This is a genomic window from Paracidovorax avenae ATCC 19860, from assembly GCF_000176855.2.
In the GTDB taxonomy this organism is placed as follows: Bacteria; Pseudomonadota; Gammaproteobacteria; order Burkholderiales; family Burkholderiaceae_C; genus Paracidovorax; species Paracidovorax avenae.
The window spans coordinates 1,126,990-1,183,277 of sequence record NC_015138.1 but is presented as its reverse complement, the minus strand read 5'-3'; the positions used below and the strand labels follow the sequence as shown (position 1 = coordinate 1,183,277).

The window sequence follows — 56,288 nt, the reverse complement described above, 5'->3', positions numbered from 1 at the left end:
GGCGCACGCGCTGGAATGCTATGCCCGCGGCGAGCAGAACTCGCGCGGCAGCTGGCTGTTCGACCTGGACTACCGCATCGCGCTGGATGCGCAGACCACGCTGAAACTGCACGCGGGCACGCAGAAGATCCGGCACTTCAAGGAGGTGGACTTCTCCGATTACTCGGTGGGCATCCTGCACCGCCGCTGGGGCTTCGACTGGAGTGCCGAATACGTCATGCCGCGCACCCGCGTGCGCGAGATGTTCCAGGTGATGGACGGCGACCGGCTGCGCGCGGCCGACGGCAACCGCCTCGTGCTCGCCGTCTCGCGCAAGTTCTGAGGATGCCCATGCCCCTCGCCCAAAGGCTGGTCCTGGCCATCGATCTCGGCACCTCCGGCTGCAAGTGCGCCCTCGTGTCGCTGGACGGTGCCGTGCATGCCTGGTCCTTCCGCCCCGTGGCCCTGCACGTGCAGGGCATGCAGGCCGAGCAGGACCCGGAACACTGGTGGCAGGCCCTGCTCGATGCCGCCGCCGAACTGCTGCAGGCCGATGCGGCGCGGCGCCGGCAGGTGGTGGCCGTCTGCTGCTCCACCCAGACCGAGGTCACCGTCTGCGTGGACCGCGCCGGCCGGCCCCTCGGGCGGGCGATCAGCTGGCTCGATGCCCGCGGGGCCGCCGCCACCGCCCGGCGCACCCGGGGCCGCTTCGCCAACATCGCGGGCTACGCACCGCTGAAGCTGTGGCGCTGGCTGCGCCTGACGGGCGGGGCCCCCTCCGGCACCGGCCGCGACATCGCCGGCCACATCGCCTATGTGCGCGACGAGCGCCCCGACCTCTACGAGCGCACCGACAAATTCCTCAACGCGCTGGACTACCTCAACATGCGCCTGTGCGGCCGCGTGTGCGCCACGCAGGACTCCATCCTCACGGCCTGGGTCACCGACAACCGCGATCCCCACCGCGTCCGCTACGACGCGGGCCTGCTGAAGCAGCTGGGCATCGAGGCGTGCCAGTTGCCCGAGATCGTGCAGTCCACCGACGTGCTGGGCCCGCTGCGGCCCGAGGTCGCGCAGGCCCTGGGCCTGGAGCCGCATACCGTGGTGGTGGCCGGCGCGGTGGACAACTCCGCCGTCGCCGTGGGCGCGGCCGTGGACGACTACGCCACGCACCTCTACCTGGGCACCTCGTCCTGGCTCGGCGCGCACGTGCCGGCCATGAAGACCGATGTGTTCCGCAAGATCGCCGCCGTGCCCTGCGCGGTGGGCGGCCGCTACCTGGCCATGGCGCTGCAATCCACGGCCGGGGCGAACCTCTCGTTCCTGCGCGACCGCATCCTCTACCACCCCGACGAACTCGCCAGCGACGAGGAGCACCCCGAGGTGTACGAAGTGCTCAACCGCATTGCCGCCCGGGTGCCGCCCGGCGCCCGCGGCCTGATCTACACCCCCTGGCTCTTCGGCGAGCGCACCCCGGTGGACGACCCGCGGCTGCGGGCAGGGCTCGTCAACCTCTCGCTGGAGCACTCGCGCGAAGACATCTTCCGCGCCTTCCTGGAGGGCGTGGCGCTGAACACGCGCTGGATGATGGAGCCCTTCGCAAAGCTGCTCGGCCGCGATCCCGGCACCGTCACCGCCGTGGGCGGCGGCGCGCAGAGCGAGGTCTGGTGCCAGATCATGGCGGACGTCACGGGCCAGCCGATACGGCAGCCCGACAACCCCATCCAGGCCAACGCCATCGGCGCGGCCTTCATCGCCGGCGTGGGCACCGGCGAGCTGGAGTTCTCCGGGCTGCACCGGCTGCGCCGCACGCGCCACGTCTACGAGCCCACCGCTGCGCTGCAGCGCCTGTATGCGGACAAGTTCGAGGCCTTCAAGGAAGTGCGCACCCGCCTGGCGCCCCTCTACCACCGGCTGAACGCGCCGGCCACCACCACCGATGCCGCCGCGGCACCGGCCCCCGCCTCCCCCACGCCCGTTCCGGAATCGCCATGAAGCACTTCGCCCAGAAACAGCACGTCGTGGACCTCTGCCTCACCCTGTCGCGCCTCGGCTATTTTGCCGGCACGGGCGGCAACATCATGCTGCGCCTCGATGCCGGGCACGTGGCCGTCACGCCCTCGGCCGTCGACTACCACGCGATGCGGCCCGCCGACGTCTGCGTGCTGCGCCTGTCGGACCTGCAGCAGGTCGACGGCGACCGCGCCCCATCCGTGGAGGCCGGCCTGCACGCCGGCCTGCTGCGCGCGCGGCCCGATGCCGGCTGCAGCATCCACACGCACCAGCCCGTCGCCAGCGCCCTGGCCCTGCTGGGCCGCGCCGTGCCCGTGCCGCCGCGCTGGCAGGCCACGCTGGGCCCCTTCCTGCCCATGGTGGGCTACGCCCCTTCCGGCACCGGCTGGCTCGCGGCCAAATTCGCGCGGGCGGTGCAGCCCGGCACACAGGCCTACCTGATGCGCAACCACGGCATCCTGTGCTGCGGCCGGGACAGCCAGGCCGCCCTGCAGGCGGTGGACGACCTGGAAGCCCTGGCCCGCGCGCTGCTGGCCGACCGGATCGCCGAGCGCGCCGCCACGGCCACCGCCCTCGCCGACACCGCCGGCAGCGATGCGCTGTGGCGCGTCCACGATGCGCTCCAGGAGCGCAACGGGTCCCCCCCGCCCCATCCGCCCCACGCAACCCACCAGCCCCTGCAGCCCGCCCCATCCCGGGAAGGCCTGCCGGCGTACTGACCACCGGCCAGCTCCCGCTTCCAGCCCTTCCTTTCGCCGCCCACGCCATGAGACACCCCGCCCCCCTTCCTCCCTCCTCCGCCCCTGCCGCCGCCGGCCCCGCCACGGTGCCTTCCGCCATCTCCGCCTGGCCCGGCACCGCAGCGCTCTACGACCGCTTCGCCGAGCTGGTCCGCCAGCCCATGCGCCCCGTGCGGCGCGACGCCATGCCCAAGGTGCTGCGCTGGTTCGACGAGAAATGCGCGGGATCGAAGCGCCTGGCCGAACAGGCCCGGGCCGTCATCCCCGGCGGCATCCAGCACAACCTGGCCTTCAACCACCCCTTCCCCCTGGCCATCGCGCAGGCCGAAGGCGCCTACCTGACCGACGTGGACGGCAACCGCTACATCGATTTCCTGCAGGCCGGCGGCCCCACGCTGCTGGGCAGCAACCATCCGGCCGTGCGCCAGAAAATGCACGAACTGCTGGACGGCTGCGGGCCGGTCACCGGTCTGCTGCACGAATACGAGGTCAAGCTCGCCGAGCTGGTGTGCCGCCACATGCCCGGCGTGGAGATGCTGCGCCTGCTGGGCTCCGGCACCGAGGCCGTGATGGGCGCGGTGCGGCTGGCGCGCACCTTCACCCGCAAGCACCGGATCATCAAGATCGGCGGCGCCTACCATGGCTGGAGCGACCAGCTCGTCTATGGCATGCGCCTGCCCAACACCGGCCGCATGGAGGCCACGGGCATCCCGCGCGGCGCCACCGGCCCCACGCAGGAATGTCCGCCGAACGACCTCGACGCCCTGCGGCGCAAGCTGCAGCTCAACCGCCTGCGCGGCGGCACGGCGGCGGTCCTGCTCGAACCCCTGGGCCCCGAGAGCGGCACGCGGCCCGTCTTCGCGGACTACAACCGGCAGGTGCGCGCGCTGTGCGACGAGTTCGGCGCGCTGTTGATCTTCGATGAGGTCGTCACGGGCTTCCGCGTTGGCATGGGCGGCGCACAGGCCTATTTCGGCGTCGTGCCGGACATCACCGTGCTCGGCAAGTGCCTCACCGGGGGCTACCCCATGGCCGGCGCCATCGGCGGGCGGCGCGACATCATGATGTCGCTGGTGGGCGGCATCGGCACCACCTCGCGCCGGGCCTTCGTGGGCGGCACGCTCTCGGCCAACCCCCTGTCGTGCGCCGCGGGCTACCACGCCCTCGTCGAGGCCGAGCGCACCCAGGCCGCCGTGGCCGCGGGCCGCGCGGGCGACCGCCTGCGCGCCGGGCTGGAAGAGATCATCCGCCGCCGCGGCCTGCCCTACGTGGCCTACAACATGGGCTCCATCGTCCACCTGCAGACCTCGGGCGTGCTGCTGCTGGACACGGGCAGCCTGTGGAAGCTCATCCGGGTGCGCAACGAGGCGAAGGAACGCAAGCACATGATGGAAGAGATCGGCGCGGCCTACACGGCCCACGGCCTGGTCACGCTGGCGGGCAGCCGCATCTACACCAGCCTGGCGGATACGGACGGCGTCATCGACGACGCCCTCGACCGCTTCGACGACGTGTTCGCGCTGGTGTGAGGGAGGCCGCCATGGACGCAACCCTCGAGCAGCTCTGGCACACGCTGCGCGACCGCCTGGAGGCCCGGCAGCTGCTGGGCGGCCGCCGGCCGGCGCTGTCGCTGCGCATTCCCGGCACCGGCGACATGTGGTTCGGCCGCGCGGCAGACGTCGCGCCGCGCCGCCTGCCCCTGCCCGGCCTGGACGAACCGGACGCCCTGGGGCCGGCCGATGCGCGCGCGCCGCTGCATGCGGGCGTGTACGCACTGCGCCCCGATGTCTGCGCCGTGGCCTCCGGTGGCGGCCCGTTCGGGCTCTGCCTGGAAGGCTTCGGCGGCGCCATGCCCGGCGTGTTCGACGAACAGGTGCGCCACCTCGGCCACATGGCACCGCCCCAGCCCGCGGCGTCCGGCGAGCGGCTGCAATCCGCCCTCGGCCGGGGCGGCAACGTGCTGCTGGTGCAGGGCGAACCGCTGGCGCTGGGCATGACCGGCGCGCGGCTCGCGCTCAATGCCGAGCTGTTCGAGAAATGCGCCAAGGCCTACGTGCTCGCCACTGCCAGCGGCGGCGCGGTGCGGCCCCTGCCCTGGATCGTGCGGCACGTGGCGAACCGCCGGCTCATGAAGGACGAGCAACGGGCCCGGCAGCGCGTGCGGCACGGCCTGCTGCCCGAGGAAAGCAAGGGCTACTGAACATGCAGCCGCCCGCACGGGAACCATGTCCCCAGGATGCCCCCGAGGCCGTCGTACGCGCCCTCTTCGACGCCCAGGCCGCCACGGCCCTGGCGCTGCGCAGCTCCGATGCCGCCCGGCGCCGCGGCATGCTGCGCCGCCTGCACCGTGCCGTGCAGGCGCGCCGCGAACGCTGGTATGCCGCCTTCCGCGCCGATCTCGGCAAGCCCGCGGTGGAGGTGGAACTGACCGAACTGCTGCCGGTGCTCGGCGAAGCCGGCCACGCCATCCGCCACCTGCAACGCTGGATGCGGCCGCGCCGCGTCGGCCCCACGCTGGCCACCATCGGCACCCGCGCGCTGGTGCAATGCCAGCCGCGCGGGCGCTGCCTCATCATCGGCCCTTGGAACTACCCGCTGAACACGGTGCTGGGCCCGCTGGTCTCGGCCGTGGCGGCCGGCAACACGGCCATCGTCAAGCCATCGGAATTCACGCCGCACGTGAATGCCCTCGTCGCCGAGGTCATCGCGGAAGTGTTCGAGCCCGCCGAGGTGGCGCTGGTCGAAGGCGGCGTGGCCACCGCCACGCACCTGCTGGCCCTGCCCTTCGACCACATCTTCTTCACCGGTTCGCCCGCCGTGGGCCAGGTGGTGATGGCCGCGGCGTCGCGCCACCTCGCCTCCGTCACCCTGGAGCTGGGCGGCAAGTCGCCCGCGATCGTGGATGCGAGCGCCGACCTGCCCGCCGCCGCGCGCATGCTGGCCTGGGGCAAGCTCGCCAACGCCGGCCAGACCTGCGTCGCGCCCGACCACGTGCTCGTGCACCGCAGCGTCGCGGCCCGCTTCGCCGAATGCTGGCGCGAGGCGGTCGCGCGGCATTACGGGCGCGGCGCGCACGCGGTGGCCGCCAGTCCCGACCTCGGGCGCATGGTGAGCGTGCGCCACGCCGCGCGCGTGGCAGAGCTGGTGGACGATGCGCTCGCGCGCGGCGCCACAGCGCTGGACGGCGGCACGCACGACGCGGCCGCCCGCTACGTCGCGCCCACCCTGCTGGCCGATGTGCCGGAAGACGCCCGCATCGAGACCGAGGAAATCTTCGGGCCCGTCATGCCGCTGCGCACCTTCGACACGCTGGACGAAGCCATCGCGCGCGCCAACGCCGCGCCCAAGCCCCTGGCCCTCTACATCTTCAGCCGCGACCGGGAGGCCATCGCCCGGGTGGCGGCGCACACCAGCTCCGGCAGCCTGGGCGTGAACCTGTGCGTGCAGCAATACGCCCATGCCGGCCTGCCCTTCGGCGGCGTGAACCGCTCCGGGCTGGGCAGCGCCCATGGATGGCACGGCTTCCGCGCCTTCTCGCACGAGCGCGCCTGCCTGGCCGACGGCCCGCTCAACGGGCTGCGGCTGCTGTTCCCGCCCTACACGCGCGCCCGGCTGGCGCTGGCGCGCCTGCTGGTCGGCCTCGCGGGCCGGCACTGAAAGCCCGCAGGCCGCCGCCGCTCAGAACGCACCGGGGTAGGCGCCGCCGTCCGCCAGCACGTTCTGCCCGGTCATGTAGGCCGCCTGCACGCTGCAGAGGAAGGCGCAGATCGCCCCGAACTCCTCCGGCGTGCCGTAGCGGCCCGCCGGAATGGCCGCCTGCTGGGCCCGGCGCACATCGTCCTCGCTCTTGCCCGACTTCTTCACGGCCGCCTGGATGGTGGCCGCCAGCCGGTCGGTGTCGAACTTGCCGGGCAGCAGGTTGTTGATGGTCACGCCCTTGGCGGCGATGCTGCTGCGCGCCGCGCCCGCCACGAAGCCCGTGAGGCCGCTGCGCGCGCCGTTGGACAGGCCCAGGATGTCGATCGGCGCCTTCACCGCGCTCGACGTGATGTTCACGATGCGGCCGAAGCCGCGCGCCGCCATGCCGTCCACCGTCGCGCGGATCAGCTCGATGGGCGTGAGCATGTTGGCGTCCACGGCGCGGATCCAGGCCTCGCGGTCCCACTCGCGGAAATCGCCGGGCGGCGGGCCGCCCGCGTTCGTCACCACGATGTCGAAATCGCGCCCCGGCCCGCCGGGCGCGGCGAACGCCGCCTCGCGCCCCTCCGGCGTGGTGATGTCGGCGGCCACGGCCACCACCTGCGGCGGCGGCCCCTTCTGCCCCGCGGCCGCCGTGATCTCCGCGCCCGCCGAAGCCAGCCGCGCGGCCGCCAGGCGCAGGTCCTCGGGGTTGCGCGCATTGATGACCACGTTCACGCCCTCGCGCACCAGCGCCTCGGCGCAGCCGTAGCCCAGCCCTTTGCTCGCGCCGCACACCAGTGCCCATTTGCCCGTGATACCCAGATCCATAGTGCGTGTCCTTTCGTTCCGCGCCGAGCCGCGCGATGCGGCAACGCAGTGGTTGTCAGTGGCGCGCCAGGCGCCGGAACCGCGATGGTACGGAAGCCCGGCATCCGCGTGGGGCGCCGGGGAATAGCGGATGGCGCCTGCCCTTCAGGCCCGCATTCGCGTGAACACGAAGATGCCCGCCATCACCAGCACCGTGCCGGCCGCCACCCAGAGCGTGAACGGCTCGCCCAGCAGCCACACGCCCATCAGGATCGTGGACAGCGGCCCGATCATGCCGGCCTGCGCCGCCGCACCAGCGCCGATGCGCTCGATCGCCATCATCACCAGCAGCACCGGCACGGCCGTGCACAGCACCGCATTGCACACCGACAACCACAGCACCTCGGGCGCCACCACCGCCGCCGAGAGCGGGCGCAGCGCCGCGAACTGCGCGATGCAGCACACGCACGCCACCGTGGTGGCCAGGCCCACGAGCCGCAGCGAGCCGACGCGCCGCACCATCTCGCCGCTGTACACCAGGTAGACCGCATAGCTCGCGGCCGAGAGGAAGACCAGCAGCACGCCCCAGGCCACGTCCTTGCCCTGCAGGCTTGCTTCGTGGCCGAACACCAGCACCACGCCGCAATAGCTGATCGCCATGCCCAGCACCTGCCCGCGGCGGATGCCGCGCCCGTACAGCAGCCAGCCCAGCACCACCACCAGCGTGGGGTTGAGGTACAGGATGAGCCGCTCCAGGCTCGCCGTGATGTAGGCCAGCCCGGCGAAATCGAGAAAGCTCGCGAGGTAGTACCCCGTGACGCCCAGGCCCACGATGCCCGCCCAGTCGCGGCGCGACAGCGGCGGCTTGCCCCGGCTCGCCCACCACGCCATCACCGCGAAGATCGGCAGCGCGAACAGCATGCGGTACATCAGCAGCGTGACCGCATCCACGCCGTACCGGTAGGCGAGCTTGACGATGATGGCCTTGCCGCTGAAGGCAATGGCGCCCACGAGGGCGAGGACGAGGCCGGTGGCGGCTTTCGCGGGAGGAGGAGAGGCAGCTGCGGTATCGGAGGGCACGGGGCGGGCGCGCGGGCGCGAAGGCGGGGAAAGCAGCAGTGTGGCATGCACCGCGAAGCGCGGCATGCGGCATTGCACAAGGCTGGCAGCGTGGGACGCGATGGGCGGGAGGGCCGTATTTGCACGGGCTGCACAGGACAGTCAAGCGGTGACGGCATGCGTTTCGGCGAGTGGAACTGTTACGTCTCGCCACCTATCTCTACCGTGCCAGGAAGGGTTTGGCGCCGGATCTCTTCGCATAATCCGCGCCGATCATCATGCTGCGCAGTGCAGTACGAGATGAAGAGGGAGGAAAAATGGTCGATCTGATGAAAGCGCCGCAAGAGGCGCTGCAAGCCGTTCTCGGGCGGAGCAACAAGCCCAAATATGCAACGCCGCTGTTCCAGTTGCGCGACATACCGTCCGTGATGCGTTCGCGGCTGGGGTGGCCGGTGGCTGCGGCGTTGATGGAGCGGTGGTTCAATGGGGCGGCGTATCAGATGACCAAGGAGATGAAGTTCAGCGAACCACCCAGTCGTTTGCATCAGCTCGGTCCAGCGCATCTCGACGAAAACACCGTCAAGATGGAGTGGGCACTAGGTTTTTCCCGGGTTCAAGCTGCCTTGGCTCAGCTGACTTCGAAATGGTCCAGTCCTGCAGGCATTGCCCAACTGAAGGACCGCGTGGAGAGCCAAGGCCGAGGACGCCATCAGCAATGCTGGCGCCTGGGAAACCTGGCACAACCGGCGAAGCTCCTGGAAGATACGTGCCAAGTTAACTACACGGTATTCGGCAAATGGGGCGACCCGATGGATGATTTCTATGGGGCTATGGGCGAGGCACAGATGAATGTGGCTGTATCCGGCAATGTCTTTTCTCGAGGCCCAGGAAGAGCCCGGGTTGAGATCGATGAACTGGGTTTTTACTTGCGTGACGCCTACGACTTCAACGACGACGGCAACTTCATCTCGCAACCTTTGGGGTGCTGGGGCTTTGAGGGGGTTGAATGCGGCATTCATACACAAGTGAGCGTGCCCCTCGAGGATTCAGTTATGGATGAGGCTCCTGAACTGGTGCAAAAGCGCAAATACATCGTTCAAAACAAGGATTTTCGCCGGTGGCGCGACAAGAACCAAAGAGGTGGAGATTTCATGATTTTGTCGAATGTTCACCGCGTACGCCTCGCTTTTCCTTTGAAGTTTGAATGGTGACACAAAATTGACCAATATCCATAGATACTGGAAGCGCATCAAGTGGCTTACCATTGGCGCTTCACTACTTGGCGTAATCTGGTATTTAGGAACTCCCAAGTATGACCGCAGCCACTACAGCCCCCGACATTTATACCGTCTGGACTATTACGAAGCCTCATGGCTCCAAAAGCTGGTTCATCGGGACATGCGCTACCCCCACGTTATTCGACTCTACCGTGTCGATCCGAAGACGCTGCTTGGAGAGAGCGACGTAGTAGACCTATGGATCAATGGGCAGATTTATTGGTATCTGTATCCTCCTATGAACAAGGTCCGGGTGGGCCGCGATGTAGTCTTCGAGAATATCCCGCCGGAATGCACGGATTGCCCGCCCTTACCGGATTCTGCCGTCATGCCCTGAGCACGGCGGGAAGCGCAGCATGGGCAATCGTCATTACCATTCTAAAAAATCCCCCTCGTCGCCCATGCAAATTATGGGCATCGAAAACGCTTCTGGCGTTCGCTCTAATAGGAGTGGCTTGCCATGCAGTAACGCCGAAGCACAAAGGACAGTCGATCAGCCCGCGCCACGTTTATCGGCTTGATTTCTACGATGCATCGCCATTGCAGCAGCTCATGCATCACGAAATGAAGTTCCCGTCCTTCGTGCGCATCTACCGCATTCAACCAGAAACCCTGCTTGGAGAAAGCGAAGTAGTGGATCTCTGGATCAACGGCCAGTTGTACTGGTACCTGAATCCCCCCATGAACAAGGTCCGCATCGGAAGAGACGTCGTCTTCGAGAACATCCCCCCCGAATGCACCGGCTGCCCGCCCCTGCCCGATTCCGCCGTCATGCCCTGACCCGCCCGCCCAAGAAAAAACGGCACCCGAAGGTGCCGTCTTTCCCAATCGTGGAAGAGGATGTGCCCTGTGCGGGTCAGTCCTCGACGAAGGCTTCCTCGCGCTTCTTGCTCACGGCCGGCAGCAGCACGATGACGAGCAGCAGCACGGCGGCGGCGAGCAGGCCGGCGGAGATCGGGCGCGTGACGAACACGCTCCAGTCGCCGCGGGACAGCAGCAGCGCGCGGCGCAGGTTCTCTTCCATCATCGGGCCCAGGATGAAGCCCAGCAGCAGGGGCGCCGGCTCGGTGCCCAGCTTGTGGAAGATGTAGCCGATGAAGCCGAAGATGCCGACCAGCCACACGTCGAACGTGTTGTTGTTCGTGCCGTACACGCCCACCGCGCAGAACAGCACGATGGAGGGGAACAGCCAGCGGTAGGGCACGGTCAGCAGCTTGATCCACATGCCGATCAGCGGCAGGTTCAGGATGATCAGCATCGCGTTGCCGATCCACATCGAGGCGATCAGGCCCCAGAACAGCTCGGGGTTGCTGGTCATCACCTGCGGGCCCGGCTGGATGTTGTGGATGGTCATGGCACCCACCATCAGCGCCATCACTGCGTTGGGCGGGATGCCCAGCGTCAGCAGCGGGATGAAGGAGGTCTGCGCACCGGCGTTGTTGGCCGACTCGGGGGCCGCCACGCCGCGGATGTTGCCCTTGCCGAAGGGCACTTCGCCCGGCTTCAGCTTGGTCTTCTTCTCGATCGTGTAGGCCGCGAAGGCCGCCAGCAGCGCGCCGCCGCCGGGCAGGATGCGCAGGGCCGCGCCGAGCGAGGTGCCGCGCAGCACGGCGGGGATCATGCGCTTGAAGTCTTCCTTGGTGGGAAACAGGCCCTGCACCTTGGCCGTGAACACCTCGCGGTCGTCCTCGGGCTTGGAGAGGTTGGCGATGATTTCACCGTAGCCGAACACGCCCATGGCGATCACGACGAAGTTGATGCCGTCGGTCAGTTCGGGAATGTCGAAGCTGTAGCGGGCCACGCCCGAGTTCACGTCGGTACCCACGAGGCCGAGCAGCAGGCCCAGCACGATCATGGCCACGGCCTTGAGCAGCGAACCCGAGGCCAGCACCACGGCGCCGATCAGGCCCAGCACCATCAGCGAGAAGTATTCGGCGGGGCCGAACTTGAAGGCGACTTCGGTCAGCGGCGGCGCGAAGGCGGCCAGGATCAGCGTGCCCACGCAGCCCGCGAAGAACGAGCCCAGGCCGGCGGCGGCGAGCGCCGGGCCCGCGCGGCCCTTGCGCGCCATCTGGTAGCCGTCGATCACGGTCACCACCGAGGATGACTCGCCCGGCAGGTTCACGAGAATCGCGGTGGTCGAGCCCCCGTACTGCGCACCGTAGTAGATGCCGGCCAGCATGATGAGCGCGGCCACGGGCGGCAGCGCGTAGGTGGCGGGCAGCAGCATGGCGATGGTGGCCACGGGCCCGATGCCGGGCAGCACGCCGATCAGCGTCCCCAAAATACAGCCGATCAGGCAGTAGATGAGGTTCTGGAAGGTGAAGGCGACGCCGAAGCCGGTCGCCAGGTTGTCAAACAATTCCATGGTTATCGATGCTCCCGCTCAACCCGAAATGAAACTGGGCCACACGGGGAACTGCAGTTTCAGCGCCCACACGAAAGCCACGTAGCTGCCCACCGCGAGGATGGTGGCGAGGATGAACACTTCCTTGGCGTTGAAGGTGTCGCCCGCCAGGCTCGCGATGAACACGAGCGCGTAGATGGCGACGATCAGGCCCATGGCCGGCACGCCGAAGCTCGGCAGGCCGGCCAGCAGCACGCCGAAAGCGAAGTTGGAAGCGAGGATGAAGAACAGCGGCTTCCAGGCCCACTTGCCGATCTTGTCGCCATCGGCGCTTTCCACCACGGTGGCATAGAAGGTGATGGCCGCGCCCAGGATGGCGAGCAGGATCCCCAGGATCAGCGGGAAATACCCAGGACCCATGCGCGCGCCGCTGCCGACGCTGTAACTGGTGGCACCGACCGCGAAAGCGACCCCGACCCCCATGAACATGAGGCCTGAGAAGAAATCTTTCTGGCTCTTTATTTTCACGAAACGACTCCTTACACGAAGTTGACGGGCGATTGTGCAATCACGCCCTTTGTGCATCGATGTGGATACCACCTATCCGGCACCTAGGGAAAACCGCAACGCCCCCAGCGAGAACGCCGTCCCGGAGGGCGGGACGGATTTCAGGATTTTCGCTGCACGGAACGGGGTTTCAGGGGGCCGCGGGCGGCGCGGCCCGGTCACGTGACTCCAGCGGTGGAGTCGCGGCGATGACCTCTTCCAGCGTGGTCACGCCTTCGGCCACGCGCAGCGCGCCCGCCAGCCGCAGGGGGCGCATGCCGTCCTGCAGCGCCTGCCGCCGCAGCGCGTCGATGGAGGGCGACTGGGTGATGCGCTCCTTCAGCGCCTCGCTCACGGTGAGCAATTCGTAGAGCCCCATGCGGCCATGGAAGCCCGTCATGCGGCAGTCCACGCAGCCCACCGGCCGGTAGGGGTGGTAGCCGCCGGTGATCTTCCAGGGCCGCACCACTTCGGCCAGGCGCTCGATGCCGGCCGCCTCGTCGCGCTGGCGGCACTGCCTGCAGAGCGTGCGCACCAGCCGCTGGGCCAGCACGCCCAGCAGCGTGGCATTGATGAGGTAGGGCGGCACGCCCAGCTCCATCAGGCGGCTGATGGCCGAGGGGGCGTCGTTGGTGTGCAGCGTGGAGAACACCAGGTGTCCCGTGAGCGCGGCCTGCACGGCCATGTCCGCCGTCTCCAGGTCGCGGATCTCGCCCACCATCAGGATGTCCGGGTCCTGCCGCATGAGCGCGCGCAGGCCTTCCGCGAAGCTGAAATCGAGCTGCGGCTGCACCTGCGTCTGGTTGAAGCTCGGCTCGATCATCTCGATCGGGTCCTCCACCGTGCTCACGTTCACCTCCTCGGTGGCCAGGCGCTTGAGCGTGGAGTAGAGCGTCGTGGTCTTGCCCGAACCCGTGGGCCCCGTCACCAGGATGATGCCGTGGGGCCGCTGCACCAGCGCCTCCCAGCGCTGCGCGTCGTGGGGCGAGAAGCCGAGCGCGTCCAGGTCCTTGACGGTGTTGTCCGGGTCGAAGATCCGCATCACCATCTTCTCGCCGAAGGCCGTGGGCAGGGTCGAGAGGCGCATTTCCACCTCGTCGCCGCGCGGGTTGCGGGTCTTGATGCGGCCGTCCTGCGGGCGGCGCTTTTCCACCACGTCCATGCGGCCGAGCAGCTTCACGCGCGACACCATGGCGTTCAGCACGCCCATGGGCATCTGGTACACCGGATGCAGCACCCCATCGATGCGGAAGCGGATCACGCCCTGCTCGCGCCGCGGCTCCAGGTGGATGTCGCTCGCGCGCTGGTCGAAGGCGTACTGCCAGAGCCAGTCCACCACCTTGACCACGCCCTGGTCGTTCGCGTCCAGCTGCTTGTTGCTGCGGCCCAGTTCCACCAGCTGCTCGAAGCTGCTGCCCGCGCTCGCGCCGCCGGCCTTCTGCGCGGCCTTCACCGACTTGGCCAGCGCGAAGAACTCCGCCGTGTAGCGGTGGATGTCCTGCGGGTTGGCGACCACGCGGCGCACGGCGCGGCGCGACTGCCGCTCCACCTCGGCCACCCAGTCATCGACGAACGGCTCGGCCGTGGCCACCACGATCTCGCGGGGCGTGACCTGCACCGGCAGCACCCGGTGCCGCTCCGCGTAGCTCGCGCTCATCATGTCGGCCACGCGGCCCACGTCCACCTTGAGCGGATCGATGCGCAGGTAGGCCAGGCCGCTGCGGCCGGCCAGGTATTCGGTCAGGCTCTCCAGGTCCAGCGGCCTGCCGTCGCTCGCGCGCGCCATCGCCACGCTGGCCAGCCGCACCAGCGGATGCTGCCGGCTCTCGGCCTGCGAGCAGCGCGCGATGGTGCGAGCGGCCTCCTCCTGCGAGATCACGCCGTCGGCGCGCAGCCACTCGACGATGCGGCGCCAGTCGAGGGGGCCCGCGAAACCGGCCGGTGCCGCGGGCCCGGCGGCGCCATGGGGAGGAGGCAGGCTGCGGCTCATCGCGCGTCACTCCACCGGCTTGAACACGCGCGGCCACTTCGCCGCGGGCAAGTCCCACCGCGCCTGCACCGCATCGGCGCGGGCCAGCAGGTCGGCGCGGCGCGGCCGCGCCGGCGTGCGCTGCGCCAGCACCACCGTATTGCCCTCGCGCGTGGGCTTGAAGGCCCAGAGCGCATCGGCGCCGAAGGCCTCGGCCATGCGCGCGAGACTGCGCTCATAGCTCGACGACCGGCCGAACAGGTTCACCGTCATCGCACCGTCCTCGGTGAGCAGCGCGCGGCAGTCGGCGTAGAACTCCGCGCTGTCGAGCACCGGGGCCGCGGCCTCGTGGTCGTACAGGTCCACCGCCAGCGCATCGACCGTGCCGTGCCACTCGGGCTTGCGGATCTCCTGCGCGGCATCGGCCAGCACCACGCGCAGCTTGGGCCCGTCGGGCGGCAGCTTGAACCACGCGCGGCACACGGCCAGCACCTGCGGGTTGAGCTCGATCGCCGTGCAGCACATGCGCAGCTTCTTGTGGCAGAACTTGGTGATCGCCCCCGCTCCCAGGCCCAGCTGCATCGCATGGCGCTTGCCCACGCTGGCGGGCTCCACGAACAGCAGCCAGGCCATCATGCGCTGCACGTACTCCAGTTCGATGTCGAAGGGATCGTCGATGCGCATGGAGCCCTGGATCCAGGGCGTTCCCAGGTGCAGGTGGCGCACGTCGCCGTCATCGGAAACGCTGACTTCGGGCAGCTCGGCGGCTGCGGCTTTCTTGCGGGTGGTCATTCAATCCATCAATCCAAAGGGGGCCAGCGCCTCGGCCCAGGCGGCACGCTTGCGCTCGAAGCTCCAGGACGCATTCGCGGGGCTGGTGGAGGGCAGGCGCAGCGACGGCACCGGCCCCTCCTGCAGCCCGGCCGGCAGGCCCAGGGCGGCGCGCACGGCGCGTGCGTGCTTGAAGCTTTCCCCGCCATTGTGGGCGATGGCCGCAAGGCGCGGGCAGCGCGACCGCAGCGCCGCGAAATCGTTCACCGCCGCGTTGCGGATGCTCGTGTCCAGGCTGCCCTCCCGCTCGCAGGCCGCATACACGTCCCACAGCCCCAATCCGCGGTCCAGCAGCCAGGCGCAGCGCTCCGCATAGCGGTCCCGGCCGGGCAGCGGGTGCCGGGGCCACAGCGCCTGCAGGATGGGCCAGAAATGGTTCTGCGGATGGCCGTAGTACTGCCCCGCGCGCAGCGACGCCACGCCCGGGAAACTGCCCAGCACCAGCACCACCGTGCGTTCCGACACGACCGGCGCCAGCCCCACCAGGCGTGCGGGCGCAGCGGGGTCCAGGTCAACGGAGATCTTGTCGGGCAGGCGGGGCATGCATCCCTATCGTAGCGGCTCGGTGGCCCGGTACTACGGTGCCGGCAACAGGCCGGCCAGGCGCGGCAACGCCGCCAATGCATTCGCATGCGCGGCCCGGGCCAGCGCCTCCACCGGCATGCCGCGCAGCTCCGCCACCACCTGCGCGATGCGCGGCAGTTCGCCCGGCGTGTTGCGCGCCGGGGCGGCGCCTGCCGCGCGCTCCGCGGCCGTCACGTAGAGCCAGTGGGGCGGGATGTCCGGCGCATCCGTTTCCAGCACGATGGATTCCAGCGGCAGCTCGGCCGCCAGCCGGCGCAGCTGCAGCGCGCGGTCGAAGGTCACCGCCCCGCCGAAGCCGAGCCTGAACCCCAGGTCGATGAACGCGCGCGCCTGCTGCAGGCTGCCGTTGAACGCATGGGCGATGCCGCCCTCGGCGCCCACGTCGCGCAGGCCCTTGAGCACCTTGTCCACCGACCGCCGGGTGTGCAGGATCACGGGCAGCCGGCTGCGGCGCGCGAGCCGCAACTGCTCCCGGAAGAAATGCTCCTGCCGCGCCGGGTCCAGGTCCTGCACGAAGAAGTCCAGCCCGATCTCGCCCACGGCCACGAGGCGCGGGTCTGCCGCATGCTGCTCCAGCGCCCGCGCCAGCACACCGAGATCGCCATCCTCCGCCCGGCCCGTGAAAAGCGGGTGGATGCCCAGCGCATAGCTGTCGCCGTGGCGGTGCGCCAGCGTGCGGACGGCCTCCAGGTTGCCCCGCTCCACCGCGGGCAGCACGCAGTGCGCGACCCCGGCGCGCGCCGCGTCCGCACGCACCCTGTCCAGGTAGTCCCGGCCCGCATGGGCTTCGAACTCGTCGAGGTGGCAGTGGGTATCGATCCAGGTCTCCATCCCCCGAGCATGCCAGCACCCTGGGCGGCGCGCACGTCGGCCGTCTCCGGCGGCCCGCGCAAGCCGCCAGGCCGCCTGGCACCCCGCCCTGAAACACGCGGACACATGCGCGGCAGGCGGTTCCGTGCTACCGTCGCCGGGAACCGCCTGCCCGGCGCACGACGCCGCGCGCGGGCCCCCTGACCCGAGGTGACCGCATGCCCAGGCCCGCCCGCTACAGCAGCTCCCGCCGCGCGCCGGCCGCGGCCTCCCCGCCCCATCCTTTGCCGGCCGGATTCGGGAGCTCGCCGCCGGCCGGTCCTGCGGCCGCAGCCCCCGGCGGCGCCGGACCTGCAGACGCTGCCGCCCCATCCCGTGCCCGTCCCTCGCGGCGCTGGCTCGGCGGCGCGCTGGCGGCCGTGCTGGCGACCGTGTTGGTGGCCGGCTTCGGCTGGCTGGCCTGGCGCATGCCGCCGCTGGCGCCGCGCATCACCCAGCAGGACATCGACGCGGCCGTGCTGCACACCCTCTCCACCCAGCCATTGCCGTCGGCCGCCGCGCGCGCCGCCGAGGCCGTGGCCCCGTCGGTCGTGCGCGTCACCGGCTTCGCCCACATCAGGAAAGGCAAGGGCAAGGGCCAGGAAGAAGAGCGCGGCGTGGGCACCGGCATCGTGATCGTGGACAAGGGCGTGATCCTCACCAACCTGCACGTGGTGCGGGGCGCGTCGCGCATCCAGGTCACCTTCGCCGACGGTTCGGAAAGCGACGCATCCCTCACCGGCGCCCAGCCCGCCAACGACCTCGCCGTGCTGCAGGCCCACCGCGTGCCGGACGACCTGCAGGCCGCGCCGCTGCGCTCCACGCAGGGCCTCAAGCCCGGCGACGGCGTGGTCGCCATCGGCTTTCCCTTCGGCATCGGCCCCTCGGTCTCGGCCGGCGTGATCTCGGGCCTGCAGCGCGAATTCGACTCGCCCCAGGGCAAGCAGGAGATGCGCAACCTCATCCAGTTCGACGCCGCCGCCAACCCCGGCAATTCCGGCGGCCCGCTCGTCACGCTCGACGGCGAGGTCGTGGGCATCGTCACCGCCATCCTCAACCCCACGCCCGCGCGCACCTTCATCGGCATCGGCTTCGCCGTGCCCATCGAGAACGCCGCCGAGGCCGCGGGTTCGCCGCCGTTCTGACCTTTCGCCAGGAGCCTCCATGGACACCACACCGCCCCCGACGGCCGCCGCCACCGCCACGCTGATGGAGCAGATCCTCTACGAGGTCAAGCGCGTGGTGGTCGGCCAGGACCGCTTCCTGGAGCGCGTGATGGTCGCCATGCTCGCGCAGGGCCACCTGCTGGTCGAAGGCGTGCCGGGCCTGGCCAAGACCCTTACCGTGAAGACGCTCGCCGGCACCGTGCGCGGCACGTTCAAGCGCATCCAGTTCACGCCCGACCTCGTGCCCGCGGACCTCGTCGGCACGCGCATGTACCACCAGCGCACGGGCGAGTTCGCCACCACCCTCGGGCCGGTGTTCACCCACCTGCTGCTGGCCGACGAGATCAACCGCGCGCCCGCCAAGGTGCAGAGCGCGCTGCTGGAAGTGATGCAGGAGCGGCAGGTCACCATCGCGGGCGAGACGCACGTGCTGCCGCAGCCCTTCCTCGTCATGGCCACGCAGAACCCGATCGAGACCGAGGGCACCTACCAGCTTCCCGAGGCCCAGGTGGACCGCTTCATGATGAAGGTGCTCATCGGCTACCCGACCGAGGAGGAAGAGTTCGTCATCGCCCAGCGCGCCCTCGCCGAACCCGTGCAGGTGGCCGCCGTGGCCACCACGGAGCAGCTTGCCGCGCTGCAGGCCGAATGCCGGCGCGTGTACGTCGATCCGTCCCTGCTGCAGTACGCCGTGCGCCTCGTGGCCGCCACCCGCGCGCCCGCGCAGTACGGGCTGCCGGAGCTGGCACCGCGCATCGCCTGCGGCGCCAGCCCGCGCGCCACCATCCACCTGGCCGAGGGCGCCCGCGCGCTGGCCATGCTGCGCGGGCGCGGCTACGTGCTGCCCGAGGACATGGCCGACCTCGCACCCGACGTACTGCGCCACCGCATCACGCTCTCGTACGAGGCGCTGTCGGACGGGCTGGATGCCGACGCCCTCATCGCCCAGTTCATGGCGCGGCTGCCCGCGCCCGCCCGGCCGCTCGCGCACGATGCCCAGAACGAGGTGCTCCATGCCGCCGCGCAGCGGGCCTGACGCCGCGGCAGCACGCGCGGCGCCACTGCCTGCGGCCGGACTGGCCGCGGGCGCCGCGGACCGCCTGCTGCGCCGGCTCGAATGGACCGTGCTGCGCCGCCTCGACGGCCTGCTGCAGGGCGACTACCGCACCCTGCTGCGCGGCGCGGGCGTGGACCTGGCGGACCTGCGCGAATACCAGGCGCACGACGACGTACGCCATATCGACTGGAACGTCACCGCGCGGCTCGGCACACCGCATGTGCGCGTCTTCTCGGAAGACCGAGAGATGGCCGCCTGGTTTTTGCTGGACCTCAGCCCCTCGGTGGATTTCGGGCCGCCGGGGCAGACCAAGCGCGACCGGCTCACCGGCTTCGTCGCGGTGCTCGCGCGGCTGCTCACGCGCCACGGCAACCGCGTGGGCGCCCTGCTCTTCGGCCATGGCGCGCCCGCCACCGTGCTGCCGCCGCGCACGGGTCGCACCCACGTGCTGCGCCTCATCCATGCGCTCACACCCACGGGCACGCCCGGGGCCGCGCCGCCCGGCACCACCGAACTGCACCGGCTGCTGGAATCGGCCGCGCCCGTGCTGCGGCGGCGCTCGACGGTGTTCGTCGTATCCGACTTCCTCAGCGCCCCCGGCTGGGAGAAGCCCCTCGCGCAGCTCGCGCAGCGCCACGACGTGGTCGCCGTGCGGCTGCTCGACCCGCTGGAGATGGCGCTGCCCGACGTGGGCGTGCTGCGCCTGCGCGATCCCGAGACCGGCGAGCAGCTGACGGTGGACACGCGCGACCGGGCCTTCCGCCAGCGCTTCGCCCGCCTCGCCGCCGAACGCGAAGCCGCGCTGCGCTCGGCCCTGGCGCGCGCGGGCGCGGACACGCTCGAACTCGCCACCGACGACGACCTGCTCGACGCGCTGGTGCGCTTCATGGAACTGCGCGGCCAGCCCGTGCGGGCCCGCCGGCGGGTGCGCGCCTGAGCGCCGCACGCGCCGGCCGAACCAACGACAAGGAAGGAGCCGCCCATGGTCTTTCTCTGGCCCGACCTTCTCTGGCTGCTGCTCGCGCTGCCCGTGCTGGTGGCGCTCTACCTCTGGCTGCTGCGCCGCCGCCGGTCCGCCGTGCTGCACTACCCTGCCCTGGCCCTGGCGCGCGAAGCCCAGGGTGCCCGCACGCGCTGGCGGCGCCACGTGCCGCCGCTGCTCTTCCTGCTCGGCCTCGCGGCGCTGCTGGTCGCGGCCGCGCGGCCGCTGGCGGTGCTCACCCTGCCCTCGCAGCAGCAGACCATCATGCTGGCCATGGACGTGTCGGGCAGCATGCGCGCCGCCGACGTGCACCCCGACCGCCTCACCGCCGCCCAGGACGCCGCCAAGGCCTTCATCGCCGAGCTGCCGCGCCACGTGCGCGTGGGCATCGTGGCCTTCGCGGGCAGCGCCCAGCTCGCCCAGCTGCCCACGCAGAACCACGAAGACCTCTTCAAGGCCATCGACAGCTTCCAGCTGCAGCGCGGCACGGCCACGGGCAACGGCATCCTGCTGTCGCTCGCCACCCTGTTCCCCGACACCGGCATCGATGTCTCCGCGCTCGGCGGCCGCCAGGCCATGCCGCGCCCGCAGTCCATGGACGAGATCGGCCGGCCGCCGCACCGCGGCAGCAACGGCAGGGGCGCCGACCGGCCCGCGCCCGTCGCACCCGGCTCCTACAGCTCGGCCGCCATCATCATGCTCACCGACGGCCAGCGCACCACCGGCGTCGATCCGATGGAGGCCGCGCAATGGGCCGCCGACCGCGGCGTGCGCGTCTATACCGTGGGCGTGGGCACCGTGGCCGGCGAGACCATCGGCTTCGAAGGCTGGTCTATGCGCGTGCGCCTCGACGAAGACACCCTCAAGGCCGTGGCGCAGCGCACCAACGCCGAATACTTCCACGCCGCCACCGCGGCGGATCTCAAGAAGGTGTACGAAACCCTCAGTTCGCGCCTCACCGTGGAGAAGAAGGAAACCGAAATCTCTGCCCTGCTCGCGCTCGCGGGAGCGGCCCTGCTGGTGCTGGCCGGCCTGCTGTCGCTGTGGTGGTTCGAGCGGGTACTGTAGCGGGCCATCCCCCCCCCGGGCTCACGCCGGGTTGTCGATCTCGATGAACCGGTGTTCGATGCCCAGTGCCGCCGCCACGTGCGCGGCGGCCGCGGGCGCGCCGTAGCGCTCTGTCGCATGGTGACCCGCCGCGAGGAAGGCCACGCCCGTCTCCCGCGCCAGGTGCGCCTGCGGCTCGGAGATCTCACCCGTGATGAAGGCGTCGGCCCCCGCCGCGATCGCCCCCTCGAAAAACCCCTGCGCGCCGCCCGTGCACCAAGCCACGCGGCGGATCGGCCGCCCCGCCCCGGCGCCGCCGGGCGCGACCAGCGTCACCGGCCGGCCCAGCGCCGCCTCCACGCGCGCGGCGAGCGTGGCCGCATCCGCGATGTCGGCCGGTGCGCAGAAGCCCAGGTCCTGCTCGCCGAAGCGCACGTCGGCCGGCGCGAAGCCCAGCACGCGGCCCAGTTGGGCGTTGTTGCCCAGTTCCGGGTGCGCGTCCAGCGGCAGGTGGTAGGCGAAGAGGTTGATGTCATGCGCCAGCAGCCGCTGCAGGCGCTGCTTCATCCAGCCCGTCACCCTCCCGTCCTGGCCGCGCCAGAACAGGCCGTGGTGCACGAAGACCGCATCCGCCCCGTCCGCGATGGCGGCGTCGATCAGCGCACGGCTCGCCGTCACGCCGCTCACGATGCGGCGGATGCGCTCCCGGCCCTCCACCTGCAGGCCGTTCGGGCCGTAATCCTTGAAACGGGCCGGCTGCAGCAGGTCGTCGAAGGCCGCGAGCAGCGCCTGCCGGGAAACCCCGGGGGCCAGGTCATCCGTGGGAGAGGGTACAACTGAGTCCGTCATGCACGGCATTGTGGCAGGGCGCGCACCAGGGAGGGGTGCCGCCCATGACCCCGCCGGCAGGCCAGAACGAACGACCGAAACGAACGACCGGAACGAACAGCCAGAACGACCGGCACGGGCCCGCGCGGCCCCGCGGCATGCACCGCCGCCGGCACACGAGAAGGAGGGATCCCATGTGACGACCGCCACCGCACCACGCCGCGGGCGCTGAACGCCGCCCGTCCGGGCCCGCCATCGCGCCCCGCGCCCCCGCCCGTCCCACGAACCCCGACAACGAAAGCCACCCCATGCCCCATGCATCCCGCCACCTGTCCGTGAACCGTGTCCGCCTCTACCAGGCCGCCCAGACCGCATCCCACACCAGCTTTCCCGTCAAGGGCCAGGGCACCGTCTCCGTCCTGCCGGCCGACGTGCCGGAGGCGCTGGACATCGTCCTGCACCAGGACATGCCCTTCACCCCCACCGGCAACGCCTGCGGCCTCACCATCGGCCGCGCCGGCATCGTGCTGTGGACCGTGCGCCACGGCAAGAGGCACCCCATCGCGCATGCCGAAGCCCCCGAACTGCGGCTTGACCCGCCGGGCACCCACCAGCCCTACTGGCTGAGCCTGGACAGCAACAACCGCCGCATCCGCTACGGCAAGGGAGAAATGCTGCGCGCCCTGATGCTCTACGAGTTCACCTGGCCGGAGAAGAACGACCCGAACGGCATGGACGCCCTGTGCCGGCAGCTGCGCCACGTCAGCGTGCGCGGCGCCACCGGCGTGCAGCTCGCCACGCTCCAGATCCCCGTGAACCTCGATCCGCCGCCCCACCTCATCGCGCCCGCGGAGGTGACCATGGAAAGCATCGCCGCCAACCGCGCCAGCGTCGCGGGCGACCTGCCCCTGGCCTGCCAGCGCCTCTACGACAACGTCGCCGGGCCGGGCATGAACCTCTCGCCGCCGGACTTCCCCGAATTCGCCCAGGCCATCCAGTACTCCATCGTCACGCCCGGCGCGCTGTGCCACACCAAACTGCAGGAAAAAGACCCGAGCTTCGGCTACCTGCGCGTCACGCTGGACTCCAACCAGGGCGACTCCCCCGGCCAGCCCTACGTGCTGGAAATCTGGCCCGCGGGCAACGGCTCGCCCATCCACAACCACGGCCAGGCCTGCGCCGTCATCAAGGTGCTGCACGGGCAGATCCAGATCTCGTGGTTCAGCGCATTGAGCCCCGGCATCGAGCAGCCGTGGGGCAGCACCATCGCACACGCGGGCGAGGTGACCTTCCTCACGCCCGACTACTACCAGATCCACCAGCTCAAGAACCCGTCGCCCCGCGAAGGCGGCCAGTTCTGCGCGACCATCCAGTGCTACCGCTACGCGGACGACAACATCGTCCACTACGAGTACTTCGACTACATCGACGAGAAGAAGCAGACCATCGAGCACTTCCTGCCCGACTCGGACTGGGAATACCTGGAGTTCAAGCGGCTGGTCCAGGAGGAATGGAAGGCGGCCATGTCCGGGCAGCGGCCCGCCACGGCCTGAATGCGGCGCGGGCATCCGCCGCAGGATGCCCGCCGCCTCAATTCACGAAAGGCCCGTTCAGGCCCGCACAGGCGCGGGCTGCCAGCCGCGCGAGGCCAGCGGCACGAAGCCCAGCACGAATCCCAGCAGCCCCATGGCCGCCACGTAGTGCGCGGGCGCCATCGGGTCGCGCTGCATCCACACCGTCAGCAGCACCGGCGTGATGCCGCCGAACACTGCATAGGCCATGTTGTACGAGAACGAAAGGCCCGAGAACCGCACTTCCGGCGGGAAGGCGCGCACGCCCACGATGGGCAGCAGCGCGATCGATCCCACGAAAAAGCCCACCAGCGCGTAGTTGCGCACCAGCGTCTCCGGCGTGCCCGGCAGGCCCAGGTAGAACAGGTACGAGGTCAGGAACAGGCCGCCCCAGCCCACCAGCATCACCGCGCGGGTGCCGAAGCGGTCGGTGGCCCAGCCCATCACCACGCAGCCGATGGTCAGCGTGAGCGTGGCCACGGCATTGGCCTCCAGCGCCAGCGTGGCGGGCAGGTGGTGCACTTTCTGCAGGTACGACGGCGTGATCAGCACCACCACCACCACGGCGGTGGAGAGCACCCAGGTCATCAGCGCCACCAGCAGCATCGCGCCCTTGTGGTCGCGGAAGATGGTCTTGAGCGGCAGCTCGCGCGCCACGGCGCGGCGCGCGGCCAGCTCCTGGAACACCGGCGTCTCGTGCAGGAAGCGGCGCAGGTACACCGACACCAGGCCGAACACGCCGCCCAGGATGAACGGAATGCGCCACGCGAAGCCCTGCACCTCGGCAGGCGTGTACGTGCGGTTGATGGCGATGGCCACCAGCGAGCCCAGCAGGATGCCGCCGGTGATGCCGGCCGTCAGCGTTCCCACGCCCAGGCCGTAGCGGTTCTTCGGCACGTGCTCGGCCACGAACACCCAGGCCCCGGGCATCTCGCCGCCGATCGCCGCGCCCTGCAGCACGCGCATCGCCAGCAGCAGCAGCGGCGCCGCCACGCCGATGCTCGCGTAGGTGGGCAGCAGGCCGATCACCAGCGTGGGCACGGCCATGAGGAAGATCGACAGGCTGAACATGCGCTTGCGGCCCAGCTTGTCGCCGAAGTGGGCGATCACGATGCCGCCGATCGGCCGGGCCAGGTAGCCCGCCGCGAAGATGCCGAAGGTCTGCAACTGCCGCAGCCAGTCGGGCATGTCGGCCGGGAAGAACAGGCCGCTCACCACCGTGGCGAAGAACACGTAGATCACGAAATCGTAGAACTCGAGCGTGCCGCCCAGCGCGGAAAGGCCGAGGGTCTTGTAGTCGCCGCGCGTGAGCGGGCGGTGGGGCTGCGCGGCATCGGCGCTCGCGGCAGCGGAAGCAGAGGAAGTCATGGCGTGGTCCGGAAAAGCACGGGTGCGGCCCGGGCACGGCCACGCATGCGGCGGCGCCAGGGCTTTCTCTTGCGGCCGCCGGACCGGAGCGGAGCGTGGCGGGTGGCGCGGGCTGCAAGGCCGGCCGCGGGGGTGGATTGCGGGCGGCCGGGCGCGGGGCCGGGGCTGGAAGAAAAAAGAAAAGAAAGAGAAACGGAAAACGAAAGCAAAAGGCCGCGGGTGGCGGCCATGCCCCGATTTTAGGGTTTTCCCTCCGGCGCCCGCGCACGCGCCTGAATGCCCCCCTCATCGCACTGGGCGCAGTCGGCATGCCCTCCCACGGCCCACGGCCGCGCAAAGTGGCGACAATGTGGGCCTTTGCCGCCCCACCTGTCACCATGAAGCGCTTCTGGCTGCTGTTCTCCCAGGCCGTGACCGTGTTCGTCGCCGCCTACTTCGTCGTCGCCACCCTGCAACCGGACTGGATCCGGCGCGGCGCCACGCGCAGCAGCGCCGGCATTTCGCTCATCGAGGCGCCGCCCGCCCCCTCCTCCCAGCCCGTGGCCGGCAGCTTCAGCGCCGCGGTGCGCAAGGCGGCCCCGGCCGTCGTCAGCATCAACACGAGCAAGGCCGTGCGCAACCCGCGCAGCAACGACCCCTGGTTCCAGTTCTTCTTCGGCGACCAGGGCGCACAGCAGACGCAGACCGGCCTGGGCAGCGGCGTGATCGTCAGCCCGGACGGCTACATCCTCACCAACAACCACGTCGTGGAAGGCGCGGACGAGATCGAGGTCACCCTGGCCGACAGCCGCCGCACCCGCGCCACCGTGATCGGCACCGACCCGGACACCGACCTCGCCATCCTGAAGGTGGACCTCGACAAGCTGCCCGCCATGGTGTTGGGCAACTCCGACCAGCTCTCCGTGGGCGACCAGGTGCTGGCCATCGGCAACCCCTTCGGCGTCGGCCAGACCGTCACCAGCGGCATCGTCAGCGCCCTGGGCCGCAGCCAGCTGGGCATCAATACCTTCGAGAACTTCATCCAGACCGACGCCGCCATCAACCCCGGCAACTCCGGCGGCGCGCTGGTGGACATCAACGGCAACCTGATGGGCATCAACACCGCCATCTACTCCCGCTCCGGCGGCAGCATGGGCATCGGCTTCGCCATCCCCGTCTCCACCGCCAAGCTGGTGCTCGACGGCATCGTCAAGGACGGCCAGGTCACCCGCGGCTGGATCGGCGTGGAGCCCAACGAACTCTCGCCCGAACTCGCCGCCACCTTCGGCGTGCGCGCCACCGAGGGCGTCATCATCACCGGCGTCCTGCAGGACGGCCCCGCCGCCCGCGCCGGCATCCGCCCCGGCGACGTGATCGTGCGCGTCGGCGATAAGCCCACCGACAACGTCTCCGCCCTGCTCAGCGCCGTCGCGGCCCTGAAGCCGGGCGAGCCGGCGGCGTTCCAGCTGCAGCGGGGGGATGCGCAACTGGAGTTGAATGTGGTGCCGGGGACGCGGCCGCAGCAGAGGGGGCAGCGGCGGTGAGGGACACGCTCATGTCGGACTGAGAGCAGGTGACGCTTACTCAATTAGAGAGAGGCGGCTTTACTGAAAGGCTACTTTGCAGCGCTTCCAGTTGTCGCCCGACGTCGCGAGGTGCGAGGTGGGAGGTCTCGGTCCGAATCCGGTCATTGAGCTACCCGCCCAATTGGGCCGCAACGCCTGGATTTTGGAATATTTGCCATGCCGGCTCCCCGCCATCAAGAGCGCCCACCCCGGTGCATTCCGAGACGATCGCTTTTTCGCCTTCCCCAGATTTCCGTTTGCTCGGATATTTCCAACCATCCCGAGGCACCTTATCGCGGCTGCCAGCTTGGAGTGCTCTCTGAGCAGTTGCACCGCGAGCAGGTTTTTGGTGCGCCGATACCCAATTCGAAGAGCTCGATATCTCGCGGCCGCGCTACCCTTTGCAAGGGGGGGGAACACACTGCCCAGATTTAGCTTCTTGCAGACATCCTGTCTCAACAAGCTCTTGAATCTCTGTGCTACAGCAACAGAACGGCTCCGGGTTCATGCTGAGCAGCGCAGTATCATGGTGTGCCTTCAAAAAAACTTAGGGGGAGTGTGATGGGGACAAGCCTGCTTCAAGAATTCCTGAGCTCGCGACTTTTAGATATTGGCGCCGAGGACTCTCGCCTTGAGAAGCTTGAAAACACCTGCGGCGAGCTTGCCATGACGTACGCCACCGCCCCCCAAAGTGCTCTCTCGCCACTCCTGGCGGCGTGGGACCCCAGTGCCGGCGAGGACCCATCGCTCCTGCAGATTGGTTCGGTGCTTCAAGGCCACTGGCCGACTTACCGAGGGGCCTTCACAGGGGAACCCCTGACGCTCTACCGCGCGGTGGTGCTGGAGTCGGTCATACGGGCGATGAAGTTGCAGGGCGTGCTTGCTGTAGCAGTGAATCTGGTTGCGGCAAACATCCTCCCCCAGCTGAAGGTCGGGCAGGAATCCCGCATTCTCGAAATCCTTGTTGGGCGCGCAGATGCCATCACTGCTGAGCGGCTCAAGCGGGCCTGGCCGGACCAGAACAGCGCGACCAATTTAGCGCCCCTGGCTGTCCCGCCTATGAACAGCCTGAAGAAGATTGACGAGAACGCGTGGTTCGCTCAGGTGGCCGCAGCTGCTGGACCTAGCACTAATCGAGGCGGTGTGGAACTCTCCAACGCAAATCAGCACTGGCCGAACCAGCCGACGCACTGGTCATATAGTTTTGCTGAGCGTATGGCGCCAATCTTGGCCGAGGTGCACGACCGTGCAACCGCGAGTACATTGAAAGTCGCTGGGACGGCTTTCAAGTCCTTGGCGGATGCTGTGACTGTCAAACTGAACGAGTTCCTGGCCGCAGAACAGGCGCGCAGCAACCAGCGCGAAGCGACCAGCCGCCTTCTGTGGTGGCGCCAGAGTCTCTACTCGGAAACGGCGGAGAAGCCGTATCGCAAGCTGCCCGCGGCGCTCGTTGCTTGGCACATGGCGCTGGACATGTCCGATCTGCTGCCTGAGGTGTATCCGCCGGCTCTCGAGTCGCTCTTGTTCGAGTCGGTCCGCGCTGCAACGGGAGCCCAGGGTGATACTGAACTCACTCTGAATGAACTGCTTCAGGTGAATGGCACGACCTCGCAACTGGCGCAGTTCGGATGGCTAACCGAGCAACAGACAACCGCTTCGAGGACCTTAGTCGTTCAGGCGCTGGCGAACGCCTACGCCGCAGGAAGGCCGGAGGCGGCCAAGCTCGGGGTAGACGCTGAGCTCAGGATGCTGCCGGGCGACTGGGCGATTTGGCTGCTGCGCGAAATCAAAGCGCTCGAGGCGCTTGCGACACCGGATGCAGTCGAGCAGCTCACGGAGGCGGCCGCGTGAGCCGTCAGTGTTCGCATCCCGCGTGTCTTGCCCCGGATGAACTCGGCTGCAAGGTAGGTGAAGGCTCGCTGCAGCAGTGCAAGTTCTGGCAGAGCAGTTGGGACGCGCAGGAGCAAGCTGCGGCAGCTGAGCCTGATGATGGCGCACGACTTCCCTGGACGGGCAATGCCATGGGCGCTGGTGACATCGGATTTCTAAGTGGCGCGACCCGCACTCGGCTGGTGGGCGTCTTCGGAGTCGCTGGCAGCGGCAAGACATCTCTCCTGGGTGCGTGGTACTTGCTCATTGGCCGTGGCATCGGACCGACAGGCATCTCGTTCGCCGGCTCACTGACGCTCGAGGGTTGGGAAAACATCGCAGGCAATCTACGCTGGATCGGTGCCCATGGGCCGTCATTTCCACCGCACACATCCAGTGGCAGTGGACGGCACCCCGGGTTGCTGCACCTTCACTTGCAAGTAGACGATGGACAACATGACTTGCTCTTTGCCGACGCGCCTGGCGAGTGGTTCAGCCGATGGTCGGTGCGTCGCGAAGCAGAAGACGCCGTTGGTGCTGCTTGGCTCTCAGGCGCTGCAGACGTTCTCCTGGTAATTGCTGACTCCGAGGAGCTGGCGGGGCAACGGCTCGGGCCCGCGCGCGCGAGCCTACAAAGTCTTTTGCGAAGAGTTGGCGCGGAGCGACGTGGCCGCCCCGTGGCGCTGGTCTGGACCAAGTGCGACGTACAGGTTGACGAACAGATGCGCACGGCGGTGAAGAATGCGGCCGACTTGGCACTCGGCACGTACGAGACGTTCAGCGTGAGCATGCGCGCCGCGCCCGGACAAGAGCCGTACAACCGCGGCCAAGGGCTGCTGGAGCTTCTGGACTGGGTCGTCCGAGTTGGCGACGCCACGTTTCCGAAGAAGGCGTTGCTGCATCCGGAACAGGACCTTCTGCAAATCGTTGGAGGCGTCCGTGTCTGAGGCCACCCTGAAAATTGCCGTGTTCGGCGAATCTAACGTCGGTAAGAGCCACTTCGGCGCCCAACTGATTGGCCGCCTGAATGCAGAAACTGGAGCGCTTCGGATGCGCGGCGCAGCTCCTGACCTGGGCGCATTTGATGAAGTGGCCCAGTCGCTCAGTCGTGGCGTGCCCGGCGCCCATACCTCCGCAGGTACATACACCGAGACACTGCTTCCGGTACAGTCCGATGGCACGACCATCGACCTGAACTGGCCTGACTACGCGGGCGAGCAAGTCAGCCAGCTACTGCAGGAGCGGCGTGTCCCCACCTCATGGCAGCTGCGCGTAGAGACTGCCGATGGCTGGATTCTCATGGTGCGACCCAAGCACGTGCCGTTGGGCCACGACATATTCTCCAAGCCGCTTAGCGACTTGCAGTCGTCGCGCTCGGGTGGCACCGTGGAGTGCTCGCCGCAGGCGCGCTTGGTGGAGTTGCTGCAGATGCTGGTGTACACCTCGCGTGCGAGAACCGGAAGACGCAAGCCCGCGCTAGCAGTCCTGCTTTCGTGTTGGGATGAGCTCGAGGAGCCGCAGGGAACCACTCCTTCTGACGTGCTTTGCAAGAACCTGCCGATGCTAGCCCACTACATCAGAAACAATTGGAGCGAGCAGCGCCGAATCGTCCTGGGACTTTCGGCGACGGGAGTCGCGCTCACCAAGGCATCGCCCAACCAGGATTTCATCTACAGGGGTGCTGAAGCGATGGGCTGGGTTATCGACGCTGACGGCCAGCACTCCCCAGACCTGACGCTACCCATCGCCAGACTCGCTGCGGCAATCCAGAGCTGATGCGAGTTCACAAGGCCTGGTACGGCCCCAAGGGCGGGCATGCGCTGCTGCACTGCACAAACCCTAGCCTGCAGGGCGTGTGTAGGCAGGCTGCATGGCTCACGGATTTACCGGGCACCGCTCCGGCGGGTTTGGCCTGGGCACCCTACTTTCGCACCGGCATCCAGCAGGACTACTTCGTGCTCGTGCATACGCGCCCGAGCCAAGCCTCGGACAGGGCGGGAATGGTCGATTCGGTCGCCGCATTCGTCCCGCTGAACGAGCTGGCCCAAGTTCCTGACATGAGGGCTCTGGCTGCGAACGTGCGGGAGTCTCACGAAAGTCAGTCACAGGAACCGTTCGACGCAATTGAAATCGCGCGGGAGCCGACGGGCTCGCCGCAGCCAATGCTACTGAGCATCGCCGACGCCCTCATTGCGGCAGCAACGCGGCCCGTTGTGCATGTTGGCCAAGATGGGTTCGACGACATCATGTTGGACCTCCTGCAGTTGGTCCCCCCGCAGCTGCGGCGGCAGGTTCTTTTCAGCTTGAGCTTTGCTCCGGGAGAGCCAGGCGAGCCGTTTGCCATCGCTGCGCCGCGTGAGCTGGCTTCACGCTTTGCGCCAGCGCAAGTGCTCAAGCCTTCTGGGACAGGCCCAACTATGCGCGTGGCGGCTCTCTTGAACATGCCGGAAGGCAGGCCGTTGCTGGAGTTTGGAGAGCAAGCAGGCTTTGACTTGCAGTCGCCAAGCGCGCTCGTTCTGTTGGACCGAGCGTTTGAGCTGTGGACGGCTGAGACGAGCGTAGACAACGCAATCATCCTCGTGCGCCTTCTGGCAGCCAAGTCGTCCGACGCTCCGATAGCGCGCCAGCTTCGAGCAGCCGCGCTGGAGCGCCTGACGGCAACAGCTGACCAGTGGAAGCCGTCCGACGTTCTTTCGATGCGAAACCTACCGCTGGAGCGCTTCGATTCCGTCACGCTGGCCGAGGCACTGCAGGATTGGGTAGCACACAGGGCCGGCAGCGTACGTGCGCCGCTGCCTGAGGACCAACAGCTCCTCAGGCAAGCATCTAGCGCGGCGGCACAGCAGGATTGGTGGAACCGGCGTGCGCAGGACGGGTTTGCGGTTGCAAGCAAGGCATCTCCTGCTGCCGTGAGCTCGCTCGCGTGGGACACGATGGCGAACTCGCCGCAGGACATTGAGCCGGTACTCAGTTTTCTTGACGAGCAGAAACTTCTGATCGCCCTGACTGAGAACGCGCCTGCCACTTTGCCTGCTCCGGTTGCTGAATCGTTAGCGCAGGTCAGCGCAAGACGCCAGGCGTGGGGGCTGTGCGGCGCAGCACTAGCTGCTGCGCACGCCCCTTCCAAGGCCCTGAGCGAAGTTCTCAAGCTGGCAACCACGAAGAGCGCGCTACGCGAGGCTATCGAGTTTGCACTCAAGAAATCCACCCCGGCCGAACTCGTCGAACTGGCGGTGCGCAAGGACATTGAAGAGGTCACAGCCTTGGCAGCCAACGCGGTCGTGAGCTGTCCGAACCTCATTGGCGATTTCGACTGGGCCTCTCCCGTGTGGTTTGACATCCTCCAACGGGTCGCGGACAAGCGTCGCACAGCCGCGGCCGAGGTCCCCAATCGCGTCAAAGGCATTCAGAGCATCATTGAGGCGGGAGAAAAATCCAAGCGCGTCTGGGCTCCTCTGGTCAGCACAGGTTTGGCAGACCTCTCCAAGGTGCCGAACCGGGCTAACGCTTGGGCGCTCATACCAACTGATTTTCAGAGTAAAGCGCTCTCACTGACTGCCTCGGGCTGGGTCGCCTCGCTGCTGGATGGCACGGCGCCGATGGCCTCCCTGGAGGAGCCGTTGGGCGCAGAGGTGCGGGTAATGCTTCGTCACTCCGATGTGCTGGCCACGGTCGCTCAGAAGCACCCGGTGCTCTTCATCAGCATCATCAACGAGGTCCACCCACGAAGCGACCACGACTGCGTCGGCCTGCTCGACTCCTTGGCCGGGGCGAGAACGCGGCTGGCTTCTGGACCAGCTGCGGCCATTGGCACGCTCATCAGGGACCGGTTCTGGCGTTCCGCAGCTTCGCGCGCGGCGAGCTTGGCTCAAACTCGTGACCAGTTCCTTGCCGTGTGCAAGGAGTGCCTGAACGTGATGTCGTTCTGGGATAGTTTCCCCTTGTACCTTCGCATAGGCAAAGCCGTGGAAATCCGCCCGGATGAGGCTTGGCAGATGTTCGAAGAAACGCTCACCAGGCTCTATCCCGGCGGCCCTACCGACCAAGAGATCTGGAGCAGAAGCGGTGGGAACAACGAGGACCTCGAATGGAAGGGGAATGGAGTCGCGCAGTGGCATCGCTGCCTCAAGCAGGTTCGCTCAGGAAACGGGCCACGCTCCTCGAAGCTGCTCGACACCTCGCTGCGTGACTTCGGCGGCAATCCTGTACTGCAGGTTCTCCGCGACAGCCGCGCGTTAAGCTAGGAACATGAGCAAGTCATTCCACTCTGGTCGCGCTTTCATCGTCGGAATCGGCGACTACGACACACTGTCGGACCTTGGCCTAGCTCCCATTTACGACGCTGACGACATGGAGAACCTGCTGGTTAGCCCGAAGCACTGTGGTTACGCGGCGGCAAATGTCCGCGTGCTTCGCAATCAGGAGGCATCGCGCAGTGCACTCATCTCGGGCCTGCAGGAGCTGGCCGCACAGGCCCAGCCTTCTGACACGGTGGTCGTCTACTTTTCGGGACATGGCGCGCAGCGCACGTCCGGACCTGAAGTGGGCACATACCTGTGCCCGCCCGAGTTCGATAGCAGGCGACCGCGCGAGACCGGCATTGAGGCCGAGGAGCTCTCCGACCTGCTGCAGCAAATAAAGACCGAACGCCTGCTTGTCCTTATCGATGCCTGCCGCTCCGGTGGGGTTGCCCGCATTAAAGCTGAGGAAGGCGAAGACTTGCTTAAGTGGGAGTTCGGTGGCGCACGCCTTGACAAGCTCGCCGCAGGCAAGGGCCGCGTCATCATTTCGGCAAGCGAAGCGCACCAGGACTCCATGATTCTTGGGAGGTACCGGAACAGCGTGTTCACCCATTTCGTTCTCAAGGGGCTGCGGGGTGGTGTGGACGACCGGTCGGACGGCCTTATTCACGTTCTTGACCTTTTCGACTACGTGGTGCAGAAGGTCAAGAAGGAAGTAGGTGACCAGAATCCCGTGCTGACGACCAGAACGCAAGATAACTTCCCGGTTGCTCTGCGCAAAGGCGGCCTTCTTAAATCCGAAGAAGACGAAGGCGCCGACTTAACCACGCAGACGTCCGGCAAGACGGTGGCCGACCCCAAAGAGGTCGAGGACCTCATGGCTGCCCTATATCCGCAAGGGCCAACGGACCGCGAGATTTGGTCGCGCGCTGGCGGTGACCTCGCAAGCCTGCGTGCCGCGAGCACTGGGCGTGCAGCTTGGCATGCTGCACTTCGCACGCTTTCGCTCGGTGGCGGCGGCGCAATCACAATGGATGGCCTCCTGAAAGAAGCAGCAACTGAATACGGGAACAACCCCCGTTTGCGCCGGTTGCTTGTCGTCTAGCGATCTCGCGGCTTAGAGCGTGTTATGAACTTTGCTCCCTGAGCGCGGAGCCGAGGGTAGAGTTTGCAGATGCCCCGCAAGCCCTACCCGACGGACGTGAGCGATGAAGAATGGAGCTTCGCTGCGCCGTACCTGACCCTGATGGACCCGCATGCGCCTCAGCGTGGACACGACCTGCGCGAAGTCTTCAACGCCCTGCGCTGGCTGGTGCGCGCGGGAGCACCTTGGCGGATGCTGCCCAACGATCTGCCACCCTGGGAGGCGGTCTACCAGCAGAGCCGCCGGTGGCTGGATGCGGGTTGCTTCGAGGCGATGGTCTCGGATTTGCGCTCCATCATCCGCGTGGCACAGGGGCGCCAGGGCCAGCCCAGCGCCATGGTGATGGACGGGCGCACACTGCAATCGAGCTGCGAGAGCGGGCCGCGCGCGGGCTACGACGGCTACAAACGCAAGCGCGGCAGCAAAGTGCATATGGCCGTGGACACGCTGGGTCATCTGCTGGCGGTGCATGTCACGCCGGCAGACGAACAGGAGCGTGCGCAGGTGCAGCGCCTGTGCGAAGACGTACAGCAGGCTACGGGCCACACGGTACAACTGGCTTGGGCCGACCAGGGCTACACGGGTGAAGCGGCATCCAAGGCGGCGCAGGACAGCGGAATTGACCTGCAGATCGTGAAGCTGCCCGAGGCGAAGAAGGGCTTTGTGCTGCTGCCGCGCCGCTGGGTGGTGGAGAGAAGCTTCGGCTGGCTGGCAAGGTTTCGCAGGCTCTCCCGGGACTACGAGCGGCTACCCGAAGTGCTCGGCGGGATGCATTTCCTGGTGTTTGCGGTGCTCATGTTGCCCGCCGCCGCGCGGGTGCTGGCTGCGGCGGGAAGTTCATAACACGCTCTAGGCAAGGCGGGTAAGACGCTTTAGTCGTTCAATGTCCGGTATCGGTGACCACCGTCATTCGCGCGGTTTAACTTGACCGACCGGCCCCAGCCTGAAGCGGTTACTGAAGAGGCAGCCGTTTGTCAGATGCCAGCAGAGCCCTCCCGCACTCAATCCAAATACTGCTTCACCACTACAGGCGCCGCCTCCACCCCCGGCCATACCTGCACCCGGTACCAGTCCTCCCCCTCCAGCCCATCCTCCGACAGCAACCCCAACCCCGCAGCCGACAACCTCACCCGGTACACCCCCGGCACCAAGGCAAACCGCGCTGCGTCCGGCAAATAGTCCGTACAGCCCGCCACCACCAGCGTCCCGGATGCCAAGGCAAGCGATGCCTCCACCACATGGTCGAAGCGCTCGACATCCGCCGGCGGCTCGGCATCCCACAGCTCCAGCGTCACCGGCACCTGCATGTTCCGCACGGTGCCGCAACCCACAATGCCAGGCGCGACCGCCAGCATGCGACGCACGGCTGCGTCGTCCCAGGCGCTGGAGAGGTCGCCCTCGGCCGCCTCGTCCTGCAGGATGAATTGGTGATAGTCCGCCAGCAGGCGGAGATGGTGGATCTGCACGTTCTTCCTTCCCTCCCTGGTCAGAGCGCGTGCAGTTCGTCGCAACCCTCAGGCCGACGGCTCCCGCTGCTCCGCCGCATCCTCCGGCGCCTGCGTGTGCCGGATGAAGATCTGCGCCGCCCAGATGCCCAGTTCGTACAGCAGGCACATCGGCACGGCCAGCGCGAGTTGCGACACCACGTCCGGCGGGGTGACGACGGCGGCGATGATGAAGGCGACGACGATGAAGTAGCCGCGGAAGCTCTTGAGCTTGGCCACATCGACGATGCCCATGCGCGCCAGCACGACGACGACCACGGGCACCTCGAAGGCCAGGCCGAAGGCCAGGAACATGGTGAGCACGAAGCTCAGGTAGGCCTCGATGTCCGGCGCGGCGGTGATGCTCTTGGGCGCGAAGCTCTGGATGAAGCTGAACACCTGCCCGAATACGAAGAAGTAGCAGAACGCCACGCCCGCGAAGAACAGCACGGTGCTGGAGATGACCAGGGGCAGCACGAGCTTCTTCTCGTGCGAGTACAGGCCCGGCGCCACGAAGGCCCACACCTGGTAGAGCACCACGGGCAGGGCCACCAGGAAGGCCGACATCAGCAGGATCTTGAGCGGCACCATGAAGGGCGAGATCACCGAGGTGGCGATCAGCGTCGCGCCCGCGGGCAGGTGCGCCACCAGGGGCGCGGCCAGCAGGTCGTAGAGCCGGCCCGGGCCGGGGTAGAAGAAGAGCACGGCCCCGACGATGCCGACGGCGACGATGGCCTTGATGAGGCGGTCGCGCAGTTCCATGAGGTGCGCGACGAACGGCTGCTCGGTACCGGCCAGCTCGTCTTCGGGAGAGGGTTTTTCGGACATGGTGGAGGTGGGCGGCCCGCGCGGGGCCGCGCGGACGCGGCCGTCAGCAGGCCATCACTGGAACTTGCGGGGCCGGAAGCGCGCGACGCGCGCAGCGCCCGACTGGGCCTTGGTGCGCACGCCGGCGCGCGCCTTGTACCACTGCGGGGTGGCACTGCGCTTGAGGCGCCAGTTCTTGCCGGGGTGCTTGTAGGTCGGGACGATGCGGGACGATGGCCCTTCCAGGGCGGCGGGGTCCAGGCTGCCGTCGTGGCCGGCCGCGGCCGCATCGGAGGTGCCGGATTCCCAGTCCTTCTGGAATTCGCTCGCGTGGGTCTGGAAGCTGTGGTGGACATCGCGCGCGGCGGTCTCCACCGTGTCCTTCATCTTGCGCAGCTCGTCCAGTTCCATGGAGCGGTTGACCTCCGCCTTCACGTCGGCCACGTAGCGCTGCGCCTTGCCCAGCAGGGTGCCGACGGTGCGCGCGACGCGGGGCAGCTTCTCGGGGCCGATGACGATGAGCGCCACGGCGCCGATCAGCGCCATCTTGGAGAGGCCGATGTCGATCATGGAAGGCGGGAGGGCGGTTCAGCAGGGAAACAGGGGGGACGGAAGAAAGGACCGGAGCGGTCAGCCCTTGTGCCTGGCCTCGACGTCGATCGTGCCCGGGTCGGCGGCGTGCGCCTGCTGGTTCGTCACCTGCCCTGCGGGGGGCGTGGCGGCGGTGGTGGAGGCGGGCGTGCCGTCGGGCGCGGTGCCGTCCTTCATGCCGTCCTTGAAGCCCTTCACGGCACCGCCGAGGTCGGAGCCGATGTTCTTGAGCTTCTTCGTGCCGAACACCATCACCACGATGAGCAGCACGATCAGCCAGTGCCAGATGGAAAAGGAACCCATGGAAATCTCCTAACGAATACGGCCCATTCTAGACCCGGCGCAAGTCACGGAAGTTTCATATCCCTGACCGCCGCCGGGGGCGGTTTCAGCCCTTGAGCCAGGGGCGCGGACCGCCCATGACATGCAGGTGCAGGTGGTGCACTTCCTGGCCACCTTCCGTGCCGGTGTTTACCACGATGCGGAATCCGCCGTCCGGATAGGGATTGCAGCCCTGCTCCAGCGCCAGCTTCGGCGCCAGCACCATCATGCGGCCGAGCACGCCGGCATGGGCATCGGTCACGCCGGCCATGGAGTGCACGTGCTGCTTGGGCACCATGAGGAAGTGGACGGGTGCGCCGGGGTGGATGTCGTGGAAGGCGAAGACTTCGTCGTCCTCATAGACCTTCCGCGAGGGGATCTGGCCGGCGATGATCTTGCAGAAGAGGCAGTCGGGATCGTGCATGGCGTGGGAAAGGGAAACGGGTCTGGAAACGCGTCAGGCATTGTCGGCGATGTTCACCGTGGGCCGCACCCCGACGTCCCCGTGGTGGCGCTCGATCCAGGCCTGCCCGGCCGCGCGGCCGAGCGCGAAGAGCTGGCGCACGAACGTCAGGTCGGCGCGCAGCTTGCTGGAGGCGCCGAACTCGGCCAGCACGGAGCCGCCGTCGATGCGGTGCATGCGCACGCTCTTGTAGCGCTGCGCATCCAGCTTGCCCTCGGCGAGCAGGCGGCGGACGAACTCGATGGCGCGCATCTCGGCCAGCAGGCTGGCGTTGAAGGTGACCTCGTTCATGCGCTCCATGATGTCGGCCGCGCTGTCGGGCAGTTCGGTGTGCTCGATGGGGTTGATCTGCACCAGCAGGATGTCGGCGCAGCGGGTCTTGTAGATCAGCGGGTGCAGCGCGGGGTTGCCGGAGTAGCCGCCGTCCCAGTAGTGCTCGCCCTCGATCTGCACCGCCTTGAAGAGCAGCGGCAGGCAGGCCGAGGCCATGACGGCGTCGGCGCTCAGGCGCTGGCCCGAGAAGATCACGCCGCGGCCGGTGCGCACGTTGGTGGCGCAGACGAAGACGCGCGGCCCCGGCGCGTCGCGCAATACGTCGAAATCGACCTCGCGCTCCAGCAGCCGGCGCAGCGGGTTGATGCCCAGCGGATTGGTCTGGTAGGGCGACAGCCACTGCGACATCATGCCCATCAGGGGCGTGGAGGCGAGCGGCACGCCCCACATCAGGCTGCCCATGGCGCCCACGCCCTCCCACAGCCGCGTGAGGGACTCGCGCGCCATGGCGCAGCCGCGCTCGTGCAGCGCCTCGCCGCGCAGCCCGGGGTTCTGGTGGGCGGCCTGGGCGAAGCCGTGGGCCAGCGCCACCGCGTTCATCGCGCCGGCGCTGGTGCCGCTGATGCCCTCGAAGTGGAAGCGGCCGTCTTCCAGTAGCGCATCCAGCACGCCCCAGGTGAGCGCGCCGTGCGATCCCCCGCCCTGCAGGGCGAGGTTGAGGGGCACCGAGCCCGGTGCCGGCGCGGCCCGCTCAGACATCGATGGCCTGTCCCTTGTTCATGGCCACCATGCCGCGCACGATGCGGTAGAGGAACCAGATGGAGATCAGGCCCCAGGCGATCCAGCCGGGGAAGATCAATATCCACAGCGGCGCCGTGAGCACGTACAGCACCCCGGCCCAGATCACGGTGCGGATGCGCCAGGAGAAGTGCGAGGCCTGCCACGTGCCCTCGGCATCGCTTTTTTTCACCAGGTCGATGACGAGGGCGATGATCAGCAGCGCCGCGCCGGGCTGCGCGCCCGGGATGACGGCGCCCACCGCAACGATGAGGTGCAGGATGTAGCTCACCCAGCCGATGGTTTTCAGGCCGTCGGCGCGCGCGTCGAGGTCGATGTCGGTGATGTCGTTGCGGTTCATGTCGGCGGTCCTCAGGGTTGGGATTCGTCGGCGGCGCGCTGCAGCGACTTGCGCAGCGCCTTTTCCTCGATGCCGCTGGTGCCTTCGCGGCGCTCCAGCTCGGCCACCACGTCGGCGGGCGCCAGGCCGTAGTGCGCCAGGGCGATCATGGAGTGGAACCAGAGGTCGGCCACCTCGTAGACGAGCTTGGAGGCGTCCGCGCCGTGGTCCACGTCCTTGGCGGCCATGACCACCTCGGTGGCCTCTTCGCCGATCTTCTTGAGGAAGGCGTCCGGGCCCTTGTGCAGCAGGCGCGCGACGTAGCTCTTGTCGGCGTCGCCGCCGTTGGCGGGCTTGCGGCTTTCGATCACGGCGGCAAGCCGGGCGAGCGCATCGCCGGAATGCACGGCCGGCGCGGACCCGGGCGAAAGGGAATCGTGGTTCATCGCTGTCACTTGTAGATGGATTCGGGGTCTTTCAAGACCGGATCGACGGCCTGCCAGGCGCCGTCCTTCAGCACGCTGAAGAAGCAGCTGTGCCGGCCGGTGTGGCAGGCGATGCCGGGCTCGTGGCCCAGCTGGGTCACCTTGAGCAGCACCACGTCGTTGTCGCAATCGAGCCGGATCTCGTGCACGGTCTGCACGTGGCCGGATTCCTCGCCCTTGAACCACAGCCTGCCGCGCGAGCGGCTGAAATACACCGCGCGGCCCAGTTCGGCCGTTTTCGCCAGGGCCTCGCGGTTCATCCAGGCGAACATGAGCACGTCGCCCGTGGCCGCTTCCTGCGCGATCACGGGCACCAGGCCCTGCGCATCCCATTTCACTTCATCGAGCCAGTTCATCGCCCCATTCTCCGCTTTTTGTTGCACTGCAGCATGACAGCCAGGATGCCCTCCGGGGCATGCCTCTAGAGGCGCACGGGGATGCCCCGCGCGGCCATGCGTTCCTTGGCCTGCCCCACCGTGTATTCGCCGTAGTGGAAGATGCTGGCGGCCAGGACCGCGTCCGCCCCGCCCTGCTGCACGCCGTCGGCCAGGTCGTCGAGGCTGCCCACGCCGCCCGAGGCGATCACCGGCACGCTCACCGCGTCGCTCACGGCGCGGGTCAGGGCCAGGTCGAAGCCGGACTTGGTGCCGTCCCGGTCCATGCTGGTGAGCAGGATCTCGCCCGCGCCGCGGCGCGCCATCTCGGCCGCCCACTGCACGGCGTCCAGGCCGGTGTTCTTGCGCCCGCCGTGGCTGTACACGTCCCAGCCTTCGCCGCGGGGTGCGCCGTCGGGGCCGGGGCGCGCGGCCTCCTCGGGGGTGCGGCGCTTGGCGTCGATGGCCACCACGATGCACTGCGCGCCGTATTTCGCGGAGGCGGCGTCGATCACCTCCGGGTTGGCGATGGCGGCGGAATTGAAGCTGGTCTTGTCCGCGCCCGCGTTCAGCAGGCGCCGCACGTCCTCCACGGTGCGCACGCCGCCGCCCACGGTGAGGGGAATGAACACCTGGCTGGCCACGGCCTCGATGATGGGCAGGATCAGGTCGCGCCCGTCGCTGGTGGCGGTGATGTCCAGGAAGGTGAGCTCGTCCGCCCCCTGGGCGTTGTAGCGTGCGGCGATCTCCACCGGGTCGCCGGCATCGCGCAGCTCCAGGAAGTTCACGCCCTTCACGACGCGGCCTCCGGTGACGTCCAGACAGGGAATGATGCGTTTGGCCAGCATGGGCGGATCCTGCGAGAGAGAGAAAAAGGAAGGAAGAAGAGAAGAAAGAGGAGCGGAACCCTGGGGGCCGTCAGCGCAGCACTTCGAACCGTTGCCAGCCGGTCCATTCGGCGCCCGGCGCGACTTCGACGGGCCGGTGCACGCAGGCCGCCTCGACGCAGAGCATGTGGCGGAAGCCGTCTGCGGGCATGTCCGGCAGCGCCGCGCAGCGCCCGGCCCCGGGATTCCAGACCACATTCTCGGTCCAGCCGCCCTGGGTGGCGGCCAGCACGCCCTGCCCCGTGTCCACGCGCAGCGGCGCGCCCGGGGCATCGAACACGCTGTCGTATTCGCCGTCGAAGCGCACCGCGCCCTCCTGCACGCCGCGCCGGTCGGCCACGGCGTCCCAGCGGGCGCAGCCCTGCAGGCCGTCCACCTGCGCCCGGGCGATGTCCGCCACCCGCAGGTAGGTATGCAGCGCCCCGGTGAAGGACCAGGGCACATCGCCGGTGTTGCGCAGTGTCAGCGACACGCGCAGCGCATCCCCGGACAATTCGACGCTCAGCAGCGCCTGGAAGGCATGGGGCCAGATCGCGCGGGTGGCCTCGTCGTCCCCGAGCGCCATCACGGCACCCGTCACGTGACCGTTTGACGACTCGGATACCAATTTCCAAGGCAAATTTCGCATGAAGCCATGCTTGGGCAAAGCCCCGCGCTGGTTGAATTGGGGGCAGCAGACCGGCACCCCGCCGCGGATCGCCGTGTGTCCGTCATGGGCCGACCGGGGGCTCAGGAAAAGGCGCTCGACGCCGTCCGCGGTGGTCCAGGAAAGCACCTGCGCCCCTTGGAAAGCCACGGTGGCGGCGCCCGACCGGGGGTTGTGCAGGCGGACGGCGGGCAGGTCCGGAAATGGCGGGAGGGAGGCCGCGGGCACGGCCGGAGCGGTGGCTGTCATATTTCGGATTGTAGGAGTGACGGCCTTTGCGCAGCCGCAAGGCGGGCGCTTTGCGGCCCGGGTACGCGCCGCGTATTGAACGACAATGCGCCACCCCGCCAACGGCGCAAGGAGAGCGCCGGGGGATCCATTGCTCATTTCTGCCTTGCACCATGCCAGAGAACAAAAGAAAGCTTCCCCCAACGGTCAGCATCCTGATCGCGATGATCATCGGCATCATCGCGGGATACCTGATCAACCAGCACGTCGCGGACAAGGCGGCGGTCGCCGGTTACGTATCGATCCTCTCGGACATCTTCCTGCGGCTGATCAAGATGCTGATCGCGCCGCTGGTCTTCTCCACGCTGGTGGTGGGCATAGCCCACATGGGTGACGCCGCCGCCGTGGGCCGCGTGTTCCTCAAGGCCATGGCGTGGTTCCTGACGGCCTCGCTGGTCTCGCTGGCCCTGGGCCTGGTCCTGGCCAACGTGCTCCAGCCCGGCGCCAACCTCGGCCTGCCGCTGCCGGACACCCACCAGGCGACGCAGCTGGCCACGGGCAAGTTCACGCTCAAGGAATTCGTGAACCACCTCGTGCCCAAGTCGTTCGCGGAGGCGATGGCCAACAACGAGATCCTGCAGATCGTGGTGTTCTCGATGTTCTTCGGCGTCGCGCTCGCCAGCCTGGGCGACAAGGCCCGAACGCTGGTGCGCTGCGTGGAGGAGCTGTCCCACGCCATGCTCAAGATCACCGGTTACGTGATGCGCTTCGCACCCGTGGCCGTGTTCGCCGCCATGGCCGCCACGGTGGCGGTGAACGGCCTGGGCATCCTGGCCAAGTTCGCCCTGTTCATGGGCCAGTTCTACATGGGCCTCGTGCTCCTCTGGGTGCTGCTGATCACCGCGGGCTTCATCGCGCTGCGCGGCCGCGTGTTCAAGCTGCTGCGCAACATCCGCGAGGCCTTCCTGCTGTCGTTCGCCACGGCCAGCTCCGAAGCCGCCTACCCCAAGCTGCTGGACGCGCTCGACCGCTTCGGCGTGAAGCGCCGGGTGTCCAGCTTCGTGATGCCGCTGGGCTACTCGTTCAACCTCGACGGCTCGATGATCTACTGCACGTTCGCCACGCTGTTCATCGCGCAGGCCTACGGCATCCACCTGCCGATCGAGACGCAGATCACCATGCTGCTGATCCTGATGCTCACCTCCAAGGGCATGGCCGGCGTGCCCCGCGCCTCGCTGGTGGTGATCGCCGCCACGCTGAACCAGTTCCACATCCCCGAGGCCGGCCTGCTGCTGATCCTGGGCGTGGACACCTTCCTCGACATGGGCCGCTCGGCGACGAACGCCGTGGGCAACTCCATCGCCGCCGCGGTCGTGGCGAAATGGGAAGACGCCCTGCTGTCGGAAGAGGATGCGGCCGTGCACGCCGCCACGCTGGACACCCAGCCCGACAACGCTCCCGCAGGCGCCCCGGGCACCGCCACGGCGGCCTGACCGCCACGCCCGACGCCAGGGGCCCCGCGAGAGCGCCGGGCCCCTTGCTTTTTTCAGCCCGCCTGCAGGGTGCGGGCCACGCCGTCCTGCCAGCGCCAGGCATCGGCGCACATCCGGTCCAGGCCGAGGCGGGCCTTCCAGCCCAGCAGCCGCTCGGCCAGCCCCGGGTCGGCCCAGCAGGCGGCCACGTCCCCGGGCCGCCGCGCCACCACCTGGTAGGGCACGGGCCGGCCGCTCGCGGCCTCGAAGCCGCGCACCATTTCCAGCACCGACACGGGCCGCCCCGTGCCCAGGTTCACCGTGAGCAGCCCGGGGTGCGCGCGCAGGTGGCGCAGCGCCGCCACGTGCCCGTCGGCCAGGTCGCACACGTGGATGTAGTCGCGCACGCCCGTGCCGTCGGGCGTGGGGTAGTCGCCGCCATACACGCTCAGGCGCTCGCGCAGCCCCACGGCCACCTGGGCCACGTAGGGCAGCAGGTTGTTGGGAACGTCCTGCGGGTCTTCGCCGATGAGGCCGCTCTCGTGCGCGCCCACGGGGTTGAAGTAGCGCAGCCGGGCGATGCGCCAGCGGCCGGGCTCGGAGGCATCCACGTCGGCCAGTACCTGCTCCATCATGAGCTTGCTCTGGCCGTACGGGTTGGTGGCCGACAGGGGGAAATCCTCGCGGATGGGCAGGGAGGCCGGCTCGCCGTACACCGTCGCGGACGAGGAGAACACCAGGGTGCGGACATCCGCCTTGCGCATCGCGCGCAGCAGCGCCACCGTGCCGGCCACGTTGTTGTCGTAGTACGACAGCGGCTCCCGCACCGATTCGCCCACCGATTTGAGCGCGGCGAAATGGATCACTGCATCGATGGGATGCTCCGCGAAGATCCGCGCGAGCAGGCCCTCGTCCCGCACGTCGCCCTCGACCAGGTCGGGCACGCGGCCGGTGATGCGGCCCACACGCTCCAGCACCGAGCGGCGGCTGTTGCAGAAGTTGTCGAGGATGAGGAATGGCAGCCCGGCCCCGGCCAGTGCCACGCAGGTATGCGAGCCGATGAATCCGGCCCCGCCCGTTACAAGTATCACGCGATCTGCTCCCGTTGAATCCGCCCTATTCTGGCCTGCGTAAGACGTGCAGGCCAAGCCCGGAATGCGGTCCGCACGCAAGCCCAGGGCCCCTGCCGGAAGGGGGATCTGCTGAAAGCAGCAAAGAGTGCATGAGAATTGATACTTATTGAAACAATACAATAAATTGTTTTTTTCTATGGGTTTAACCACAGCGTCCGGCTTGGGCCACGATGTGTTCCATAGGAGGGAGTGGCCACAGACCCGTAGGGCAAGGCGCTCCGGCGGGCCCCGCGGATTGCGGGCAAACCCTTAGACGTTTCTTCACCCCATAAGACCAACGTGCCGTGTCCAGACGCCTGAGACTGTTGTTTTTCTGCTTGATCGCCCAGCTTTCCGCGGCGGCGGCCTGGGCCGCGTCGCCGGCAGTGGCACTGCATTACGGGCCTTCCGCCCCGCTGTCCGAACTGAAGGTGTTCGACATCGTGGTGGTGGAGCCGGACCACGGCTACGACCCGCAGGCCTTCGCGAAGACGGGCAGCGCCCTCTATGCCTACGTCTCCGTGGCCGAAGTGCAGTCCTCGCGCGCGTATTTCCGCGACATCCCCGATGCCTGGAAGATGGCCCGCAACGGTGCCTGGAACTCCGAGGTGGTCGACCAGACGCCCGCGGAGTGGCCCGAGTTCTTCGCCACCCGGGTGGTCGCCCCCCTGTGGGAGAAAGGCTATCGGGGCTTCTTCCTCGACACGCTGGATTCGTACCGGCTGGCAAAGCAGTTCGACGAGGCGGCGCAGCAGCAGGGCCTGGTGCGGGTGATCGAGACGCTGCACCAGCGCTTTCCCGGCATCCGGCTGATCCTGAACCGGGGCTTCGAGATCGTGCCCCGGGTCAAGGACAAGGTGCAGATGGTCGCCGCCGAGTCGCTCTTCCAGGGATGGAACGCCGGCACGCGCCGCTACGAGGAGGTGAAGGCCTCCGACCGGGAATGGCTGCTGGGGCAGCTGCGCACCATCCACGAGCGCGACGGCCTGCCGGTGCTGGCGATCGACTACGTGCCGCCCGCCGACCGGGAACTCACCCGCGCGACGGCCGAGCGCATCAAGGCCCTGGGCTTCATTCCCTGGGTGACCGACGGGCAGGTGGGCACCGTGGGCGTGGGCAGCGTCGAACTGGTGCCGCGCCGGGTGCTCGTGGTCTATTACGGCGGCGAATCGCTGTCGCTCAACTATTCGTCGCCCCACCGCTTCCTGCAGATGCCGCTCAACCACATGGGCTATGTGGTGGACTACGCGGACGTGCGCAACCCGCTGCCCGAAGGCGTCCTGCAGGACCGGTACGCGGGCGTCGTCACCTGGTTCTCGGGCTATCTGCCCGAAGGCCGCGTGCGCACCGTGAGCCAGTGGCTGTCCGCGCGGCTCGGCGAACGCATGCCGCTTGCCGTGATGGGCAACTTCGGCTTCGCGCTGGACCGGCAGTTCAACGAGGCGCTGGGCATCAAGGGCAACGCGAGCCCGCCGCGCGGCGAGCAGCAGGTGGCCACGCAGGACCCGATGATGGGCTTCGAGCTGTCCGTGCAGCCTTCCAGCGGCTCGCGCTTCGAGTGGGTGATGCGCAACGGCGCCCCGGCCCGGCAGCCCGCGCGCGCGCTGATCGAGCACCGCGACGCGCGCGGCAATCCGTACCTGGGCGGCGCCATCCTGCCGTGGGGCGGCTTCGTCGTCGATCCTTTCGTGGTGACGGAGGTGCCCGGCACCGACTACGCCCGCTGGATGGTCGATCCCTTCGCCTTCCTCACGCAGGCGCTGCGGCTGCAGCCCGTGCCGGTGCCGGACATCACCACCGAGAACGGCCGGCGCCTGCTGTTCTCGCACGTGGACGGCGACGGCTTCCCCTCGCGCGCGGAGCTGGCGGGCAGCCCCAACGCGGGCGGCGTGCTGCTCAAGGAAATCTTCGAGAAATACACCCAGGTGCCGCAGACCATGTCCGTGATCGAGGCCGAGGTCGCGCCCCACGGGCTGTACCCCGACACCAGCGCGGAGATGGAAGACATCGCCCGGCGCATGTTCCGCCTGCCGCACGTGGAGATCGCCAGCCACACGTATTCGCACCCGTTCCTCTGGGACCGCAGCGTGCGCCACGGCCTCTTCAGCGACAACTCGGAAGCGGCCATGAGCCTGGACGTGCCGGGCTACACGATGGACCTGCGCCGCGAGATCGTGGGCTCGACCGACTACATCAACAGCCGCCTCGCCCCGCCCGACAAGCGAGTGAAGATCCTGCTGTGGTCGGGCGACACCGCCCCCAGCGCGGAGGCGCTGGAGATCACCGAGCGCGCGGGCCTGCTGAACATGAATGGCGGCGATACCTCCATCACGCGCACCAATCCGTCGCTCACGGCCATCGGCGCCTTCGGCATCCAGAAAAACGGCTACCTGCAGGTGTACGCGCCCATCACCAACGAGAACATCTATACCAACCTCTGGAAGGGCCCCTACTACGGCTTCGAGCAGGTGATCCAGAGCTTCGAGATGACCGACAAGCCCCGGCGCATCAAACCGGTGGACATCTACTACCACGTGTATTCCGCCAGCAAGCGCGCAGGCCTGACCGCGCTGCGCAAGGTGTACGACTGGGCCATGGCGCAGCCGCTGCACCCGGTGTTCGCGTCGGAATACATCCGCAAGGTGCGCGACTTCCACACCATCGCCATCGCGCGCGACGGCGGCGGCTGGCGCGTACGCGGTGACGGAGAGCTGCGCACGCTGCGCCTGCCCGGCGCGCTCGGCACGCCGCAGTTGCCCGCGAGCCAGGGCGTGGCGGGCTACCGGGGCGGCAGCGAAGGCCTCTACGTGCACCTCACGGGCGGATCGGCCTGGCTGCGCACGGACCAGGCCTCCGGCATGTCGGGCAGCACCGCGGAGCCTGCCTCGGCGGCAGCCACGGGGGCACGGCCGGCCCCCTACCTGCTCGAAGCCAATGCCCGGATCGCGGACTGGAGCGTGGCGGCCGACGGCGCGCGCACCGACTTCCGGCTCCAGGGCCATGCCCCTCTCGTCTTCAGCCTCGCGAACGCGCGCGGCTGCCAGGTACGCGCCGACCAGCGCGCCATCGCCCCGGAACGCACGGCCCCCGTCACGGCCGGCGCCGACGTCCTCGCCTACCGACTGACCCATGCTGCTGCGCAAATCCAGCTCCAGTGCCCAGCCCGCTGAGCGGCCCGTCCTGGCGCCGCCCTGGATGATCACGCTGCTCGCCGGCATGGTGGGCGGCGGCCTGTGGCTGCTCTATCCGCGGCAGGATCTGGAGCGCCGGCTGGCCGAGACCGAGAACTCCGCGCTCTCGGTCGCCTACCTGCACAACCTGCTGCGCAGCGATCCGGACAACCCGCGCCTGCGGCTGCTGCTGGCGCAGCGGCAGATCGCCGTCGGCCAGATGGGCGACGCACGCGCCACGCTGCAGCCCGCGCTGGATTCGGCCGACCCGCAGATCCACCGCGACGCGCTCTGGGCGCTCTGGGAGCTGTCGTACGCCGAGTACCAGCGCACGCCCGAGCGGGAGGCCACCTACCGCAAGGCCATGCGCGAAGACCTGCTGCGGCAGCTGCGCACCCTGTCCGCCGAACCCTGGCCGCTGGAACGCCGCGTGCTGCTGACGCGCCGCGCCGCCGAACTGCAGGACCGCGTGCTCGGGGCCGCGATGACCCGCAGGATGGCCGAGGAGGCCACCGATCCGCGGGAAGCCGCCCTGCTCTACGAGCGCGCCGCGAAGGAAGCGCTCGGCCAGTCGGACTACGCGGGCTCCGCGGAGCTGTACCTGCTGGCGCGCCGCGCCACGCCCGACGCGGACCAGGCCAAGGCCTTCTACATGGCCGCGGTGCGCACCCTGCAGTCGGGCAACCGCCCCGTGGAAGCGCTGGAGATGGCCGAGCGCGAGATCGGCCCGCTGGCGAAGGATCCGCAGGTACTGCTGATGATCACGCAGCTCGCGCGCGCGGCCGGCAAGCCCGCCGTCGCGGACCGCTACGTGCGGCAGTTGCTGCGCATGTCCTGGCTGCGGCAACGGGAGGACGACGCCACCGCGCTGGCCGCGGCGGTGCCTGCCGTCGGCGCGATGCTGCGCCCCATGGCCTGGCACGGATCCCCGGAGCCCGCCCCGGCCCCCGTGCAGCGCTATGACGATGGCGCCCACCTGCTGCGCCCGCCCATGCTCACCCTGCCGTCCGCCGCCGGCGCCGACATGGCGAACGGCTGGGGGTTCCGCCGCACGGCAGGCCCCGCGCCTGCGCCCGCACCCGCTGCCCCCGCCGTGGCGGCCCCGCCCGTGCCGATCCCCGCGCACCTGCTGCCCTACGACGAGAAGATCTACGGCATCGCGTTCGAGGTCTTCCTGGAGAACCGCAAGCTCGACGATGCGTGGCTGATCGCCCATGCCGCGGTGCAGGCCCGGCCCGACGATATGGCCTGGCGCGAACGGCTCGCCCAGGTGTCGGAATGGTCGCAGCGGCCCGGCGTGGCGCTGCAGAACTGGCTGGTGGTGGCCCAGCGCACGCAAAAAGAGGCCGCCTGGCAGGCCGTGCTGCGCATCGCGCCGGGACAGTTCGACGATACGGCCCTGGTGCAGGCCATCCGCTTCCAGCTGCGCCAGCGGCCGGACGATTTCGCGCTGATCCGCCAGCTGGTGGCCACCTACGAACGCATCGGCGAGCCCCAGCCGGCCATCGACTACCTGCGCCAGCACGGCAAGATACCGGAGGCGGTGGAGCTGCTGGCCCAGCTGGCCGAGCGCGCGGGGCAGCCCACGCTGGCCCTGGAGACTTGGCGCCGCCTCCTGGCGGACCCGAAGCAGCTCACCCCCGAGCGCGCCATGCGCGCGGCCGTGCTCGCGCTCACCCACGACCGGCCCGACGAGGGTCTGGGCTGGCTGGAGGCCGCCCAGCAGCGGCAGGCGCCGTCGGAAGCGACCGCCATGGACTTCTGGCGCCTGACGGGCCAGCTGGCCGAGAGCCGGCAGCGGCAGGCCCTGGCCGTGCAGGCCTACCGGGCGCTGGTGGGCGCCAAGGACCACGACCGCTCCGACTACGACGCGCTGATCCGCCTGCTCATGGCCGACCAGCCGCTCGAGGCCGCCAAGGTGTCGGCGCTCGCCTGGGAGAAATTCGGCGACCCGCGCTATCTCGTGGATGCGCTGTCGGTCTATTCCAGCCGCAACCAGTGGGACGCGATGGGCCCGCTGATGCGCAAGCTCGAAGCCGGCTCGGCGGAAACGCGGCAGGCGGTCGCCGCCCTGCGGGAGATTCCCGAGTTCCTGCGCCTGGCGGGCGGCTACTACCAGGCCCAGGGCGACCTCGCCCGCGCGCGGCGCTATTACGAGGACGGCCTGCGCACCAGCCCCGATTCGTCCGAGATGCGCCAGGCGCTCATCTGGCTGTTCATCGACAGCAACGATGCCGTCGCGCTGCGCACCCTGCTGACCACGCAGGAGCGCGGCTGGGCGCGCGACGAGGACGTGCACGACGCGCTCGCCGCCGCCTACCAGGCGCTCTCGCTGCCGCAGGTGGCGCTGGAGCGCTACCTCACGCCGCGCGTGGCGCAGCACCAGGACGATTTCCTGTGGCTCATGAACTATGCGGACGCGCTGGACCAGAACCAGCAGACCGACCGCTCCTGGCGCCTGCGCCGCGAACTGCTCTCGCGCGAGTGGCGCGCCGCACGGCAGGCTGGCGGCGAGCCCGGCAAGCGGCTCACGCCGCAGCAGGCCCGCGCCCGCTGGCTCACCGAGGAAGGCCTGGACACCACGCGCCGCGTGGCCCGCGCGCGCCTCATGCTCACCCAGCGGCCCGGCGATCCGGCGCTGGACGTGCTGCGCGAACTGCTGCGCATGGACACGGACGACCGCAACCGCATGTCCAATGCGGCGGCGGAAACCGCCATCGGCTGGCTGCAGGATGCCGGCGAATACACCGCCGAGCGCGGCTACCTCTGGCAGCAGTACGCCCGCGCCCGGGGCACCCGCACCAACCGGCCGCTCTGGGCCGAGATCACGGTGGCGCTGGCCGAGGACGACAAGGCCGCCACGGGCCAGTTGCTGGAAGGCTTCGACGAGCGCCTGCCCCGCTACGACCGCGTCAACGCCGCCCGCGCGGTGGACGACGTGCGGCTCGCGCAGACCGCGGCCTTCGACGCGCAGGGCGAGCAGCGGGAGGACGAGCCCCTGCAGCTGCAGCTCACCGAAACCCTGCTGGCATTCAGCGACCACGCCGGCGGCTACGGCAAGATCCAGCAGCTGGGCGGCCTGGACGAGGACGAGGCCGGCAGCCGTTTCCACATCGCCTTCAATCCGCGCATGGCGCTGGACCTGGAGTTCGCCAGCATCCGGCGCCGCTCCACCGACCCGCTGGTGGTGGTCAATCCGCCGGATGAAAGCGTGTTCGACGCCCGCCTGCACTGGCGCCATCCGGACGGGGAGACCACGCTGCGCGCGGGCCGCCGCGTGAGCTTCCAGGTCTATACGCCCGTGCAGATCGAGCACGAGCAGCGCATCGACAACCGCCTGTCGCTGCGCATGGAACTGGGATTCCAGCTGCCCAGCCAGGAAAGCCTGGCGCTGCGCATCGCCGGCATGAAGCGCCGCGCGGGCGCCAGCCTGCGCTACCAGGCGTCGCGCCTGGACCGCTTCGTGCTCGAATACGCGGACGAGCGCTACCGGCTGCAGACCGGCGCCGACCTCGGCAGCGGGCGGCACACCACGCTGAGCTACATCCACACCTACCGGCAGGAGGCGCCACTGCTGGAGTTCGGCGCGTTCTGGTCGCGCCACGATTTCTCGCGCAACGACATCTTCTCGCTCGCCCCGCGCGACCGCGAATTCCAGCGCTACCTGCTGCCCGGGGTCGTGCCGGGGCCGGACTACTTCCTGCCCGACAGCTTCACCTACTACGGGCTCCAGGTATCGACCAACATGCGCTACGAGGAAGAGTATTCCCGCACGCTGCGGCCCTACGCCAGCGCGAGCCGCACCTGGCACAGCCGGCTCGGGCCGGGCTACGAGGTGCGCCTGGGCATGGCCGGCAGCGTGCTGGGCGGCGACCACCTGGGCCTGACCTGGGGCCTGAGCAAGTCCGGACTGCAGCTGCAGCAGGGGCTCAACCGCAACCTGGTCTTCAGCTACCGGCTGCATTTCTGACGCGTTTCTCCCAACAAGAAAGGACTCTCCCATGCCACATCCACGCACCCTGCTGCAACGCCTGCGCAATGGCGCTGCCGGCGGCCTGATCCTGGTGATGCTCGCGGCATGCTCCACCATCGACCGCGGCACGCCACCGCCGCTGGAGCGCAATGCCAGCTGGGTGGTCCTGCCGTTCGCGAACCACACGGAAACGCCGCTGGCCGGCAATCGCGCAGAATCCATCGCGCTGGCCCTGCTGCAGGCACGCGGCGTGGGCCGTGTGCAGCGCTACCCCGGCGGCACGCAGCAGGAAGCCCTGTTCGACGCGGGCGACGCCAAGCGCCAGGAAGAGGTGCTGGCCTGGGCCCGCGAGAAGCAGGCCAAGTACGCGCTGGCCGGCGCGGTGGACGAATGGCGCTACAAGGTCGGCGTGGACGGCGAACCCGCGGCCGGCGTCACCCTGCAGATCATCGACGTCGCAACCGGCGACACGCTGTGGAGCGGCACGGGCGGCAAGAGCGGATGGAGCCGCGAGTCCCTCTCGGGCGTGGCACAGAAGCTGATCCGCAGCCTGATGGATTCCGGCCTCTCCGGTGCCCGCTGACCCCGCCATGCCGCCGGAGAAGTCTCCCCCGCCCTCCCCCGGCCGCCGCCGCGCGGTCGGTGCCGCGCCCGCCAGTGCCATTCCGCCCTCGGGGCGCACGGGCCTGCGCCCGCTGCCGCAGCAGCTGCTGGGCAAGCTCGCCGCCACCGACACGCGCCCGGCCATCATGCTGCTGGAGACCCTGCTGCTGCCGGGCCTGGCGATCGCGCTGGGCCTGCTGCTCCATCCGCAGGATCCGATCTGGAGCGAGGGTGACTTCCCATGGGCGTGGCTGGCGCCCGTCATCGTGGCGCTGCGCTATGGGCCGCTCGCCGGCCTGGGTGGCGCCGTGGTGCTGCTCGCGGGCTGGCTGCTGACCAACCTCGGCCACTACGACCGCTTCCCGCAGCTGTTCTTCCTGGGCGGCCTCATCCTGGTGCTGATCGTGGGCGAGTTCTCCAGCCTGTGGCAGGCCCGCACCCGGCGCGCGGAGAACGTGCAGCTCTACCTCGACCAGCGCCTGGAGCACCTCGTGCGCCAGTACTACCTGCTGCGCCTGTCGCACGACCGGCTGGAGCAGGAACTCATCGGCCGGCCCATGTCGATGCGCGACGCGCTCTCCACGCTGCAGAGCGTGGACACGGGAGCGCCGGAAGACGCCGCGCAGGGCGCGCAGACCCTGCTGCGCCTGCTCGCGCAGTACTGCCAGCTCGAATCGGCCGCGCTGCACGCGGCCACCGAGGACCGCGTGCAAGCCGAGCCCGTGGCCCGCATCGGCAGCGGCGCCGAGCCGCTGGACACGCACGACCCGCTGGTGCTGCAGGCGCTGGAAACCCGCAAGCTCTGCCACATCAGCCAGTTGCTCACGCACAAGCAGCAGACCCGCTACCTCGCCGTCGCGCCGCTGCTGGACCTGGGCGGGGAGATCTACGGCCTGCTGGTGATCGAGGACATGCCGTTCTTCTCGCTGCAGGACGAGAACCTGCAGACCATCAACCTGCTGCTGGGCTATTACACCGACGGCCTCGCCATGCAGACCCTGGCGCGCCCGATCATGGAGCGCCTCCCCGACTGCCCGGCGGATTTCGCCTTCGAGGCCCGGCGGCTGTCCCACATGCGCGACACCACGAGCGTGCCCAGCATCATCGTGGCGCTCGAGTTCCTGCCCCGCGCCGTCGAGCGCGGCCTGCCGGCCCAGATCGAGCGCCTGAAGCGCGAGCTGGACGAAAGCTGGCTGATCACCGGCCCCGAGCGCCAGGTGCTGGCGGTGCTGATGCCGCTGGGCGACATGGCCACGGCGGAGGGCTACATCAACCGGCTCGAGAACTGGTCCCGGCAGAAGGGCGGCCAGCCGCTCGCCGAATCCGGCATCTTCCCGCACGTGCTGCCCCTGGAGGGCGAACCGCTCGCGGTGCTGGAGCAACTGCACAGGATCGCCCATGCTTAACCTCAAGCTCGGCATCTCGGCCTTCCTGCTCGAACTGGGCGCCTGGAGCGGGCCCCTGATGCTGCAGGGCCGCTCCGACGCGGCCCTCGCGAGCTACCTGGTCGTGCACGCACTGGCCTGCGCCATGCTCGCGCTGTGCCTGCTGCCGCTGCTCTCGGGCGAGCAGGCCCGCCCCCGCCTGCCCGTGCTGATGCTCATGGCCGCCTTCAGCTACGCCATCCCCATCGCCGGATTCGTCGGCGTGGTGGTGGGCGTGGTGGTGCTGCGCCTGTACCGCTCGCCGACCGGACAGGACGATTTCGAATCCCTGCAACTGCCCGAATTCGACCTGCACCAGCGCATGCAGGCGAGCTTCCGGCAGGCGGGGCTGCGGTCCTTCCTGGGCAACGCCCAGGCCCCCATGCAGACCCGCATGCGCGCCATGGTGGCGCTGCAGCACGTCTCGGGCCGCATCGCCTCGCCCCTGCTGCGCAGCATCCTCAGCGACCCCAGCGAAGACCTGCGGCTGCTCGCCTACGGCATGCTCGACACGCTGGAAAAGCGCATCAACCGCACCATCGACAGCGAGCTCGACGCCATGCGCCGCGCCGAGGCCGAGGAAGGCACCACGCCCGGCCCGCTGACGATGGAATCCGCCCACCGGCTCTCCGACCTCTACTGGGAGCTGGTGTACCAGGAACTGGTGCAGGGAGACCTGCGCACCCACGCCATCCACGAATCCCTGCGCTACTGCGACATGGTGCTGGCCCAGTCCCCCGGCAACGCGCAGCTCAACCTGCGGCGCGGGCGCCTGCTGCACGCGCAGGGCCGCACCGACGAGGCGGGCGAGGCGTATGCCCGGGCCCGGGAACTGGGGCTGCCGGCCACGCGCGTGCTGCCCTACCAGGCCGAGCTGTGCTTCGAGCGGCGCGACTATGCGCAGGCCCGCGCGCTGCTGCAGGAGCTCGGCCAGTGGCGCGCCCTGCCGCGCCTGCGCCCGGTGCTCGACTACTGGAACGCCCGATGAGCGACGTCCGCCCCCAGGCCCAGGAAGCCGACATCGCGCTGCTGCTCGAAGGCACGTTCCCCTACGTGAGCGGGGGCGTATCGAGCTGGATCAACCAGATCATCCGCGCCTACCCCGAATACCGTTTCGCCATCATCTTCCTGGGCAGCCGCCGCGAGGACTACTCCGGGTTCAAATACGAACTGCCGCCCAACGTGGTGCATTTCGAGGAGCACTACCTCTACGAGCACCTCGGCGTGCGCTCCATGCCCGCGCGGCGCCGGGGCGACCGTGCCGCGCTCGAGATGGTGCGCACGCTCGTCGATTCGTTCCGGCTCGGCGACCGCAGCCCCGCGGCGATCGAGGCCTTCCAGCGCATCAGCCTGGAGATGCAGCCCGGCGGCCGCCTGCCCCTGGAAGACTTCCTCTACAGCGAGCGCGCCTGGGAAATCATCTGCCAGAGCTACCGCGAGCACTGCACGGACCCGTCCTTCGTGGACTATTTCTGGACCGTGCGCATCATGTACCAGCCACTCTGGATGCTCGCGCGCGTGGCCCGCAGCATGCTGCGCGTGCGCATGGTGCACAGCGCCTCCACCGGCTATGCGGGCTACCTGGGCGGCCTGGTCCGGCAGATGCGCGGCGTGCCGCTGATCCTGTCCGAACACGGCATCTACACCAAGGAACGCAAGATCGACCTGTTCAAGAGCGAGTGGATCCGCGACAACCGCAACATCTTCCAGCGCGACCCGACCGAGCTGTCGTACTTCCGCCAGATGTGGATCCAGTTCTTCGAGTGGCTGGGCTACTACTGCTACGCGGCGGCCGACCCCATCATCGCGCTCTACGAGGCCAACCGGCTGCGGCAGGTGGCCGACGGCGCGGATCCCGCGCGCACCTTCAACATCCCCAACGGCATCAAGCTCGGCCGCTTCGCGCCGCTGCGCGAGCAGCGCCCCGCCGAGGTGCCGCCCATCCTCTGCCTCATCGGCCGGGTGGTGCCCATCAAGGACATCAAGACCTTCATCCGCGCGATGCGCCGCGTGGTGAACCAGCGCCCTGACGCCGAAGGCTGGATCGCCGGCCCCACCGAGGAAGACCCGGCCTACGCGCAGGAGTGCGAGAACCTCGTGCGCAGCCTGGGCCTGGAGAAGAACGTGCGCTTCCTGGGCTTCCAGAAGGTGGAAGACCTCATGCCGCGCATCGGGCTCATCATCCTCTCGTCCATCAGCGAGGCCCTGCCCCTGGTGCTGCTGGAAGGCTATGCGGCCGGCGTGCCGGCCGTCTCCACCGACGTGGGCTCGTGCCGCCAGCTCATCGAGGGGCTGGACGAGGAAGACCGCGCGCTCGGTGCCTCCGGCAAGGTGGTGCCCATCGCCGATCCGCAGCAGCTCGCGGACGCGTCCCTGTCGCTGCTGAGCGATGCGCCCGCCTGGCACGCGGCCAGCCGCGCCGCCGTGGCGCGCGTGGAGCGCTACTACACCGACACGCTGATGTTCGACCGCTACCGCCGCGTGTACGAACGGGCGTTCGAACAGACGGAAGGACCCCGCTGATGGCCGGCATCGGATTCGAGCTGCGGCGCATGCTGCGCAAGAACACCCTGGTCGGGCTCGTGCAGGCCTACGCCTATGCGGGCGTGATCGGCTCCGGCCCCTGGGTGTTCTCCATCGTGGGCATCCTGCTCATCGGTATCTTCAGCGCGAGCGTGGTGGTGCCGGGCGTGCTCGTCACCCAGTTCCAGACGTCCGTCACCTACATGGTGGCGGGCAGCCTCATCCTCACCGGCCTGGTGCAGCTGGCCTTCACGCGCTTCGTGTCCGACCGGCTCTTCGAAAAGCGCAAGGACTCGATCCTGCCCAACCTGCACGGCCTGCTGCTGGTGACCACGCTGGCGGCGGCGGCCCTGGGCACGCTGGCGCTCTTCACCGTGCTGCCGCACCTGGGGCTGGTGTACCGCATGCTCATGCTCGCGGGCTTCACCCTCATGTGCGACGTGTGGGTGCTCACCGTCCTGCTGTCGGGCATGAAGCGCTACAAGGAGATCGTGGCGCTCTTCGGCGTGTCCTACGCCGTCATCGTGGTCAGCGCGCTGCTGATGCGGCCCTGGGGGCTGGAGGGCCTGCTCGCGGGCTTCGTGCTGGGCAACTACCTGCTGCTCGCGGGCATGTGGCTGCTCGTGGTGCGCGAGTTCAACCCGCGCGGCCGCATCATCGCCTTCGACTTCGCCGACCGCAAGCTGCTCTACCCCTCCCTGGTCGCCATCGGCTTCCTCTACAACTTCGGGATCTGGGTGGACAAGTTCATGTTCTGGTACTTCCCGCCCACCTCCGAGCCCATCATCGGGGCGCTGCGGGCCTCGCTGATCTACGACCTGCCCGTGTTCCTGGC

The 56,288-nt window shown here is 68.8% G+C and carries 50 protein-coding genes (2 of these 50 only partly in view); 28 read left to right on the top strand and 22 right to left on the bottom strand.

Features of this window, described 5'->3' with window-relative positions:
* The 6 genes in view from ACAV_RS05165 to ACAV_RS05140 are tightly spaced (at most 47 nt apart) and all read left to right on the top strand, a layout consistent with a single transcriptional unit that may run on beyond the window.
* Nucleotides 1–322: the final stretch of a TorF family putative porin gene (locus ACAV_RS05165; protein WP_013593519.1), read on the top strand. The gene continues 566 nt to the left of window position 1, outside the view; the window shows 322 of its 888 coding nt (coding positions 567–888); the start codon falls outside the window, past its left edge; it ends in the stop codon at nt 320–322.
* An 8-nt stretch (nt 323–330) separates the two neighbouring features.
* Nucleotides 331–1,974 carry a xylulokinase gene (locus tag ACAV_RS05160; RefSeq protein ID WP_013593518.1) on the top strand — a complete coding sequence of 548 codons (1,644 nt, stop codon included), beginning with the start codon at nt 331–333 and terminating at the stop codon, nt 1,972–1,974.
* Nucleotides 1,971–2,711 carry a class II aldolase/adducin family protein gene (locus ACAV_RS05155; RefSeq protein ID WP_013593517.1) on the top strand — a complete coding sequence of 247 codons (741 nt, stop codon included), beginning with the start codon at nt 1,971–1,973 and terminating at the stop codon, nt 2,709–2,711. Before ACAV_RS05160 ends, ACAV_RS05155 begins: the two co-directional genes overlap by 4 nt.
* Before the next feature lie 47 nt (nt 2,712–2,758).
* Complete coding sequence (locus tag ACAV_RS05150) at nt 2,759–4,261, top strand: aspartate aminotransferase family protein (RefSeq protein ID WP_013593516.1); 1,503 nt, start codon at nt 2,759–2,761, stop codon at nt 4,259–4,261.
* 11 nt (nt 4,262–4,272) lie between these two features.
* Nucleotides 4,273–4,932 (top strand): class II aldolase/adducin head domain-containing protein, encoded by a 660-nt coding sequence (locus ACAV_RS05145; RefSeq protein ID WP_013593515.1) that lies wholly within the window; start codon nt 4,273–4,275, stop codon nt 4,930–4,932.
* A gap of 2 nt (nt 4,933–4,934) precedes the next feature.
* Nucleotides 4,935–6,389: an aldehyde dehydrogenase family protein gene (locus ACAV_RS05140; RefSeq protein ID WP_013593514.1), complete on the top strand. Its 1,455-nt coding sequence runs from the start codon at nt 4,935–4,937 to the stop codon at nt 6,387–6,389.
* Nucleotides 6,390–6,410: 21 nt separating this feature from the next.
* Here ACAV_RS05140 and ACAV_RS05135 read toward each other — a convergent pair whose 3' ends face one another.
* Together ACAV_RS05135 and ACAV_RS05130 are read right to left on the bottom strand one after the other, a co-directional pair.
* Nucleotides 6,411–7,241: an SDR family oxidoreductase gene (locus tag ACAV_RS05135; protein ID WP_013593513.1), complete on the bottom strand. Its 831-nt coding sequence runs from the start codon at nt 7,239–7,241 to the stop codon at nt 6,411–6,413.
* 144 nt (nt 7,242–7,385) lie between these two features.
* A complete protein-coding gene (locus tag ACAV_RS05130) occupies nt 7,386–8,366 on the bottom strand; it encodes a DMT family transporter (RefSeq protein ID WP_013593512.1) in 981 nt (326 codons plus the stop codon).
* Nucleotides 8,367–8,596: 230 nt separating this feature from the next.
* Between ACAV_RS05130 and ACAV_RS24005 the strand changes: the two genes are divergently transcribed.
* Nucleotides 8,597–9,490, top strand: a complete 894-nt coding sequence (locus ACAV_RS24005) for a DUF6402 family protein (RefSeq protein ID WP_013593511.1) — start codon at nt 8,597–8,599, stop codon at nt 9,488–9,490.
* 516 nt (nt 9,491–10,006) lie between these two features.
* The gene (locus ACAV_RS05125; protein ID WP_013593509.1) at nt 10,007–10,336 is read left to right on the top strand and encodes a hypothetical protein; all 330 of its coding nucleotides are present in this window, start codon (nt 10,007–10,009) and stop codon (nt 10,334–10,336) included.
* Between the two features lie 76 nt (nt 10,337–10,412).
* Here the strand turns inward: ACAV_RS05125 and ACAV_RS05120 are convergent, their stop codons facing one another.
* The 6 genes from ACAV_RS05120 to ACAV_RS05095 all read right to left on the bottom strand — a co-directional run bounded on the left by ACAV_RS05120 (nt 10,413) and on the right by ACAV_RS05095 (nt 16,665).
* Nucleotides 10,413–11,924, bottom strand: coding sequence for a tripartite tricarboxylate transporter permease (locus tag ACAV_RS05120; protein WP_013593508.1), 1,512 nt, complete (start codon nt 11,922–11,924; stop codon nt 10,413–10,415).
* A gap of 18 nt (nt 11,925–11,942) precedes the next feature.
* The gene (locus ACAV_RS05115; protein ID WP_013593507.1) at nt 11,943–12,431 is read right to left on the bottom strand and encodes a tripartite tricarboxylate transporter TctB family protein; all 489 of its coding nucleotides are present in this window, start codon (nt 12,429–12,431) and stop codon (nt 11,943–11,945) included.
* 169 nt (nt 12,432–12,600) lie between these two features.
* Nucleotides 12,601–14,439 carry a type IV pilus assembly ATPase TfpB gene (gene tfpB, locus ACAV_RS05110; RefSeq protein WP_013593506.1) on the bottom strand — a complete coding sequence of 613 codons (1,839 nt, stop codon included), beginning with the start codon at nt 14,437–14,439 and terminating at the stop codon, nt 12,601–12,603.
* Nucleotides 14,440–14,445: 6 nt separating this feature from the next.
* On the bottom strand, nt 14,446–15,210 hold the full coding sequence (locus ACAV_RS05105) for a class I SAM-dependent methyltransferase (protein ID WP_013593505.1): 765 nt from the start codon (nt 15,208–15,210) through the stop codon (nt 14,446–14,448).
* Nucleotides 15,211–15,792, bottom strand: a complete 582-nt coding sequence (locus ACAV_RS05100; RefSeq protein WP_013593504.1) for a DNA-deoxyinosine glycosylase — start codon at nt 15,790–15,792, stop codon at nt 15,211–15,213.
* A 33-nt stretch (nt 15,793–15,825) separates the two neighbouring features.
* On the bottom strand, nt 15,826–16,665 hold the full coding sequence (locus tag ACAV_RS05095; protein ID WP_013593503.1) for a TatD family hydrolase: 840 nt from the start codon (nt 16,663–16,665) through the stop codon (nt 15,826–15,828).
* 197 nt (nt 16,666–16,862) lie between these two features.
* Here ACAV_RS05095 and ACAV_RS05090 point away from each other — a divergent pair, with 197 nt between their 5' ends.
* From ACAV_RS05090 to ACAV_RS05075, 4 genes are read left to right on the top strand one after another with little or no spacing between them, the layout of a single operon-like run.
* Nucleotides 16,863–17,828 carry a S1C family serine protease gene (locus ACAV_RS05090; RefSeq protein ID WP_013593502.1) on the top strand — a complete coding sequence of 322 codons (966 nt, stop codon included), beginning with the start codon at nt 16,863–16,865 and terminating at the stop codon, nt 17,826–17,828.
* A 19-nt stretch (nt 17,829–17,847) separates the two neighbouring features.
* Complete coding sequence (locus ACAV_RS05085; RefSeq protein ID WP_013593501.1) at nt 17,848–18,885, top strand: AAA family ATPase; 1,038 nt, start codon at nt 17,848–17,850, stop codon at nt 18,883–18,885.
* Nucleotides 18,863–19,843 carry a DUF58 domain-containing protein gene (locus ACAV_RS05080; RefSeq protein WP_013593500.1) on the top strand — a complete coding sequence of 327 codons (981 nt, stop codon included), beginning with the start codon at nt 18,863–18,865 and terminating at the stop codon, nt 19,841–19,843. Before ACAV_RS05085 ends, ACAV_RS05080 begins: the two co-directional genes overlap by 23 nt.
* A gap of 45 nt (nt 19,844–19,888) precedes the next feature.
* Nucleotides 19,889–20,956 carry a VWA domain-containing protein gene (locus tag ACAV_RS05075; RefSeq protein ID WP_013593499.1) on the top strand — a complete coding sequence of 356 codons (1,068 nt, stop codon included), beginning with the start codon at nt 19,889–19,891 and terminating at the stop codon, nt 20,954–20,956.
* Between the two features lie 21 nt (nt 20,957–20,977).
* Here ACAV_RS05075 and ACAV_RS05070 read toward each other — a convergent pair whose 3' ends face one another.
* On the bottom strand, nt 20,978–21,784 hold the full coding sequence (locus ACAV_RS05070) for a Nif3-like dinuclear metal center hexameric protein (RefSeq protein ID WP_013593498.1): 807 nt from the start codon (nt 21,782–21,784) through the stop codon (nt 20,978–20,980).
* 287 nt (nt 21,785–22,071) lie between these two features.
* Between ACAV_RS05070 and ACAV_RS05065 the strand changes: the two genes are divergently transcribed.
* Nucleotides 22,072–23,316, top strand: a complete 1,245-nt coding sequence (locus ACAV_RS05065; protein ID WP_013593497.1) for a cupin domain-containing protein — start codon at nt 22,072–22,074, stop codon at nt 23,314–23,316.
* Nucleotides 23,317–23,373: 57 nt separating this feature from the next.
* Here ACAV_RS05065 and ACAV_RS05060 read toward each other — a convergent pair whose 3' ends face one another.
* Entirely contained in the window at nt 23,374–24,702 is a 1,329-nt protein-coding gene (locus ACAV_RS05060; RefSeq protein WP_013593496.1) for an MFS transporter, read from the bottom strand.
* Nucleotides 24,703–25,079: 377 nt separating this feature from the next.
* Here ACAV_RS05060 and ACAV_RS05055 point away from each other — a divergent pair, with 377 nt between their 5' ends.
* The 7 genes from ACAV_RS05055 (at nt 25,080) to ACAV_RS05025 (ending at nt 34,343) form a co-directional block, all read left to right on the top strand.
* Nucleotides 25,080–26,225, top strand: coding sequence for a trypsin-like peptidase domain-containing protein (locus tag ACAV_RS05055; RefSeq protein ID WP_013593495.1), 1,146 nt, complete (start codon nt 25,080–25,082; stop codon nt 26,223–26,225).
* A gap of 582 nt (nt 26,226–26,807) precedes the next feature.
* Nucleotides 26,808–28,097 (top strand): GTPase-associated system all-helical protein GASH, encoded by a 1,290-nt coding sequence (locus ACAV_RS05050; protein WP_041828584.1) that lies wholly within the window; start codon nt 26,808–26,810, stop codon nt 28,095–28,097.
* Nucleotides 28,094–29,062, top strand: a complete 969-nt coding sequence (locus tag ACAV_RS24490) for a TRAFAC clade GTPase domain-containing protein (RefSeq protein WP_013593493.1) — start codon at nt 28,094–28,096, stop codon at nt 29,060–29,062. The genes ACAV_RS05050 and ACAV_RS24490 overlap by 4 nt, the downstream gene beginning before the upstream one ends.
* The gene (locus ACAV_RS05040; protein WP_013593492.1) at nt 29,055–29,891 is read left to right on the top strand and encodes a TRAFAC clade GTPase domain-containing protein; all 837 of its coding nucleotides are present in this window, start codon (nt 29,055–29,057) and stop codon (nt 29,889–29,891) included. The genes ACAV_RS24490 and ACAV_RS05040 overlap by 8 nt, the downstream gene beginning before the upstream one ends.
* Nucleotides 29,891–32,359, top strand: a complete 2,469-nt coding sequence (locus tag ACAV_RS05035; protein WP_013593491.1) for a GAP1-N1 domain-containing protein — start codon at nt 29,891–29,893, stop codon at nt 32,357–32,359. Before ACAV_RS05040 ends, ACAV_RS05035 begins: the two co-directional genes overlap by 1 nt.
* A 4-nt stretch (nt 32,360–32,363) precedes the next feature.
* Nucleotides 32,364–33,461: a caspase family protein gene (locus tag ACAV_RS05030; RefSeq protein WP_013593490.1), complete on the top strand. Its 1,098-nt coding sequence runs from the start codon at nt 32,364–32,366 to the stop codon at nt 33,459–33,461.
* A 69-nt stretch (nt 33,462–33,530) separates the two neighbouring features.
* Nucleotides 33,531–34,343: an IS5 family transposase gene (locus ACAV_RS05025; RefSeq protein WP_013592780.1), complete on the top strand. Its 813-nt coding sequence runs from the start codon at nt 33,531–33,533 to the stop codon at nt 34,341–34,343.
* A 158-nt stretch (nt 34,344–34,501) separates the two neighbouring features.
* On the opposite strand, the gene ACAV_RS05020 is transcribed toward ACAV_RS05025, so the two are convergent.
* The 11 genes from ACAV_RS05020 to ACAV_RS04970 all read right to left on the bottom strand — a co-directional run bounded on the left by ACAV_RS05020 (nt 34,502) and on the right by ACAV_RS04970 (nt 41,197).
* The gene (locus tag ACAV_RS05020; RefSeq protein ID WP_013593489.1) at nt 34,502–34,966 is read right to left on the bottom strand and encodes a hypothetical protein; all 465 of its coding nucleotides are present in this window, start codon (nt 34,964–34,966) and stop codon (nt 34,502–34,504) included.
* A 48-nt stretch (nt 34,967–35,014) separates the two neighbouring features.
* Nucleotides 35,015–35,812 carry a twin-arginine translocase subunit TatC gene (tatC, locus tag ACAV_RS05015; RefSeq protein ID WP_013593488.1) on the bottom strand — a complete coding sequence of 266 codons (798 nt, stop codon included), beginning with the start codon at nt 35,810–35,812 and terminating at the stop codon, nt 35,015–35,017.
* Between the two features lie 54 nt (nt 35,813–35,866).
* The gene (gene tatB, locus ACAV_RS05010) at nt 35,867–36,361 is read right to left on the bottom strand and encodes a Sec-independent protein translocase protein TatB (protein WP_013593487.1); all 495 of its coding nucleotides are present in this window, start codon (nt 36,359–36,361) and stop codon (nt 35,867–35,869) included.
* Between the two features lie 60 nt (nt 36,362–36,421).
* Entirely contained in the window at nt 36,422–36,685 is a 264-nt protein-coding gene (tatA, locus tag ACAV_RS05005; protein ID WP_013593486.1) for a Sec-independent protein translocase subunit TatA, read from the bottom strand.
* Nucleotides 36,686–36,770: 85 nt separating this feature from the next.
* A complete protein-coding gene (locus ACAV_RS05000; protein ID WP_013593485.1) occupies nt 36,771–37,127 on the bottom strand; it encodes a histidine triad nucleotide-binding protein in 357 nt (118 codons plus the stop codon).
* Between the two features lie 33 nt (nt 37,128–37,160).
* Complete coding sequence (locus ACAV_RS04995; protein ID WP_013593484.1) at nt 37,161–38,198, bottom strand: patatin-like phospholipase family protein; 1,038 nt, start codon at nt 38,196–38,198, stop codon at nt 37,161–37,163.
* The gene (locus ACAV_RS04990; RefSeq protein ID WP_013593483.1) at nt 38,191–38,577 is read right to left on the bottom strand and encodes a DUF4870 family protein; all 387 of its coding nucleotides are present in this window, start codon (nt 38,575–38,577) and stop codon (nt 38,191–38,193) included. Before ACAV_RS04990 ends, ACAV_RS04995 begins: the two co-directional genes overlap by 8 nt.
* Before the next feature lie 11 nt (nt 38,578–38,588).
* Nucleotides 38,589–39,002 carry a phosphoribosyl-ATP diphosphatase gene (locus ACAV_RS04985; RefSeq protein ID WP_013593482.1) on the bottom strand — a complete coding sequence of 138 codons (414 nt, stop codon included), beginning with the start codon at nt 39,000–39,002 and terminating at the stop codon, nt 38,589–38,591.
* A 5-nt stretch (nt 39,003–39,007) separates the two neighbouring features.
* Nucleotides 39,008–39,397, bottom strand: a complete 390-nt coding sequence (gene hisI / locus ACAV_RS04980; protein ID WP_013593481.1) for a phosphoribosyl-AMP cyclohydrolase — start codon at nt 39,395–39,397, stop codon at nt 39,008–39,010.
* Nucleotides 39,398–39,462: 65 nt separating this feature from the next.
* Nucleotides 39,463–40,263: an imidazole glycerol phosphate synthase subunit HisF gene (hisF, locus tag ACAV_RS04975; RefSeq protein WP_013593480.1), complete on the bottom strand. Its 801-nt coding sequence runs from the start codon at nt 40,261–40,263 to the stop codon at nt 39,463–39,465.
* Nucleotides 40,264–40,333: 70 nt separating this feature from the next.
* Nucleotides 40,334–41,197 (bottom strand): D-hexose-6-phosphate mutarotase, encoded by an 864-nt coding sequence (locus ACAV_RS04970; RefSeq protein ID WP_013593479.1) that lies wholly within the window; start codon nt 41,195–41,197, stop codon nt 40,334–40,336.
* Nucleotides 41,198–41,349: 152 nt separating this feature from the next.
* Here ACAV_RS04970 and ACAV_RS04965 point away from each other — a divergent pair, with 152 nt between their 5' ends.
* Entirely contained in the window at nt 41,350–42,669 is a 1,320-nt protein-coding gene (locus ACAV_RS04965; RefSeq protein WP_013593478.1) for a dicarboxylate/amino acid:cation symporter, read from the top strand.
* A 53-nt stretch (nt 42,670–42,722) separates the two neighbouring features.
* Here the strand turns inward: ACAV_RS04965 and galE are convergent, their stop codons facing one another.
* Nucleotides 42,723–43,739, bottom strand: coding sequence for a UDP-glucose 4-epimerase GalE (gene galE / locus ACAV_RS04960; protein ID WP_013593477.1), 1,017 nt, complete (start codon nt 43,737–43,739; stop codon nt 42,723–42,725).
* A gap of 326 nt (nt 43,740–44,065) precedes the next feature.
* Between galE and ACAV_RS04955 the strand changes: the two genes are divergently transcribed.
* The 7 genes in view from ACAV_RS04955 to pelG are tightly spaced (at most 31 nt apart) and all read left to right on the top strand, a layout consistent with a single transcriptional unit that may run on beyond the window.
* Nucleotides 44,066–46,930 (top strand): bifunctional glycoside hydrolase/polysaccharide deacetylase family protein, encoded by a 2,865-nt coding sequence (locus ACAV_RS04955; RefSeq protein ID WP_013593476.1) that lies wholly within the window; start codon nt 44,066–44,068, stop codon nt 46,928–46,930.
* The gene (locus ACAV_RS04950) at nt 46,890–50,900 is read left to right on the top strand and encodes a tetratricopeptide repeat protein (protein WP_013593475.1); all 4,011 of its coding nucleotides are present in this window, start codon (nt 46,890–46,892) and stop codon (nt 50,898–50,900) included. The genes ACAV_RS04955 and ACAV_RS04950 overlap by 41 nt, the downstream gene beginning before the upstream one ends.
* A 31-nt stretch (nt 50,901–50,931) precedes the next feature.
* A complete protein-coding gene (locus ACAV_RS04945) occupies nt 50,932–51,486 on the top strand; it encodes a hypothetical protein (RefSeq protein WP_013593474.1) in 555 nt (184 codons plus the stop codon).
* 7 nt (nt 51,487–51,493) lie between these two features.
* Entirely contained in the window at nt 51,494–52,912 is a 1,419-nt protein-coding gene (locus tag ACAV_RS04940; protein ID WP_013593473.1) for a PelD GGDEF domain-containing protein, read from the top strand.
* Nucleotides 52,905–53,918 (top strand): tetratricopeptide repeat protein, encoded by a 1,014-nt coding sequence (locus ACAV_RS04935; protein ID WP_013593472.1) that lies wholly within the window; start codon nt 52,905–52,907, stop codon nt 53,916–53,918. The genes ACAV_RS04940 and ACAV_RS04935 overlap by 8 nt, the downstream gene beginning before the upstream one ends.
* Nucleotides 53,915–55,453 carry a GT4 family glycosyltransferase PelF gene (pelF, locus tag ACAV_RS04930; RefSeq protein WP_013593471.1) on the top strand — a complete coding sequence of 513 codons (1,539 nt, stop codon included), beginning with the start codon at nt 53,915–53,917 and terminating at the stop codon, nt 55,451–55,453. The genes ACAV_RS04935 and pelF overlap by 4 nt, the downstream gene beginning before the upstream one ends.
* Nucleotides 55,453–56,288: the 5' portion of an exopolysaccharide Pel transporter PelG gene (pelG, locus tag ACAV_RS04925; protein ID WP_013593470.1), read on the top strand. It continues 538 nt past the right edge of the window; the window shows 836 of its 1,374 coding nt (coding positions 1–836); the start codon lies at nt 55,453–55,455; its stop codon lies beyond the right edge, outside the window. The genes pelF and pelG overlap by 1 nt, the downstream gene beginning before the upstream one ends.

What these genes read in the sequence shown, in the direction of transcription:
- ACAV_RS05160 (WP_013593518.1), top strand. Translation starts at nt 331, where the DNA reads ATGCCCCTCGCCCAAAGGCTGGTCCTGGCCATCGATCTCGGCACCTCC.
- ACAV_RS05155 (WP_013593517.1), top strand. Translation starts at nt 1,971, where the DNA reads ATGAAGCACTTCGCCCAGAAACAGCACGTCGTGGACCTCTGCCTCACC.
- ACAV_RS05150 (WP_013593516.1), top strand. Translation starts at nt 2,759, where the DNA reads ATGAGACACCCCGCCCCCCTTCCTCCCTCCTCCGCCCCTGCCGCCGCC.
- ACAV_RS05145 (WP_013593515.1), top strand. Translation starts at nt 4,273, where the DNA reads ATGGACGCAACCCTCGAGCAGCTCTGGCACACGCTGCGCGACCGCCTG.
- ACAV_RS05140 (WP_013593514.1), top strand. Translation starts at nt 4,935, where the DNA reads ATGCAGCCGCCCGCACGGGAACCATGTCCCCAGGATGCCCCCGAGGCC.
- ACAV_RS05135 (WP_013593513.1), bottom strand. Translation starts at nt 7,241, where the DNA reads ATGGATCTGGGTATCACGGGCAAATGGGCACTGGTGTGCGGCGCGAGC.
- ACAV_RS05130 (WP_013593512.1), bottom strand. Translation starts at nt 8,366, where the DNA reads ATGCCGCGCTTCGCGGTGCATGCCACACTGCTGCTTTCCCCGCCTTCG.
- ACAV_RS24005 (WP_013593511.1), top strand. Translation starts at nt 8,597, where the DNA reads ATGGTCGATCTGATGAAAGCGCCGCAAGAGGCGCTGCAAGCCGTTCTC.
- ACAV_RS05120 (WP_013593508.1), bottom strand. Translation starts at nt 11,924, where the DNA reads ATGGAATTGTTTGACAACCTGGCGACCGGCTTCGGCGTCGCCTTCACC.
- tfpB (WP_013593506.1), bottom strand. Translation starts at nt 14,439, where the DNA reads ATGAGCCGCAGCCTGCCTCCTCCCCATGGCGCCGCCGGGCCCGCGGCA.
- ACAV_RS05105 (WP_013593505.1), bottom strand. Translation starts at nt 15,210, where the DNA reads ATGACCACCCGCAAGAAAGCCGCAGCCGCCGAGCTGCCCGAAGTCAGC.
- ACAV_RS05100 (WP_013593504.1), bottom strand. Translation starts at nt 15,792, where the DNA reads ATGCCCCGCCTGCCCGACAAGATCTCCGTTGACCTGGACCCCGCTGCG.
- ACAV_RS05095 (WP_013593503.1), bottom strand. Translation starts at nt 16,665, where the DNA reads ATGGAGACCTGGATCGATACCCACTGCCACCTCGACGAGTTCGAAGCC.
- ACAV_RS05090 (WP_013593502.1), top strand. Translation starts at nt 16,863, where the DNA reads ATGCCCAGGCCCGCCCGCTACAGCAGCTCCCGCCGCGCGCCGGCCGCG.
- ACAV_RS05085 (WP_013593501.1), top strand. Translation starts at nt 17,848, where the DNA reads ATGGACACCACACCGCCCCCGACGGCCGCCGCCACCGCCACGCTGATG.
- ACAV_RS05080 (WP_013593500.1), top strand. Translation starts at nt 18,863, where the DNA reads ATGCCGCCGCGCAGCGGGCCTGACGCCGCGGCAGCACGCGCGGCGCCA.
- ACAV_RS05075 (WP_013593499.1), top strand. Translation starts at nt 19,889, where the DNA reads ATGGTCTTTCTCTGGCCCGACCTTCTCTGGCTGCTGCTCGCGCTGCCC.
- ACAV_RS05070 (WP_013593498.1), bottom strand. Translation starts at nt 21,784, where the DNA reads ATGACGGACTCAGTTGTACCCTCTCCCACGGATGACCTGGCCCCCGGG.
- ACAV_RS05065 (WP_013593497.1), top strand. Translation starts at nt 22,072, where the DNA reads ATGCCCCATGCATCCCGCCACCTGTCCGTGAACCGTGTCCGCCTCTAC.
- ACAV_RS05060 (WP_013593496.1), bottom strand. Translation starts at nt 24,702, where the DNA reads ATGACTTCCTCTGCTTCCGCTGCCGCGAGCGCCGATGCCGCGCAGCCC.
- ACAV_RS05055 (WP_013593495.1), top strand. Translation starts at nt 25,080, where the DNA reads ATGAAGCGCTTCTGGCTGCTGTTCTCCCAGGCCGTGACCGTGTTCGTC.
- ACAV_RS05050 (WP_041828584.1), top strand. Translation starts at nt 26,808, where the DNA reads ATGGGGACAAGCCTGCTTCAAGAATTCCTGAGCTCGCGACTTTTAGAT.
- ACAV_RS05035 (WP_013593491.1), top strand. Translation starts at nt 29,891, where the DNA reads ATGCGAGTTCACAAGGCCTGGTACGGCCCCAAGGGCGGGCATGCGCTG.
- ACAV_RS05030 (WP_013593490.1), top strand. Translation starts at nt 32,364, where the DNA reads ATGAGCAAGTCATTCCACTCTGGTCGCGCTTTCATCGTCGGAATCGGC.
- ACAV_RS05025 (WP_013592780.1), top strand. Translation starts at nt 33,531, where the DNA reads ATGCCCCGCAAGCCCTACCCGACGGACGTGAGCGATGAAGAATGGAGC.
- tatC (WP_013593488.1), bottom strand. Translation starts at nt 35,812, where the DNA reads ATGTCCGAAAAACCCTCTCCCGAAGACGAGCTGGCCGGTACCGAGCAG.
- tatB (WP_013593487.1), bottom strand. Translation starts at nt 36,361, where the DNA reads ATGATCGACATCGGCCTCTCCAAGATGGCGCTGATCGGCGCCGTGGCG.
- tatA (WP_013593486.1), bottom strand. Translation starts at nt 36,685, where the DNA reads ATGGGTTCCTTTTCCATCTGGCACTGGCTGATCGTGCTGCTCATCGTG.
- ACAV_RS05000 (WP_013593485.1), bottom strand. Translation starts at nt 37,127, where the DNA reads ATGCACGATCCCGACTGCCTCTTCTGCAAGATCATCGCCGGCCAGATC.
- ACAV_RS04995 (WP_013593484.1), bottom strand. Translation starts at nt 38,198, where the DNA reads ATGTCTGAGCGGGCCGCGCCGGCACCGGGCTCGGTGCCCCTCAACCTC.
- ACAV_RS04990 (WP_013593483.1), bottom strand. Translation starts at nt 38,577, where the DNA reads ATGAACCGCAACGACATCACCGACATCGACCTCGACGCGCGCGCCGAC.
- ACAV_RS04985 (WP_013593482.1), bottom strand. Translation starts at nt 39,002, where the DNA reads ATGAACCACGATTCCCTTTCGCCCGGGTCCGCGCCGGCCGTGCATTCC.
- hisI (WP_013593481.1), bottom strand. Translation starts at nt 39,397, where the DNA reads ATGAACTGGCTCGATGAAGTGAAATGGGATGCGCAGGGCCTGGTGCCC.
- hisF (WP_013593480.1), bottom strand. Translation starts at nt 40,263, where the DNA reads ATGCTGGCCAAACGCATCATTCCCTGTCTGGACGTCACCGGAGGCCGC.
- ACAV_RS04970 (WP_013593479.1), bottom strand. Translation starts at nt 41,197, where the DNA reads ATGACAGCCACCGCTCCGGCCGTGCCCGCGGCCTCCCTCCCGCCATTT.
- ACAV_RS04965 (WP_013593478.1), top strand. Translation starts at nt 41,350, where the DNA reads ATGCCAGAGAACAAAAGAAAGCTTCCCCCAACGGTCAGCATCCTGATC.
- ACAV_RS04950 (WP_013593475.1), top strand. Translation starts at nt 46,890, where the DNA reads ATGCTGCTGCGCAAATCCAGCTCCAGTGCCCAGCCCGCTGAGCGGCCC.
- ACAV_RS04945 (WP_013593474.1), top strand. Translation starts at nt 50,932, where the DNA reads ATGCCACATCCACGCACCCTGCTGCAACGCCTGCGCAATGGCGCTGCC.
- ACAV_RS04940 (WP_013593473.1), top strand. Translation starts at nt 51,494, where the DNA reads ATGCCGCCGGAGAAGTCTCCCCCGCCCTCCCCCGGCCGCCGCCGCGCG.
- ACAV_RS04935 (WP_013593472.1), top strand. Translation starts at nt 52,905, where the DNA reads ATGCTTAACCTCAAGCTCGGCATCTCGGCCTTCCTGCTCGAACTGGGC.
- pelF (WP_013593471.1), top strand. Translation starts at nt 53,915, where the DNA reads ATGAGCGACGTCCGCCCCCAGGCCCAGGAAGCCGACATCGCGCTGCTG.